Source organism: Kitasatospora sp. NPDC004745 (assembly GCF_042873275.1).
GTDB lineage: Bacteria > Actinomycetota > Actinomycetes > Streptomycetales > Streptomycetaceae > Kitasatospora.
Genome location: NZ_JBIALK010000019.1, coordinates 57,672 through 115,139, shown reverse-complemented (window position 1 = coordinate 115,139; position 57,468 = coordinate 57,672). Strand labels below are relative to the sequence as shown.

47 protein-coding genes and 1 pseudogene (2 of these 48 running past the window's edge) are annotated in these 57,468 nt (G+C 72.6%); 35 read left to right on the top strand and 13 right to left on the bottom strand.

The features are described from left to right. Positions 1-1,008 (bottom strand): annotated as a pseudogene (locus ACFYUY_RS27210) (dihydrofolate reductase family protein); it reaches 122 nt to the left of the window's first position. 158 nt (positions 1,009-1,166) lie between these two features. Here ACFYUY_RS27210 and ACFYUY_RS27205 point away from each other — a divergent pair. The 23 genes from ACFYUY_RS27205 (at position 1,167) to ACFYUY_RS27095 (ending at position 32,691) form a co-directional block, all read left to right on the top strand. Beyond that, on the top strand, positions 1,167-1,982 hold the full coding sequence (locus ACFYUY_RS27205) for a methyltransferase domain-containing protein (RefSeq protein WP_387904455.1): 816 nt from the start codon (positions 1,167-1,169) through the stop codon (positions 1,980-1,982). Between the two features lie 254 nt (positions 1,983-2,236). Beyond that, complete coding sequence (locus tag ACFYUY_RS27200) at positions 2,237-3,577, top strand: DUF4190 domain-containing protein (RefSeq protein ID WP_387904452.1); 1,341 nt, start codon at positions 2,237-2,239, stop codon at positions 3,575-3,577. A gap of 135 nt (positions 3,578-3,712) precedes the next feature. Further along, positions 3,713-3,922 carry an SPOR domain-containing protein gene (locus ACFYUY_RS27195; protein WP_360210834.1) on the top strand — a complete coding sequence of 70 codons (210 nt, stop codon included), beginning with the start codon at positions 3,713-3,715 and terminating at the stop codon, positions 3,920-3,922. Between the two features lie 10 nt (positions 3,923-3,932). Further along, positions 3,933-4,349, top strand: a complete 417-nt coding sequence (locus tag ACFYUY_RS27190; RefSeq protein WP_387904450.1) for an NUDIX domain-containing protein — start codon at positions 3,933-3,935, stop codon at positions 4,347-4,349. 201 nt (positions 4,350-4,550) lie between these two features. After that, positions 4,551-7,298: a SpoIIE family protein phosphatase gene (locus ACFYUY_RS27185; RefSeq protein WP_360210830.1), complete on the top strand. Its 2,748-nt coding sequence runs from the start codon at positions 4,551-4,553 to the stop codon at positions 7,296-7,298. Between the two features lie 388 nt (positions 7,299-7,686). Continuing rightward, the gene (locus ACFYUY_RS27180) at positions 7,687-10,179 is read left to right on the top strand and encodes a SpoIIE family protein phosphatase (protein WP_360210970.1); all 2,493 of its coding nucleotides are present in this window, start codon (positions 7,687-7,689) and stop codon (positions 10,177-10,179) included. A gap of 84 nt (positions 10,180-10,263) precedes the next feature. Continuing rightward, entirely contained in the window at positions 10,264-12,093 is a 1,830-nt protein-coding gene (locus ACFYUY_RS27175) for an ABC transporter family substrate-binding protein (RefSeq protein WP_387904448.1), read from the top strand. A 230-nt stretch (positions 12,094-12,323) separates the two neighbouring features. Then, positions 12,324-14,228, top strand: a complete 1,905-nt coding sequence (gene typA / locus ACFYUY_RS27170) for a translational GTPase TypA (RefSeq protein WP_360210826.1) — start codon at positions 12,324-12,326, stop codon at positions 14,226-14,228. Between the two features lie 429 nt (positions 14,229-14,657). Continuing rightward, positions 14,658-16,283 carry an ABC transporter substrate-binding protein gene (locus tag ACFYUY_RS27165; RefSeq protein ID WP_360210824.1) on the top strand — a complete coding sequence of 542 codons (1,626 nt, stop codon included), beginning with the start codon at positions 14,658-14,660 and terminating at the stop codon, positions 16,281-16,283. A gap of 89 nt (positions 16,284-16,372) precedes the next feature. After that, a complete protein-coding gene (locus tag ACFYUY_RS27160; RefSeq protein ID WP_387904447.1) occupies positions 16,373-17,317 on the top strand; it encodes an ABC transporter permease in 945 nt (314 codons plus the stop codon). Continuing rightward, positions 17,310-18,248, top strand: a complete 939-nt coding sequence (locus tag ACFYUY_RS27155) for an ABC transporter permease (protein WP_387904445.1) — start codon at positions 17,310-17,312, stop codon at positions 18,246-18,248. Before ACFYUY_RS27160 ends, ACFYUY_RS27155 begins: the two co-directional genes overlap by 8 nt. Before the next feature lie 19 nt (positions 18,249-18,267). Then, a complete protein-coding gene (locus ACFYUY_RS27150; protein WP_360210818.1) occupies positions 18,268-19,317 on the top strand; it encodes an ABC transporter ATP-binding protein in 1,050 nt (349 codons plus the stop codon). Then, a complete protein-coding gene (locus tag ACFYUY_RS27145) occupies positions 19,310-20,326 on the top strand; it encodes a dipeptide ABC transporter ATP-binding protein (RefSeq protein ID WP_360210816.1) in 1,017 nt (338 codons plus the stop codon). Before ACFYUY_RS27150 ends, ACFYUY_RS27145 begins: the two co-directional genes overlap by 8 nt. 179 nt (positions 20,327-20,505) lie before the next feature. Further along, positions 20,506-22,125 carry an ABC transporter substrate-binding protein gene (locus ACFYUY_RS27140; RefSeq protein ID WP_360210814.1) on the top strand — a complete coding sequence of 540 codons (1,620 nt, stop codon included), beginning with the start codon at positions 20,506-20,508 and terminating at the stop codon, positions 22,123-22,125. Between the two features lie 102 nt (positions 22,126-22,227). Next, positions 22,228-23,154 (top strand): ABC transporter permease, encoded by a 927-nt coding sequence (locus ACFYUY_RS27135; RefSeq protein ID WP_360210812.1) that lies wholly within the window; start codon positions 22,228-22,230, stop codon positions 23,152-23,154. A 76-nt stretch (positions 23,155-23,230) separates the two neighbouring features. Further along, complete coding sequence (locus ACFYUY_RS27130; protein WP_360210968.1) at positions 23,231-24,145, top strand: ABC transporter permease; 915 nt, start codon at positions 23,231-23,233, stop codon at positions 24,143-24,145. Positions 24,146-24,161: 16 nt separating this feature from the next. Then, positions 24,162-25,217, top strand: coding sequence for an ABC transporter ATP-binding protein (locus ACFYUY_RS27125; RefSeq protein WP_360210810.1), 1,056 nt, complete (start codon positions 24,162-24,164; stop codon positions 25,215-25,217). After that, positions 25,204-26,496: an ABC transporter ATP-binding protein gene (locus ACFYUY_RS27120; protein ID WP_387904441.1), complete on the top strand. Its 1,293-nt coding sequence runs from the start codon at positions 25,204-25,206 to the stop codon at positions 26,494-26,496. The genes ACFYUY_RS27125 and ACFYUY_RS27120 overlap by 14 nt, the downstream gene beginning before the upstream one ends. 407 nt (positions 26,497-26,903) lie before the next feature. Beyond that, a complete protein-coding gene (locus tag ACFYUY_RS27115) occupies positions 26,904-28,550 on the top strand; it encodes an ABC transporter substrate-binding protein (protein WP_360210806.1) in 1,647 nt (548 codons plus the stop codon). Between the two features lie 122 nt (positions 28,551-28,672). Beyond that, on the top strand, positions 28,673-29,617 hold the full coding sequence (locus ACFYUY_RS27110) for an ABC transporter permease (protein ID WP_360210804.1): 945 nt from the start codon (positions 28,673-28,675) through the stop codon (positions 29,615-29,617). Continuing rightward, a complete protein-coding gene (locus tag ACFYUY_RS27105; protein ID WP_360210802.1) occupies positions 29,610-30,566 on the top strand; it encodes an ABC transporter permease in 957 nt (318 codons plus the stop codon). The genes ACFYUY_RS27110 and ACFYUY_RS27105 overlap by 8 nt, the downstream gene beginning before the upstream one ends. A 63-nt stretch (positions 30,567-30,629) precedes the next feature. Further along, on the top strand, positions 30,630-31,679 hold the full coding sequence (locus ACFYUY_RS27100) for an ABC transporter ATP-binding protein (RefSeq protein ID WP_387904533.1): 1,050 nt from the start codon (positions 30,630-30,632) through the stop codon (positions 31,677-31,679). Beyond that, the gene (locus ACFYUY_RS27095; RefSeq protein ID WP_360210800.1) at positions 31,672-32,691 is read left to right on the top strand and encodes a dipeptide ABC transporter ATP-binding protein; all 1,020 of its coding nucleotides are present in this window, start codon (positions 31,672-31,674) and stop codon (positions 32,689-32,691) included. The genes ACFYUY_RS27100 and ACFYUY_RS27095 overlap by 8 nt, the downstream gene beginning before the upstream one ends. Positions 32,692-32,784: 93 nt before the next feature. Here the strand turns inward: ACFYUY_RS27095 and ACFYUY_RS27090 are convergent, their stop codons facing one another. From ACFYUY_RS27090 to ACFYUY_RS27070, 5 genes are all read right to left on the bottom strand, one after another. Further along, positions 32,785-34,497: an ABC transporter family substrate-binding protein gene (locus ACFYUY_RS27090; protein WP_387904438.1), complete on the bottom strand. Its 1,713-nt coding sequence runs from the start codon at positions 34,495-34,497 to the stop codon at positions 32,785-32,787. 256 nt (positions 34,498-34,753) lie between these two features. Next, complete coding sequence (locus tag ACFYUY_RS27085) at positions 34,754-37,114, bottom strand: peptidoglycan binding domain-containing protein (RefSeq protein WP_387904436.1); 2,361 nt, start codon at positions 37,112-37,114, stop codon at positions 34,754-34,756. 238 nt (positions 37,115-37,352) lie between these two features. Continuing rightward, the gene (locus ACFYUY_RS27080; protein ID WP_360213779.1) at positions 37,353-37,814 is read right to left on the bottom strand and encodes a DUF6113 family protein; all 462 of its coding nucleotides are present in this window, start codon (positions 37,812-37,814) and stop codon (positions 37,353-37,355) included. Further along, on the bottom strand, positions 37,811-38,731 hold the full coding sequence (mshB, locus tag ACFYUY_RS27075) for an N-acetyl-1-D-myo-inositol-2-amino-2-deoxy-alpha-D-glucopyranoside deacetylase (protein ID WP_387904433.1): 921 nt from the start codon (positions 38,729-38,731) through the stop codon (positions 37,811-37,813). Before mshB ends, ACFYUY_RS27080 begins: the two co-directional genes overlap by 4 nt. Before the next feature lie 48 nt (positions 38,732-38,779). After that, complete coding sequence (locus ACFYUY_RS27070) at positions 38,780-38,974, bottom strand: DUF2304 domain-containing protein (protein ID WP_360213783.1); 195 nt, start codon at positions 38,972-38,974, stop codon at positions 38,780-38,782. A gap of 315 nt (positions 38,975-39,289) precedes the next feature. On the opposite strand from ACFYUY_RS27070, the gene ACFYUY_RS27065 reads away from it, so the two are divergent. From ACFYUY_RS27065 to ACFYUY_RS27045, 5 genes are all read left to right on the top strand, one after another. Continuing rightward, positions 39,290-41,443 (top strand): prolyl oligopeptidase family serine peptidase, encoded by a 2,154-nt coding sequence (locus ACFYUY_RS27065; protein WP_387904429.1) that lies wholly within the window; start codon positions 39,290-39,292, stop codon positions 41,441-41,443. A 324-nt stretch (positions 41,444-41,767) separates the two neighbouring features. Further along, the gene (locus ACFYUY_RS27060) at positions 41,768-42,730 is read left to right on the top strand and encodes an ABC transporter ATP-binding protein (protein ID WP_387904426.1); all 963 of its coding nucleotides are present in this window, start codon (positions 41,768-41,770) and stop codon (positions 42,728-42,730) included. Beyond that, positions 42,727-43,449 carry an ABC transporter permease gene (locus ACFYUY_RS27055; protein WP_387904423.1) on the top strand — a complete coding sequence of 241 codons (723 nt, stop codon included), beginning with the start codon at positions 42,727-42,729 and terminating at the stop codon, positions 43,447-43,449. The genes ACFYUY_RS27060 and ACFYUY_RS27055 overlap by 4 nt, the downstream gene beginning before the upstream one ends. 8 nt (positions 43,450-43,457) lie before the next feature. Continuing rightward, entirely contained in the window at positions 43,458-44,714 is a 1,257-nt protein-coding gene (locus tag ACFYUY_RS27050; protein WP_387904421.1) for a sensor histidine kinase, read from the top strand. A 55-nt stretch (positions 44,715-44,769) separates the two neighbouring features. Further along, entirely contained in the window at positions 44,770-45,399 is a 630-nt protein-coding gene (locus tag ACFYUY_RS27045; protein ID WP_360213793.1) for a response regulator transcription factor, read from the top strand. Positions 45,400-45,421: 22 nt separating this feature from the next. Here ACFYUY_RS27045 and ACFYUY_RS27040 read toward each other — a convergent pair whose 3' ends face one another. Together ACFYUY_RS27040 and ACFYUY_RS27035 are read right to left on the bottom strand one after the other, a co-directional pair. Further along, entirely contained in the window at positions 45,422-46,294 is an 873-nt protein-coding gene (locus tag ACFYUY_RS27040; RefSeq protein WP_360213795.1) for a transglutaminase-like domain-containing protein, read from the bottom strand. A gap of 67 nt (positions 46,295-46,361) precedes the next feature. Continuing rightward, positions 46,362-47,393: a GNAT family N-acetyltransferase gene (locus ACFYUY_RS27035; protein ID WP_360213797.1), complete on the bottom strand. Its 1,032-nt coding sequence runs from the start codon at positions 47,391-47,393 to the stop codon at positions 46,362-46,364. A 134-nt stretch (positions 47,394-47,527) separates the two neighbouring features. Between ACFYUY_RS27035 and fdxA the strand changes: the two genes are divergently transcribed. Further along, positions 47,528-47,854 (top strand): ferredoxin, encoded by a 327-nt coding sequence (gene fdxA / locus ACFYUY_RS27030; RefSeq protein WP_030061559.1) that lies wholly within the window; start codon positions 47,528-47,530, stop codon positions 47,852-47,854. A gap of 20 nt (positions 47,855-47,874) precedes the next feature. Further along, entirely contained in the window at positions 47,875-49,023 is a 1,149-nt protein-coding gene (gene dapC, locus ACFYUY_RS27025; RefSeq protein WP_387904418.1) for a succinyldiaminopimelate transaminase, read from the top strand. A gap of 75 nt (positions 49,024-49,098) precedes the next feature. Here the strand turns inward: dapC and ACFYUY_RS27020 are convergent, their stop codons facing one another. Both ACFYUY_RS27020 and ACFYUY_RS27015 read right to left on the bottom strand, forming a co-directional pair. Continuing rightward, positions 49,099-49,866, bottom strand: coding sequence for a hypothetical protein (locus tag ACFYUY_RS27020; RefSeq protein WP_360213909.1), 768 nt, complete (start codon positions 49,864-49,866; stop codon positions 49,099-49,101). A 279-nt stretch (positions 49,867-50,145) separates the two neighbouring features. Then, on the bottom strand, positions 50,146-51,201 hold the full coding sequence (locus tag ACFYUY_RS27015) for a hypothetical protein (RefSeq protein WP_360213801.1): 1,056 nt from the start codon (positions 51,199-51,201) through the stop codon (positions 50,146-50,148). Between the two features lie 174 nt (positions 51,202-51,375). On the opposite strand from ACFYUY_RS27015, the gene dapE reads away from it, so the two are divergent. Next, entirely contained in the window at positions 51,376-52,452 is a 1,077-nt protein-coding gene (gene dapE / locus ACFYUY_RS27010) for a succinyl-diaminopimelate desuccinylase (RefSeq protein ID WP_360213803.1), read from the top strand. Between the two features lie 123 nt (positions 52,453-52,575). Then, positions 52,576-53,385: a TIGR00730 family Rossman fold protein gene (locus tag ACFYUY_RS27005; protein WP_360213805.1), complete on the top strand. Its 810-nt coding sequence runs from the start codon at positions 52,576-52,578 to the stop codon at positions 53,383-53,385. 93 nt (positions 53,386-53,478) lie between these two features. Here ACFYUY_RS27005 and folP read toward each other — a convergent pair whose 3' ends face one another. Next, positions 53,479-54,291: a dihydropteroate synthase gene (folP, locus tag ACFYUY_RS27000; RefSeq protein ID WP_360213897.1), complete on the bottom strand. Its 813-nt coding sequence runs from the start codon at positions 54,289-54,291 to the stop codon at positions 53,479-53,481. A gap of 179 nt (positions 54,292-54,470) precedes the next feature. Here folP and ACFYUY_RS26995 point away from each other — a divergent pair, with 179 nt between their 5' ends. Both ACFYUY_RS26995 and ACFYUY_RS26990 read left to right on the top strand, forming a co-directional pair. Then, positions 54,471-54,896 carry a DivIVA domain-containing protein gene (locus ACFYUY_RS26995; protein WP_360213807.1) on the top strand — a complete coding sequence of 142 codons (426 nt, stop codon included), beginning with the start codon at positions 54,471-54,473 and terminating at the stop codon, positions 54,894-54,896. Further along, on the top strand, positions 54,893-55,513 hold the full coding sequence (locus ACFYUY_RS26990) for a DNA-3-methyladenine glycosylase I (RefSeq protein WP_387904414.1): 621 nt from the start codon (positions 54,893-54,895) through the stop codon (positions 55,511-55,513). The genes ACFYUY_RS26995 and ACFYUY_RS26990 overlap by 4 nt, the downstream gene beginning before the upstream one ends. Before the next feature lie 159 nt (positions 55,514-55,672). On the opposite strand, the gene ACFYUY_RS26985 is transcribed toward ACFYUY_RS26990, so the two are convergent. Further along, on the bottom strand, positions 55,673-56,473 hold the full coding sequence (locus tag ACFYUY_RS26985) for an enoyl-CoA hydratase-related protein (protein WP_360213811.1): 801 nt from the start codon (positions 56,471-56,473) through the stop codon (positions 55,673-55,675). A gap of 298 nt (positions 56,474-56,771) precedes the next feature. On the opposite strand from ACFYUY_RS26985, the gene ACFYUY_RS26980 reads away from it, so the two are divergent. After that, positions 56,772-56,939: a DUF3117 domain-containing protein gene (locus ACFYUY_RS26980; RefSeq protein WP_014137929.1), complete on the top strand. Its 168-nt coding sequence runs from the start codon at positions 56,772-56,774 to the stop codon at positions 56,937-56,939. 184 nt (positions 56,940-57,123) lie between these two features. Here ACFYUY_RS26980 and ACFYUY_RS26975 read toward each other — a convergent pair whose 3' ends face one another. Beyond that, on the bottom strand, positions 57,124-57,468 hold the 3' portion of the coding sequence (locus ACFYUY_RS26975; protein ID WP_360213813.1) for an O-methyltransferase. Its footprint extends 264 nt past the window's final position; 345 of the gene's 609 nt are visible here — the last part of the coding sequence; its start codon lies beyond the right edge, outside the window; it ends in the stop codon at positions 57,124-57,126.

Here is a 57,468-nt window from a genome sequence, read left to right as displayed (position 1 = left end):
GCTCGCGCCACGCCACCACCACCCGCGGCACGCCCGCCGCGATGAGCAGCCGGGCGCACGGCACCGGCCGCGAGGCCCGTCGGCCGCACGGTTCCAGCGAGCTGTACACGGTCGCGCCGCGCAGCCGCGGGTCGTCGGCCGGGAGCTTGCCGAGGGCCGCCTCCTCGGCGTGGGCGTGCGCGTCGACCTCCCGGCTGTAGCCCTCCGCCAGTACCTCGCCGTCGGCGCCGACGATCACCGCGCCGACCGAGAAGGCGGTCTCGGACGGCGGGCAGCTGCGGGAGAGTTCGACGGCCCGGCGCAGGTGGTCGAGGTCGGTGGTCACGCGGCGGACTCCTTCGGGGCGTACCTGAGCAGGACGACGTCGCCCACCGTACGCGCCTCCAGCAGGCGCATCCGCCGGGCCGGTCCGCCGGGGAAGGCGGCCGGGCGGACGAACCGCGGCGCCCCGGCCTGGCCGACCAGCAGCGGGGCGACGGCCAGCTGCAGTTCGTCGGCAAGCCCCTGCGCGAGGAACTGGGTGTGCACCCCGCTGCCGCCCTCGACCATCAGCCGGCGCACCCCCCGCGCGCCCAGGTCGTCCAGCACCGTGCCGAGGTCCACCGACCCGCCGAGCGCCACCACGTCGGCCAGGCCGTCCAGGCGGGGGCGCAGCACCGCCGCGCCGGCGTCGGTGGTGTAGGCGAGCTTGGCGCCCCCGGTGTGCCAGAAGCGCAGGCCGGCGTCGAGGGCGCCGCTCGCGCTGAGCGTCACCTTCAACGGGTACGCGGGGCGGCCGGCCGCGAGCCGGGCGGCCCGGCGGTCGGGGTCGTTGACCAGCAGGCGCGGGTTGTCGGTGCGCAGCGTGTTGCCGCCGACCAGGACCGCGTCGGCGGCCGCGCGCTCCGCGTCGACCCGGTCGAAGTCGGCCCGGTTGGAGAGCAGCAGGCGTTCGGGGGAGGCGTCGTCGAGGTGTCCGTCGAGCGACACGGCGGCGCTCAGCAGGACGAAGGGGCGCTGGCCGGGCATGGCGGGTGACCGTTCTGTCGGGTGGGCCTCCACGGTACGGCCGGCGTGGGTGCCGGGGCGGTCGAGTGTTCGAGGAATGAGACGAATCTTCTCGGAATGTGGATGACCGGCTAGCGTTCGGAGTGTCGCGGAACCGACCACGTCCCAGGGGGGATCCCATGACCGGACAGCAGCCCGTCGTCTACACCCACGGCCACCAGGAGGCGGTGCTGCGCTCGCACCGCTCCCGGACGGCGGCCGACTCCGCCGCCTACCTGCTGCCCGAACTGCGCCCGGGTCAGGTCCTGTTGGACATCGGTTGCGGCCCCGGCACGATCACCGCCGACCTGGCCGAACTGGTCGGCCCGACCGGGCGGGTGGTGGCCGTCGACACCTCCGCCGAGGTGCTGGCGCAGGCCGCCGGGTACGTGGCCGAACGCGGCCTGGCCAACGTCGTCTTCGAGGTCGCCGACGTGCACCGGCTGCCCTTCCGGGACGGCGGGTTCGACGTCGTGCACGCCCACCAGGTGCTGCAGCACGTGGCCGACCCGGTCACCGCGCTGCGGGAGATGCGCCGGGTGGCGGCGCCGGGCGGCGTGGTCGCGGCCCGGGACGTCGACTACGCCTCGATGACCTGGTTCCCCGAGGCGCCGGCGCTGGACCGCTGGCTGGAGCTGTACGAGCGGATCGCCCGGGCCAACGGCGGCGAGCCGGACGCCGGGCGGCGGCTGCTGTCCTGGGCCCGGGCGGCGGGCTTCGCCGAGGTCACGGCGGGCGCGAGCACCTGGACGTACGCGACGCCCGGGCAGCGGGCCTGGTGGGGCGGGATGTGGGCGGACCGGGTGACGGGCACGGCGATCGGCCGGGCGGCGGTGGAGCGGGGGCTGGCGGACCGGGCCGAGCTGGAGTCGATCGCGGCCGGCTGGCGGGAGTGGACCGCCGAGGACGACGGCTGGTTCTCGATGCTGCACGGCGAGATCCTGGCGCGCGGCTGACGACGCGGCTGACTGCGTGGCCGGCGGCGCGGCGGGCCGGGCGGGTGCTCCCGCGGTCGACGGGTGGCGGCCGTCGGCCGCCCGGTGCGCGGTGGACCGGGGAAAACGTTCGCGCGGACGTTCGGAAAGATCGGATAAAGTCGCGCGTCCGCTCGACCCGGACTCCTTCGGGCCGCTCCGGCCCGCTGCCGGGGGCGGGCCGACGAGTCGCACTGCCGAGCTGATGCCCGTACCGGCGGGCCGGGGGAGTCCACGTGTCCAAGCCTGAGTCCGAGCCGCCCGTGTCGGGGCCGGAGCCCGCCGCGGTGGACCTGCGCAAGCCGGCCGACGCGGCACCCGCCCAGCCCGCCCCGCCCGTGCCCACCGCTGCCCCGGAGCCGTCCCCGTCCGCCGACGCGCCTGCCGACCCGTGGGCCGCGCCCGCCGGGCCCCCCGCACCCGCCGCGCCGTGGCCGGCCCCCCAGCCCGCGCCCGCGCCGCCCACCCGTGGCGGCTGGGCCGCGGTGCCCCCGGCCGCGCAGTCCGGCTTCCAGCCCGGCTTCGCCTATCCCCAGGCCGCCCCCGCCACCAACGGCTTCGCGGCCGCCTCCCTGGTCACCGGCCTGGTCCTGGTGGCGCCGCTGGCCCTGCTGTTCGGCATCATCGGGCTGGTCCAGATCAACCGCCGCGGCGAGCGCGGCTTCGGGATGGCGCTGACCGGCCTGGTGCTCGGCGGGGTCGGGACGGCGCTGATGTCCCTGGCCGTCGTCGGGCTGTCCGTCGACGGCCCGGACGACCGGTCGGGCCGGCCCCCGAAGGCCCCGGCCGGCTCGGTCGCCTGGGCCGCGCTGAAGTCCGGGGACTGCTACAACACCCCCGAGAACGGCAGCCGGAGGGATCCCGCGGGCGGCGACGAGACGCTGTTCTGGGTGCGCCGGGTGCCGTGCTCCGCCCCGCACCACGGCGAGGTGGCCGGGACGGCCATGATCCCGTCCCCCCACGGTCCGTCCTACCCGGGCGAGAGCCGGGTCCGCGAGGTGGCCGCCGAGCTGTGCCGCAAGGTGCTCGACGACTACGCGCTCGACCAGTGGGCCGTCCCGGACGGCATGGACGACGTCTACCTCTACCCGACCCAGGGCAACTGGAAGTCCGGCGAGCGCTACGTGACCTGCGCCTTCGAGGACCGCGAAGGGGACCACCTGGGGACGGTCCGCACCGACCGGAGCAAGCTGACCCCCGCCCAGCTGGCCTACCTGGACGCCGTCCGCGGCTTCAACGACGTCTACGGGAAGCAGCCGAAGAAGTCCGTCGCCGACGCGCCGTCCGAGTACCGGGACTGGGCCCGGCTGATGGCCCTGGCCTCGCACGCCGAGGCTACGGCGCTGGGCAAGGACTCGAACGGGTGGCCGGCCGAGGTCAAGCCGACGGTCGACCGGCTGGCCGCCGCCCAGCGGGCGGCCGCCGGCTCCTGGGACGCCGCGGCCGCCGGCGCCGACCTGGAGGGCGACGTCCGCCGGGCCAGGGCGCTGGTGACCAAGACGGTGCCGCTCAGCGTGGAGATCCGGCGCGGGCTCGGCCTGTCCACCGGCGAGCAGGTGCCCGACCTCCAGGTCTGAGACGCCGCCCGCCCGCGGCGGATTCGGTTACCCGCCGTTAACACCGTCCGTACTCGCCGGTAGCGCGCCGCGCGTAGCCTCGCGGCGGCGGATCCCCGGCCAGACCCCCACGCCGGCCGGGGATACGCTCCCGCCATGGACGCCTTTCGGGTGATGCGCCAGGACGACAACGGCAACCGTTACCTCGTCGCCGGGGGGCTGGAACGGGCCGAGGCGGAACGGCTGGCGGCGGAGTTCGAGGCCCGCGGCCACAAGCAGCTGTACTGGGTCGAGGACGAGGCCGCGGGTGCGCCCGGGGGCGACCGGGGCCCGGGCCGGCCGGGGGCGGGCGCGCCCACGCCGTAAGGTCGGGGCCATGGACCAGGCCAGCGGGACACCCACCGGAACCAGGATCGTCGTCGGCGGCGCGCTCATCCACCGCGGGCGGGTGCTCGCCGCCCGGCGCAGCGCGCCCGCGTCGGTGGCCGGGCGCTGGGAGTTCCCGGGCGGGAAGGCCGAGCCGGGCGAGACCGAGGCGCAGGCGCTGGAGCGGGAGCTGCTGGAGGAGCTGGGCGTCCGGGCCCGGGCGCTGCGGCGGCTGCCGGGCGCCTGGACCGTCCGGCCGGGCCTGGAGCTGCGGTTCTGGGCGGCCGAGCTGCTCGCCGGTGACCCGCGTCCGCTGGAGGACCACGACGAGCTGCGCTGGCTCGGGCCCGCCGAGCTGGAGGGCGTCGACTGGATCGACCACGACCGGGACGTCCTGCCGCACGTCGCCCGGTTGCTGGCCGGCTGACCCGACGGACCGACCGGTGCGCCCGCCCGCGTGTCGGGGTGCGACGCGCTGGGCACGGGGTAGGTCAATCGGACAAGACGACCCGCCGTCCGGGATAGCCTGGGTCCTGCTGGGTATGTCACGTTTCGGGACCATTCGTCACCATCGGTGAGCCGCCCCAGCCGGCGACGCCGATCCCGACCAGAGCCGGAGGCCCCGTCGGTGTCGAGTACCGGGAACGGCGGCGCGGGAGCACGGCGGCCGGGCGCCGCAGGGAGCGCCGCCGCCCGCGCCCGGCTGCGCCGGGGCACCCCGCCCGGCACCCCGCAGCCCCCGGTCGGCCGCCGCCGGCGGGAGACGGGCGAGGGCCCCGACGTCCCGGGCCCCGAGCAGCCGGGCCCCGCCCTGGCCGTGCCCGACCCGGGCGCCCAGCCCGGCCTGCGCAGCCGCCCCGGCCGGCCCTTCCCCGGCGGCCCCTCGGACGCCCCGCGCGGCACCGGCGCACCGACCGAGGGCAGCCTGCTGGACATGCTGAAGGTCGCCATCGCGATCCTGGACACCGCCGGGCGGGTGGTCCTCTGGAGCCCGGCCGCCGAGGAACTCCTCGGCTGGCCGAACGAGCTGCTGGTCGGCCGCCGGATCGAGGAACTGATCCCCGACCAGGAGCAGGTCTCCCGGATCCGTTCCGCGGTCCAGGACACCCTGCGCAACGGCCGCTGGGCGGGCAACGCCGAACTGCGCGACCGGGACGGCGCACCCGTCGCCGTCGAGGCCCGGATCTCCCTCCTGGTGGACGGCGACGGCACCCCGTTCCTGCAGGTCAGCCTGGCCGAGGCGGCCGCCGTCCGGGCCGTCGAGCGGGACCTCGCCGTCCGCGACGCCCTGTTCGAGCAGTCCCCGCTGGGCATCGCCATCCTGGACACCGACCTGCGCTACACCGCCGTCAACCAGACCCTCGCCGAGATGAACGGCGTCGCCACCGACGACCACGTCGGCCGGACCACCGGCGAGACCCTCCCCGAACGGGCCGCCGACGAGATCACCGCCATCCAGCGCCAGGTGCTGGCCACCGGCGAGCCCGTCATCGACGTCACCCTCGCCTCCCCGGTCACCGCCCGCTCGGGCTACCGCTCGATCTCCTACAGCCGGATGACCGACCGTGCCGGCCGGGTGCTCGGCATCTCCGGCACCGTGATGGACGTGACCGAGCGCTACCGGGCCGTCGCCAAGGTCGAGCACGCCCGGCGCCGGCTCTCGCTGCTCAACGAGTTCGGCTCCCGGGTCGGCGACCTGCTCGACGCCTCCCGGATCGCCCAGGAACTCGCCAGCTCCGTCGTCCCCCGCCTCACCGACCACTCCGCGGTGATCCTGCTGCAGGCCGTCGCGCACGGTGACGACCTGCCCCGGCACGGCCACGACCGGCGCACCTCGCTGCTCCAGCTCGGCACCGCCTCCGTCCAGGACGGCCCCGAGGTCGAGGTCATGCTCCGCCGCGGCGCCCGGATCACCTTCGCCGAGGACTCCGCCTGCGGGCGGGTGCTGCGCACCGGCGTCCCCGAGCTGCTCTCCGGAGCCGACCAGCTCGACGACGTCACCTACCCGGGCGATCCGAAGATGCAGGCCGCGCACGACCTGGGCGTGCACTCGATGCTGGTCGTGCCGCTGCGCGCCCGCGGCATCGTGATCGGCCTGCTGCTGGTCAGCCGGGCCGGCTACCGCGAGGGCTTCGACCGGGACGACCTGGCCTTCACCGTCGAGCTGGCCGACCGGGCCGGGAGCTCGCTCGACAACGCCCGCCTCTACGCCCGCGAGCGCACCGCCGCGCTCACCCTCCAGCGCACCCTGCTCCCGCAGCAGGTCCCGCAGCCCACCGGCGTCGAGGTCGCCTACCGGTACGTGCCCGGCAGCAGCGGCACCGAGGTCGGCGGCGACTGGTTCGACGTCATCCCGCTGCCCGGCGACCGCACCGCCCTGGTGGTCGGCGACGTGATGGGCCACGGCCTGCGGGCCGCGGCCACCATGGGCCGGCTGCGCACCGCCGTCCGGGTGCTGGCCGCCCTCGACCTGCCGCCGGACGTCCTGCTGCGGCACGTCCACGAGCTGGCCGACGACCTGGCCCAGGGGCCGGACGAGGCCCTGCTCGCCACCTGCGTCTACGCCGTGTTCGATCCGGGGACGGCCAGGCTCACCGTCGCCAAGGCCGGACACATCCCGCCCGTCCTGGTGGTGCCGGGCGAGGAGGGCGAGGAACCGACCCGGACCGGCGGCCCGCTGCCCGGCGGCACCGGACGGATCCTCGACCTGCCCTCCGGCGCCCCGCTCGGCGTCGGCGGCGTCCCGTTCGAGTCCGTCGAGCTGAAGATCCCCGAGGGCAGCCTGCTCGCCCTCTGCACCGACGGCCTCGTCGAGTCCCGGGACAAGGACCTCGACGTCGGCCTCGGCCGGCTGGTCACCGTGCTCCAGGCCCCGCACGCCTCCATCCAGGCCGCCTGCGAGGCGGTGCTGGACACCATGGAACAGGGCCGCGAGCCCGACGACGTGGCGCTGCTGCTCGCCCGGCTCGGCCACGGACAGGCCGGCACCCCGACCGCGGGCTGGACCCTGCCCGCCGAGCCCACCGCCGTCTCCCGGGCCCGCCGGCTGGTGCGCTCCACCCTCGCGGAGTGGGGCGTCGAGCAGCTCACCGACGTCGCCGAGCTGCTGGTCAGCGAGCTGGTCACGAACGCCGTCCGGTACGCCAGCGCCCCCATCGGGGTGCGCCTGACCCTCGGCGAGACGCTGCTGGTCGAGATCTCCGACCCGCTGCCCGACCCGCCCCGGGAGCGCCACGCGGCCGAGGCCGACGAGGGCGGCCGGGGCCTGGAGCTGGTCCGCCGGCTGGCCCTGCGCTGGGGCGCCCGGGCCGAGGGGATCGGCAAGGTGGTCTGGTTCGAGCAGGCGCTGCCGGGTAATGAGCCCGACGGGTCGTGAGCGGGGCGCGGCGAGCGGACCACCGAGGGTGTGCGCGCCGGGCCGGAGACGAGGAGAACAGTGCGGCACGTGCCGGTAGGCGGCCGGGGGGAGCGCGCGCTCCGGAAGGGGGCGCGGGCGTGGCATTGTGGTTGCGCGGGCGGTAGGACAAAAACCTTCGCCCGATCTGATGTTGTGATGTTGAGGGCGTGTGAACGTACCCCTCGATGATGAATACTCGGTCTTCTCGACATCCGGACGGTCGCGGGTTGGAGGGGTCGGTCCGTTGAACAGCACCCCGGCGCGGAACGCGCCGAGCAGCAGCGGTCATGCCGCCGTGCCCGGGCAGGTCGGCGCACCACAGCTGCCCGTGCGCGCCGCCCAGGCGGGCGGCGACGGCGCGAGCCGCATCCGCACCGGCCGCCCGGCGGCCGACGGCCACCCGTGGGGTGCCGGCGACCCGGGCTCGATCTACGACTACATCCGGGTCGCCACCTTCGCGATCGGCCCCGACGGGCGGATCAGCCAGTGGAGCGAGCGCGCCGCCGAGTTCTTCGGCGTCCCCGCCCCCGACGCCGTCGGCGCCGACCCGATCACCACCTTCGTCCCCCGCGAACTCTGGCAGCGCGGCCGCGCCCGGCTGGAGCGCACCCTGGCCGGCGAGGAGTGGGTCGGCACCACCCCCTACCGGGACGCCGCCGGCGGCGAGGGCCTCGCCGAGCTCTACCTGATGCCCGACAGCGCCCTGCCCACCGCCGGGGCCACCTGCCTCGCCGTCGACCTCGGCCGGCTGCGCCGCATCGAGACCGACCTCGCCGCCTCCGAGGCCGTCTTCGGCCAGACGCCCACCGGCTTCATCCTGTTCGACGACCGGCTGCGCCTGCAGCGGGTCAACGACGCCTTCGCCTCCGGCATGGGCCTGGCCCCCACCGACCTCGAGGGCCTCACCCCGCACGACCTCTTCCCGCCCTCCGAGGCCGACCGGCTCACCGCCGCCCTGCGCAAGGTCCTCGCCACCGGCGAACCCGTCTTCGACCTGCGCTTCCACGGCGCCGTCCCCACCCGCGAGGGCAACCGGCTCTGGGCCGTCTCGCTGTACCGGCTCAACGGCACCGCCGGACAGCCCATCGGCGTCGCCGGGCAGGTCTCCGACGTCACCAGCCGGCACGTCGCCGAGCGCGAGGCCGACGGCGTGCGCCGCAACCTCGCCCTGCTCAACGAGGCCAGCGCGCACATCGGCTCCACCCTCGACCTGGAGACCACCGCCAAGGAACTGCTCGACGTCGTCGTCCCGCCGTTCTGCGACCTCGCCACCGTCGACCTCTACACCGCGCTGCTCTCCGGCGAGACCGTCCCCAGCGCCGGCCGCCTGGGCGACACCGTGCTCACCGACGGCAGCGGCGAACTGCGCCGGGTCGCCGTCTCCAGCGTCGTCGGCGGAGCCTCCTCCGTCCTCGGCTCGGTCACCGGCCTGCCCATCGCCGAAGCCGGCGGGACCCTCTGTTACCCGCGCCGCTCCCCGCACGCCAGGGCGCTGCGCACCGGCCGCAGCGTCATCCCCGAGCCCGGCCCCGACCCACTGCTGCGCTCCACGCTGATCGTCCCGCTGGTCGCCCGCGACCAGGTGCTCGGACTCGTCCAGCTGTCCCGCGCCATCGGCAGCGAGCCCTTCGACGCCCGCGACGTCGCCATCGCCGAGGAACTCGTCGCCCGCGCCGCCGTCTGCATCGACAACGCCCGGCTCTACCGCCGCGAGCACGAGCGCGCCCTGATCCTCCAGCGCAGCCTGCTGCCCCCGGGCAACCCGGCCGCCAGCGGCCTGGAGATCGCCTGCCGCTACCTGCCCAGCAACAACAACACCGAGGTCGGCGGCGACTGGTTCGACGTCATCCCGCTGCCCGGCAACCGCACCGCCCTCGTCATCGGCGACGTCATGGGCCGCGGCCTGCGCGCGGCCGTCGCCATGGGACAGCTGCGCACCGCCGTCCGCACCCTCGCCATGCTCGACCTCGACCCCGCCGAGGTGCTCGGCGCCCTCGACGAGATCGCCCGCGGCCTCGGCGACGACTCCGCGCCCGCCAGCCCGCCCACCCAGTACGGCCGGCTCACCTCCACGGCCGACGAGGAGGCCCGCGAGGTCTACCTGGCCACCTGCGTCTACGCGGTCTACGACGCCGTCACCCGGCGCTGCGTCTTCGCCAACGCCGGCCACCTGCCGCCCGTCCTGCTCAGCCCCGGCGAACCCGCCCGGATGCTCGACGTACCGCCCGGCCTGCCGCTCGGCGTCGGCGGCGAGCCCTTCGAGGAGGTCGAGCTGACCCTCCCCGACGGCGCCGTCCTCGGCCTCTACACCGACGGCCTGGTGGAGAGCCGCAAGCACCAGCTGGACGAGGGCCTGCGCGCCTTCCGCACCGCGCTCTCCGCCGAGGGCCGGAGCCTGGAGAACCTCTGCGACCACGTCCTCGGCGAGCTCAACCCGCACCACGGCGAGGACGACATCGCCCTGCTGATGGCCAAGGTGCACGCCTTCCCCGAGGACGCCGTCGGCAACTGGTTCCTGCCGCCCGAGCCGACCTCCGTCGCCAAGGCCCGAGAACTGGCCTGCAGCTGGCTGCTCGCCCGCGGCCTGGACGAGCTCGTCGACACCACCGAACTGCTGGTCAGCGAACTCGTCACCAACGCGCTCAAGCACGGCCGGGGCGAGATCCGGCTGCGACTGCTGCGTGAGCGCAGCATGGTCTGCGAGGTCTGGGACGACGGCTACGCCCAGCCCCGGCAGCGGCGCGCCCAGGAGACCGACGAGGGCGGGCGCGGCCTGCAGCTGGTCAGCCTGCTGGCCGAGCGCTGGGGCAGCCGGCGCACGCCCAAGGGCAAGATCGTCTGGTTCGAGCTGGGGCTGTAGCCGGATCGGCCGTCCGGGTGCAGTCGCCCGGCGGCCGCCGTGTCGGCCCCGGGCGGGGCGCCCGGTCGGCGTTCCATGGCCGCCATGCGCGTCCGCCAGCTCACCGCCGCAGCCGCCGCGCTGCTGCTCGCCGCCGTCCTCGGCGGCTGCTCCGAGGACCAGGCCCCGGCCCGCACCCCGGCCCCCGCCCCCGCACCCGCCTCGGCCGACCCGACCACCAGCACCGGGGACGTCCGGCCCGCCGACCGCACCGACGTGCGGGACGGCGGCACGCTGCGCTGGGCCGTCGACGGCGTCCCGGCCACCCTCGACGTCTACCAGGACGCCGCGACCGCCGACTCGGCGCTGATCGCCCACGCCCTCTACCCCTCGCTGTTCCGGCCCGACGAGCACGGCCGGCTCGTCCCCGACCCGGACTACCTGGAGGGCGCCGAGTCCACCCCGCCCGGGCGGCTGCCCCAGGTCGTCACCTACCGGCTCAACCGGCACGCCGTCTGGAGCGACGGCACCCCGCTCTCCGCCGCCGACCTCACCGCGCAGCGGGCCGCCCTCTCCGGCCTCGACCCCGCCTACCGGGGCGCCCACCCGGCCGGGTACGACGCCATCGACTCGATCACCGCGGGCGCCGACCCGCACGAGGTCAGGGTCACCTTCCGGCGGCCCTGCGCCGAGTGGCGCGCCCTGTTCGGGCCGCTCTACCCGGCCGCCGAGACCGCCACCGCGGACGCCTTCAACCGGCCGCTGACGGGCGGGCCCCACCCGACCGCCGGTCCGTACGCGGTGTCCCGCTACGACGCCGCCGGCGGGACGGTCACCGTCGTCCGCAACCCGCTGTGGTGGGGCGACCGGCCGAAGAGCGACCGGATCGACTTCCTCGCCACACCGCCCGAGCGGCGCCTCGACGCCCTCGACCAGGACCGGCTGGACATCGCCCCGCTCACCGCCGCGGTCGACCGGGCGGCGCCCGCGCCCGCCACCGCCCCGGCCGGGCTCACCCCCGTACCCGTCCCCGGCGCGGTGCCGCCCGCCCCCGTGCCGCCCGCCGCCGCACCGGAGGCGGCGGCGCGGGCCCTGCGGCGGGCCGAGGCGCTGCCCGGCGTCACCGTCCACCGGGCCGCTGCCGCCTCGCTCACCCAGCTCACCCTCAACGCAGCCCGCGCCCCGCTCACCGACCCGGCCCTGCGCCGCGCCCTCGTCCGCGCCGTCGACCGTCGGCGGATCGCCGAGGCGGCACTCGGCCCGCTCGGTCTGCCCGCCGCCCCGCTCGGCAGCCACCTGCTCGCCGGCGACCAGGACGGCTACCGCGACAACAGCGCGGCCGCCGGCCCCGACGCCGCCGCCCGGCTGCTCGACCGGGCCGGCTGGAAGCGCCCCGGCGCCGGCCGCACCCGGGCCAAGGACGGCCGGGAGCTCGCCCTCACCCTGCTCGTCCCGGCCGGCTCCGCGACCGCCGGGCGCACCGCCGAGGCGCTCACCGCCGACCTCGCCGAGTCCGGCGTGGCGGTGCGGGCGGTCACCGCGCCCGCCGACACCTTCGTCCGGGACCACCTCGCCGCCGGGGACTACGACCTCGCCCTGTTCTCCTGGCCGGCCGGCGCCAGCCCCGCGGGCGAGCAGCGGCCCGCCTACGCCAAGCCCCGGCCCGACGCCGACGGCGCCCTCGACCCCGGCGGCAACTACGGCCGCAGCGGCACCGAGGAGATCGACCGGCTCTTCGACCGCGCCGCCGCCGAACTCGACCCCGCCGCCCGCCTCGACCTCCTCCAGGAGGCGGACGTCCGGATCTGGCAGCTCGGGCACTCGGTGCCCCTCTACCAGCGGCCCGAGCTGGTCGGCGTCCGCGCGGACCTCGCCGGCGCCGGCGCCTGGGGCTTCGCCTGGCCGCGCTTCCAGGACATCGGCCGGAACGCCTAGGACGGGGCCCCGGACGTGATCCAGCTGTGATCTTGATCCCGCCCGACCTGGTCGTTTCTGCTCACCTGGGCGGTTCCCCGTACGATAGGAGGAAGCCGAGGCATGTCCATATGCCCGGCGGGTGGACCGGTAGTAGCAGGCGGAACGGGCGGCGGCGATCAACAGGGATCGCAGGTCGGCGTCTCGCGGCCGGGCGCCGCAACCCACGATTCCGGGAGAATCAGCTAGGCATGCCCACGCGCAACGACATCCGCAACGTCGCCATCGTCGCCCACGTCGACCACGGCAAGACCACCCTGGTCGACGCCATGCTGAAGCAGGCCGGCGCCTTCGCCGCCCACCAGCAGCTGGACGACCGGATGATGGACTCGAACGACCTGGAGCGCGAGAAGGGCATCACCATTCTCGCGAAGAACACCGCCGTCAAGTACCACCCCAAGGACGGTGGCGCGCCGATCACCATCAACATCATCGACACCCCGGGCCACGCCGACTTCGGTGGCGAGGTCGAGCGCGGTCTGTCGATGGTGGACGCGGTCGTCCTGCTGGTCGACGCCTCCGAGGGTCCGCTGCCGCAGACCCGCTTCGTGCTCCGCAAGGCGCTCACCGCGCGCCTGCCCGTCATCCTCTGCATCAACAAGACGGACCGCCCGGACTCCCGGATCGACGAGGTCATCAACGAGACCTACGACCTGTTCCTGGACCTGGACGCGGACGAGGACCAGATCGAGTTCCCGATCGTCTACGCCTGCGCCCGTGACGGCGTCGCCTCGCTGACCAAGCCGGAGAACGGCACCGTCCCGGCCGACAGCACCAGCCTGGAGCCGTTCTTCTCCACCCTGCTGGAGCACGTCCCCGCGCCGACGTACGAGGAGGACGCGCCGCTGCAGGCCCACGTCACCAACCTCGACGCCGACAACTTCCTCGGCCGCATCGCGCTGCTGCGCGTGGAGCAGGGCGAGCTGCGCAAGGGCCAGACCGTGGCCTGGATCAAGCGCGACGGCTCGATCCAGAACGTCCGCATCTCCGAGCTGCTGATGACCGAGGCGCTCACCCGCAAGCCGGCCGAGGTGGCGGGCCCGGGTGACATCTGCGCCGTCGCCGGCATCTCCGAGATCATGATCGGCGAGACCCTCGCCGACACCGAGAACCCGATCGCCCTGCCGCTGATCACGGTGGACGAGCCGGCCATCTCGATGACCATCGGCACCAACACCTCGCCGCTGGTCGGCCGCGGCGGCAGCGGCAAGGGCGCGGACGCCAAGTCCGGCGCCAAGGTGGACCGCAAGGTCACCGCCCGCCAGGTGAAGGACCGCCTGGACCGCGAGCTGATCGGTAACGTGTCGCTGCGCGTGCTGGACACCGAGCGCCCGGACGCCTGGGAGGTGCAGGGCCGCGGTGAGCTGGCGCTGGCCATCCTGATCGAGACCATGCGCCGCGAGGGCTTCGAGCTGACCGTCGGCAAGCCGCAGGTGGTCACCAAGGAGGTCAACGGCAAGACCCACGAGCCGGTCGAGCGACTGACCGTGGACGTGCCGGAGGAGCACATGGGCGCGGTCACGCAGCTCATGGGCGTCCGCAAGGGCCGGATGGACAACATGTCCAACCACGGCTCGGGCTGGGTCCGGATGGAGTTCGTGGTGCCGTCCCGCGGCCTGATCGGCTTCCGCACCGAGTTCCTGACCAGCACCCGAGGCACCGGCATCGCGCACTCGATCCACGAGGGCCACGAGCCGTGGTTCGGCCAGCTGTCCACCCGCAACAACGGCTCGCTGGTCGCCGACCGCGCCGGTGTGGTGACCGCCTTCGCGATGACCAACCTGCAGGAGCGCGGCGTGCTCTTCTGCGAGCCGGGCACCGAGGTGTACGAGGGCATGATCGTCGGTGAGAACTCGCGCTCCGACGACATGGACGTGAACATCACCAAGGAGAAGAAGCTCACCAACATGCGGTCGTCGAACGCCGACGTCGCGGAGTCGATCGTCCCGCCGCGCAAGCTCTCGCTGGAGCAGTCGCTGGAGTTCTGCCGCGAGGACGAGTGCATCGAGGTGACCCCGGAGACGGTTCGCATCCGTAAGGTCGTGCTGGACCAGAAGGACCGCGGGCGCACCGCTTCGCGCGCCAAGAAGGCGTGATCAGGTCGTCCTGAACGGCCTTTGGCCGAAAGTTCGCCCCCCTTTCCGATGGAGAGGGGGGCGAACTTTTTCAACTACCGCAAGTTGTCGACGCGCGTATAAACGGAATATCGCTTACCACAGCCGGGTGTCCGCTGAGCGAACACGACACTCCGTCATGCATGACGACTGTCCGTTTGGTACCTGTCTGGCTATGTCTCTTATGTCCGGTTTTCGAAACTTACCGACCGTTCATGTGACCTAATTGAGATCGGCATTGGTCACTTTCGTGTCCGTGCGTGACGGATAGTGGAGCCAGTCAGGCTCGGGTCAAGGGTTAACGCGCAGGGGTGCGCGCCGAAACCACGAGCGCGGACGGCACAGCGGATCCGGTATCAACCTTCCGCGGTGCTCTCCTCGTTGGATAGTCGATTTCAGGAGGCATCCCCCATGCGCGGTGCAACCACGACCAAGTGGGTTGTCGCGGCTACCGCGATCGCCCTTGCGGCGACCGCTTGCAGCACGAGCTCGAAGAGCAGCGACAAGGCCGCGTCCGGCGGCGGCAGCATCGCCGTCCAGCTCGGTGAGCCGCAGAAGGGTCTGATCCCGCAGAACACCGCCGAGTCCGAGGGCAACCAGGTCCTCTACGCGCTGTTCACCGGTCTGGTCGACTACGACAAGAAGACCAACGCCCCGCGCCTGCAGGTGGCCGAGTCGATCGAGACCACGGACTCCAAGGTCTGGACGATCAAGCTCAAGGACGGCTACACCTTCCACAACGGTGAGAAGGTCACCTCCAAGTCCTTCGTGAAGGCCTGGAACTGGGGCGCCAACCAGGACAACGCCGCCGAGGGCATGCCGTTCTTCGACAAGATCGAGGGCTCCGAGCAGCTGGCCCCGGGCAAGGACAAGAAGCCCACCGCCACCGAGCTGTCGGGCCTGAAGGTCGTCGACGACAAGACCTTCACCGTCACCCTGAAGAACCCGTTCTCCCAGTTCAAGACCATGCTGGGCTACAGCGCGTTCTACCCGCTGCCCGACGCGTTCTTCGCCGACCCGAAGGCCTTCGGCGAGAACCCGATCGGTGACGGCCCGTTCCAGATGGACGGCGCCTGGGAGCACAACAAGCAGATCAAGATCAAGCGATTCGACAACTACGGCGGCACCAAGGCCAAGCTGCAGAACGTCACGTTCAAGATCTACGACAACCTGGACACCGCGTACAACGACCTGCGCGCCGACAACATCCAGGCCACCAACAAGCTCCCGATCTCCGCCATGTCCTCCGTGGCCAGCGAGTTCGGTGACCGCTACATCAACAAGCCGGAGTCGGGCGTCGGTTACATCGGCTTCCCGATCGCCTACAACCCGGCCTACGCCAAGCCCGAGATCCGCAAGGCGATCTCGATGGCGATCGACCGGGACCAGATCACCAAGACGATCTTCGCCGGCACCCGCGTCCCGGCCTCGGACTTCATCAGCCCGCTGATCAACGGCTACCGCAAGGACGCCTGCGGCGACGCCTGCAAGTACGACCCGGCGAAGGCCAAGGACCTCTTCACCCAGGCCGGCGGTCTGCCGAACAACACCCTGGAGCTCGGCTACAACGCCGACGGCGGCCACAAGGAGTGGATCGAGGCCGTCGGCAACCAGCTGAAGAAGAACCTCGGCGTCGAGGTCACCTTCAAGCCGTTCGAGAAGTTCGGCAAGATCCTGGACGCGCTGCAGGCCAAGCAGTACCAGGGCGCCTTCCGCATGGCGTGGCAGATGGACTACCCGTCGATCGAGAACTACCTCCGTCCGATCTTCTCGAAGGTCGCGATCGAGAGCGGCTCGAACTACGGCGGCTACGTCAACGAGGACTTCGAGAACCTGCTGAACCAGGCCGACCAGGCGAAGACCGAGGACGAGGGCATCAAGCTCTACCAGCAGGCCGACGACATCCTCATCAAGGAGATGCCGTACATCCCGGTCTACAGCTACCAGGCCTCGGCGGCGTACACGAAGAAGATCAAGAACTTCGACACCGACGCCCAGTCGCGTTACAACCTGGCCGAAGTCGAGCTGGCCGGCTGATCCGGTAGTCAGACGAATGGGGGCGGGTGGACCGGACCACAGTCCGAGTCCTCCCGCCTCCCTTCCTTGTCCGAAAGTATGGAGGTCTGATGGGCCGCTATGTGATCCGCCGGCTGATACAGGCGATCCCTGTTCTCATCGGTGCGACGTTCCTGATCTACTGGATCGTCTTCAAGCTGCCGGGTGACCCGGTGCAGGCGCTGGCGGGCGAGAGGCGCGCCGACCCGATCGTGGCGGACATGATCCGTCAGAAGTACCACCTGAACGACCCGTTCCTCGTTCAGTACTGGAACTACATCTCGGGTGTGTTCAGGGGCGACCTCGGTGAGAGCCTGCAGGGCCGCCAGGTGAGCGACCTGATCGGTGACGCCTTCCCGTACACCGTCAACCTCGCCCTGGTGGCTTTCGTCATCGAGGCGGTCGTCGGTGTCGCTGCGGGTGTCATGGCGGCCCTTCGCAAGGGCAAGTTCCTCGACCAGCTGATCCTCATCAGCACGCTGCTGGTCATCTCGATCCCGGTCTTCGTCACCGGCTTCATCCTCCAGCTGGTCCTCGGCGTCCAGTTGAAGAACTCGTACGGCATCGAACTATTCTCGGTCTCGTTCAACGAGGACGACGGGCTGCGGGCCTACCTGCTGCCGGCCTTCGTCCTGGCCTCGCTCTCGCTGGCGTACGTCGCCCGCCTGACCCGCACCAGCCTGATGGAGACCATGCGCGCGGACTACGTCCGCACCGCGGTCGCCAAGGGTCTGAAGCGTCGTCGGGTGATCGGCCGTCACGCCCTGCGCAACGCGCTGATCCCGATCATCACGTTCCTCGGCGCCGACCTCGGCGGTCTGATGGGCGGCGCGGTGATCACCGAGAAGATCTTCAACATCCACGGCATCGGCGGTCTGCTCGCCCAGGCCGTGTACCAGAAGCAGGGCACGATCATCGTCGGCGTCGTCACGCTGCTGGTGCTGATCTACCTCCTGACCACCCTGCTCGTGGACATGCTGTACGCCGTGCTCGACCCGAGGATTCGCTATGAGTGACACCATCACCAAGGACGCCTCGGCGCCGGCCGGGGACAACAGCCCGAAGGCCGCGCCGGCGAAGGCGAAGCCGGAGCGCGTCGCCAGCCTCTGGTCGGACGCGGTCCGCGACCTGCGGCGCAACCCGCTGTTCATCATCGGCAGCGTGCTGGTCCTGGCGCTGATCGTCATCTCGATCGTGCCGCAGTGGTTCACCGACGGCAGCCCGTTCGACAACGGCGCGTGCGACCTGTCGCACTCGCTGGAGCGCCCGAGCGCCGAGCACTGGTTCGGGTACGACGTCCAGGGTTGCGACAACTACACCCGCACCATCTGGGGTGCCCGCAACTCGATCATCGTCGGCATCCTGACCACCGCCACGGTCACCCTGGTGGGTGCGCTGCTCGGTCTCTGGGCGGGTTGGAAGGGCGGGATCATCGACTCGATCCTGTCCCGTTTCACCGAGATCTTCTTCTCGATCCCGCTGCTGCTCGGCGGCATGCTGATCATGTCGGTGATGGAGAAGGGCAACGCCTACACCGTCTCGCTGGTGATGGCCGTCCTCGGCTGGCCGCAGATCTTCCGCATCATGCGCGCCTCGGTGCTGTCCAACAAGAACAACGACTACGTGATGGCCGCCCGCGCCCTGGGCGCCGGCGCCGGCCGGATCACCTTCCGGCACATCCTGCCGAACGCCATCGCGCCGGTCATCGTCGTCGCCGCGATCAGCCTGGGCGTCTACATCGGTGCCGAGGCGGCGCTGTCCTACCTGGGCATCGGCGTCCAGTCCCCGGAGATCTCCTGGGGCCTGATGATCAGCGACGCCCAGGTGCGCTTCCTGGCGGCCCCGCACGTGCTGCTCTTCCCCGCTGCGGTCCTGAGCGTCACCGTGCTGGCCTTCATCATGCTCGGCGACGCGGTCCGCGACGCCCTCGACCCGAAGCTCCGCTGAGAGAAGAGGTGACGACCCGATGACCACCGTGATCGAGAAGAACCAGAAGAGCGGCCGGCTCGAAATCGGCACCCCGCTGCTGGAGGTCAAGGACCTCCACGTGGAGTTCCACACCCGGGACGGCGTCGCCAAGGCCGTGAACGGCGTCAACTACTCCGTGGCCGCCGGCGAGACCCTCGCGGTGCTCGGCGAGTCCGGCTCCGGCAAGTCGGTGACCGCCCAGACCATCATGGGCATCCTGGACATGCCGCCCGGCAAGATCAGCCAGGGCCAGATCCTCTACCGCGGCCAGGACATGCTGGCCATGAAGGAGGAGGAGCGCCGGCTCATCCGCGGCCAGAAGATCGCGATGATCTTCCAGGACGCGCTGTCCTCGCTCAACCCCGTCATGACCGTCGGCGCCCAGCTGGGCGAGATGTTCCGGGTGCACCGCGGCGCCTCCAAGAAGGAGGCCCGGGAGAAGGCCGTCGAGCTGATGGAGCGGGTGCGCATCCCCGCCGCCAGGCAGCGCGTCGGCGACTACCCGCACCAGTTCTCCGGCGGCATGCGCCAGCGCATCATGATCGCCATGGCGCTCTCCATGGAGCCCGACCTGATCATCGCGGACGAGCCCACCACCGCCCTGGACGTCACCGTCCAGGCCCAGGTGATGGACCTGCTCGCCGAGCTGCAGGCCGAGTACAACATGGGCCTGATCCTGATCACCCACGACCTCGGCGTGGTCGCCGACGTCGCGGACAAGATCGCCGTGATGTACGCGGGCCGGATCGTCGAGACCGCCCCGGTGCGCGAGCTGTACGCCAACCCGGCGCACCCGTACACCAAGGGCCTGCTCCGCTCGATCCCGCGCCTGGACCAGAAGGGCCAGGAGCTCTACGCGATCAAGGGCCTGCCCCCGAACCTGCTGAAGGTCCCGGCCGGCTGCGCGTTCAACCCCCGCTGTGACGTCGCCACCGACCTGTGCCGCACGGAGATCCCGGCGCTGCACCAGGTGACCGACAAGGACGGCAAGGAGCTCACCGGCCGCCGCAGCGCGTGCCACCTCTGGAAGGAGACCCTCCATGGCTGAGCCCATCCTGGAGGTCAAGGACCTGGTCAAGCACTACCCGCTGACCCAGGGCATCCTCTTCAAGAAGCAGGTCGGCGCGGTCAAGGCGGTCGACGGCATCTCCTTCGACCTGATGCGGGGCGAGACGCTCGGCATCGTCGGCGAGTCCGGCTGTGGCAAGTCCACGCTGGCCAAGGTGCTGATGAACCTGGAGCGGGCCACCTCCGGCCAGGTGCTCTTCAAGGGCGAGGACATCTCCAAGCTCAGCGGTGCCGGCCTCAAGGCCGTCCGCCGCAACATCCAGATGGTGTTCCAGGACCCGTACACCTCGCTGAACCCGCGCATGACGGTCGGCGACATCATCGGGGAGCCCTTCGAGATCCACCCCGAGGTGGCGCCCAAGGGCGACCGCCGTAAGGCCGTCCAGGACCTCCTGGACGTCGTGGGTCTGAACCCGGAGTACATCAACCGGTACCCGCACCAGTTCTCCGGCGGCCAGCGCCAGCGCATCGGCATCGCCCGCGGCCTCGCGCTCAAGCCCGAGATCATCATCTGCGACGAGCCGGTCTCCGCCCTGGACGTCTCCGTCCAGGCGCAGGTGATCAACCTGCTCGAGCAGCTGCAGAGCGACTTCGAGCTCTCCTACATGTTCATCGCGCACGACCTCTCCATCGTCCGGCACATCTCCGACCGCGTCGGCGTGATGTACCTCGGCAAGATGGTCGAGATCGGCAGCGACGAGGAGATCTACGAGAACGCCACCCACCCGTACACCCAGGCGCTGCTGTCCGCCGTGCCGGTGCCGGACCCGACCGCGCGCGAGTCGCGCGACCGGATCATCCTGAGCGGCGACATCCCCTCGCCGGCCAACCCGCCGTCGGGCTGCCGCTTCCGCACCCGCTGCTGGAAGGCGGAGGAGCGCTGCTCCACCGAGGTCCCGCTGCTCGCGGTGCCCTCGGTCCTGGAGGGCCCGGCCGCGCACCAGTCGGCCTGTCACTTCGCCGAGGTCCGGGAGACGGCCGCCGCCTGATCCCCGCTCCTCACGAGGCACCCGGAAGGGCCCGCGGCCACGCGCCGCGGGCCCTTCCGTCGTTCCGTCAACTCGGCGGGCGGGGTCCTGCACCCGTCCGGGGGTACCCGACTCGCGCCGTCGCCGGGGCGCGCTTCTCATGGGGTGTGATGCGACACACACCATGAGGAGGGACCTCCATGCCCGTAGCCGCCCGCGCTCGTTGGGTCCTCGCCGCTGCGACATCCGTGGTCCTGGTGGCCACCGGGTGCAGCAGCGGCGGCGGAGGCAGCAGCTCGTCGGACACCAGCAAGACCTTCAGCTACCAGAGCAGCGAGCCGCAGAACCCGTTGCAGCCCGCCAACGCGAACGAGGTCGGCGGTGGTCGCATCATCCAGAACCTCTTCAAGGGGCTCGTGGACTACGACCCGAGCAACGCGAAGATCCGCATGCAGGTGGCGAAGTCGATCGACACCAGCGACTCGCAGACCTTCACGGTGACCCTGAACGACGGCTGGAAGTTCCACGACGGCACCCCGGTGCACGCCAAGAACTTCGTCGACGCCTGGAACTGGGCGGCGACCGCCAGCAACAACCAGATCAACAGCTCCTGGTTCTCGGACATCGAGGGCTACAAGGACGTCCACCCGGCCAGCGGCCAGCCGACCACCACCAAGATGTCCGGCCTGACCGTCACCGGTGACCTGGGCTTCACCATCAAGCTGGTCAACAAGGTCTCGTACTTCGAGTACAAGCTCGGCTACATCGCCTTCTCGCCGCTGCCGGACGGCTTCTTCAACGACCCGGCCGGGTACGGCCAGAAGCCGGTGGGCAACGGCCCGTACCAGTTCGTCAGCTGGTCGCACAACCAGCAGGTGGTCACCAAGACCTTCCCGGACTACCAGGGCGTGGACAAGCCGAAGAACGGCGGCGTCGTCTTCAAGATGTACAACACGTCCGAGGCCGCCTACGCGGACCTGCAGTCCAACAACCTCGACGTGATGGACCAGGTGCCGCCGTCCGCGCTGGCCACCTACAAGAGCGACCTCGGGGACCGGGCGATCGACTCCCCGCAGGGCGCCATCCAGAACATCGGCTTCCCGCTCTACCAGGCCGACTGGGCCCCGCCGGAGAAGGCCAAGGTGCGCCAGGGCCTGTCGATGGCGATCGACCGCAACACCATCACCAAGACGGTGCTGCAGGGGTCGCGCGCGCCCGCCTCCGCCTGGGTGGCCGACGGCGTCGAGGGCTACAAGGCCGGCACCTGCGGCGACTTCTGCAACTTCGACCCGGCCAAGGCCAAGCAGCTGATCACCGAGGGCGGCGGTGTCCCCGGCAACAAGCTGACCATCACGTACAACGCGGACGGCGGCCACAAGGAGTGGGTCGACGCGGTCTGCAACTCGATCCGGCAGAACACCGGCGTCGAGTGCACCGGGGACCCGAAGCCCGACTTCAAGACGGCCCGGGCGGCGATCACCGGGCACCAGGTCACCGGCGCCTTCCGGACCGGCTGGGTGCAGGACTACCCGCTGAACGCCAACTTCCTGTCCGACGTCTACCGCACCGGCGCCGCGTCCAACGACTTCGGCTACAGCGACCCGCAGTTCGACGCGGACGCCACCAAGGCGGACGAGGCCCCCAACATCTCCGACACGGTGACCGGCTACCAGCAGGCCGAGGGGGTGCTGCCGAGCGGGATGCCCGCCATCCCGCTCTGGTACTACCGCACCAACTCGGGCTACTCCACCAACGTGCAGAACGTCATGTTCGACTCCTTCGGCAACCCGGCCTGGACCCAGGTCGAGGTCAAGGGCTGACCAGGCCCCCCGCGCCGGCCCCGCCCTCCCCGCACGGAGGGCGGGGCCCGGCCCTCCCGGCCGACCGTCCCGGCCGGTCGCGCACCTAGGAAGGAGGCTCGGATGGGCAGTTACGTACTGCGGCGGGTGCTGCAGATGATCCCGGTGTTCTTCGGCGCCACGCTGTTGATCTTCCTGATGGTCTACACGCTGCCGGGCGATCCGGTCTCGGCCCTGTTCGGCCAGAAGGCCGCCGACCCCGCGGTGGTGGCCAGCATCAAACACAAGTACTACCTCGACCAGCCGGTCTGGAAGCAGTACCTGCACTACATGGGCAACCTCTTCCAGGGCGACTTCGGCACCAGCTTCACCGGCCGCCCCGTCACCGACATCATGGCGGACGCCTTCCCGGTGACCATCCGGCTCGCCCTGCTGGCCTTCGGCTTCGAGGTGATCTTCGGCCTGCTCCTCGGCGTCGTCTCCGGCCTGCGGCGCGGCAGCATCCGGGACACCGCGGTGCTGGTCCTCACCCTGCTGGTGATCTCGATCCCGGTCTTCGTGCTGGCCTACATCGCCCAGACGATCTTCGCGACCAACCTGGGCTGGGTCACTCCGACCGTGCAGGACTCCACCGACATCTCCCAGCTGATCCTGCCCGCGATCGTGCTCGGCTCGCTCTCGCTCGCGTTCGTGGCGCGGCTCACCCGCACGTCCATCGGCGAGAACCTGCGGGCCGACTACATGCGCACGGCGGTCGCCAAGGGCCTGCCCCGGCGGACCATCATCACCCGCCACCTGCTGCGCAACTCGCTGATCCCGGTGGTCACCTTCCTCGGCACGGACCTCGGCGCGCTGATGGGCGGCGCCATCGTCACCGAGGGGATCTTCAACGTGCAGGGCATCGGCAACGTCCTGTACCGGGCGATCAACCAGAAGGAAGGCCCGACGGTGGTCGGCATCGTCACCGTCCTGGTGATCGTCTACCTCGTCGCCAGCCTGCTCGTCGACCTGCTCTACGCGGTCCTGGACCCGAGGATCCGCTATGCCTGACATCCACGACGAGGACTCGTACGAGCCGCACCCCAAGCCCGGGGTATCGCACCTCGACTTCGCCGGCGAGCAGGGCATGGCGGTCGAGCAGGAGACCCTGATCGAGGCCGACCCGGCCAAACGGGAGGAGGCCCGCAGCCTCTGGGGCGACGCCTGGCGCGACCTGCGGCGGCGGCCGGTCTTCCTGATCTCGACCGTCCTGATCCTGCTGCTGATCATCATGTCGATCTTCCCGTGGGCGTTCACCGACGCCGACCCGCGCAAGGCCGACCTGGTGCACGACTACCTCAAGCGCCCGGACTGGACCGACTTCTTCGGGGCCGGCTGGTTCGGCTACGACGCCCAGGGCCGCTCGATCTACGCCCGGGTGGTGTACGGCGCCCGCGCCTCGATCACGGTCGGCATCTTCGTGACCGCCGGCGTCACCCTGCTCGGCGGGCTGACCGGCATGGTCGCCGGCTACTTCGGCGGCGCCGTGGACGCAGTGCTCTCCCGGATCATCGACATCTTCTTCGGCATCCCGCTGCTGCTCGGCGCCCTGGTCCTGCTGAACGGCTTCTCCAGCCGCACGGTGTGGGCCGTGGTCTTCGCCCTGGTCGTCCTCGGCTGGACCCAGATCGCCCGCGTGATGCGCGGCGCCGTGCTGACCGTCAAACAGGCCGACTACGTGGTGGCCGGGCGGGCGCTCGGCGCGGGCACCGGGCGGCTGATGCTCCGGCACATCCTGCCGAACGCGGTGGCGCCGGTCATCGTGGTCGCCACCATCGCGCTCGGCGGGTACATCGCGACCGAGGCCACGCTGAGCTTCCTCGGCATCGGCCTGCAGGACCCGACCATCTCCTGGGGCATCGACATCTCCTCCGCCCAGAAGGTGATCCGCACCGCGCCGTACGTGATGTTCTTCCCGGCCGCGGCGCTCTCCGTCACCGTGCTGGCCTTCATCATGATGGGCGACGCGGTGCGCGACGCCCTCGACCCGAAGCTTCGCTGAGCGAGGGGAACGCATCGTGACTACAGCTGTGGACGCCACCAGGCCCGCGCGCGAGGCGCCGTACGAGGGGCCGCTGCTCGACGTGCGGGACCTGCACGTCGAGTTCGTCACCCGGGACGGCGTCGCCAGGGCGGTGAACGGGGTCAACTACAGCGTCCGGGCCGGGGAGACGCTGGCGGTGCTGGGGGAGTCCGGCTCGGGCAAGTCGGTGACCGCGCAGGCGATCATGGGGATCCTGGACATGCCGCCGGCCCGCATCCCGCGCGGTGAGATCCGCTTCCGCGGCCAGGACATGTTGAAGATGGGCAAGGAGGAGCGGCGGAAGATCCGCGGGCAGAAGATCGCGATGATCTTCCAGGACGCGCTCTCCTCGCTCAACCCGGTGCTGACGGTGGGCTTCCAGCTCGGCGAGATGTTCCGCGCCCACCACGGGACGTCCCGCAAGGACGCCAAGGACAAGGCCGTCGAGCTGATGGACCGGGTGCGCATCCCCGCCGCCAAGCAGCGCGTCAACGACTACCCGCACCAGTTCTCCGGCGGCATGCGCCAGCGCATCATGATCGCCATGGCGCTGGCCCTGGAACCGGACCTGATCATCGCGGACGAGCCCACCACGGCGTTGGACGTCACCGTCCAGGCCCAGGTGATGGACCTGCTCGCGGAGCTGCAGGCCGAGTTCCACATGGGGCTGATCCTGATCACCCACGACCTCGGCGTGGTCGCCGACGTCGCGGACAAGATCGCCGTGATGTACGCGGGGAGGATCGTCGAGACCGCCCCGGTGCACGAGCTCTACGCCCGGCCCGCCCACCCGTACACCCGCGGCCTGCTGGACTCCATCCCCCGGCTGGACCAGAAGGGCCAGGAGCTCTACGCGATCAAGGGCCTGCCGCCCAACCTGCTGCGGATCCCCAAGGGCTGCGCGTTCAACCCGCGCTGCCCGCGGGCGCAGGACCGCTGCCGGGCCGAGGTGCCGGAGCTGTTCCCCGTCACCGACGACGACGGCGCCCCGGTGACCGGGCGGGGCAGTGCCTGCTTCTTCTGGAAGGAGACCCTCCATGAGCAGCGCTAACGGAGCCAGCGCACTGGGTGCGGTGCCCGCGGAGGCCGCCTTCGCCCAGGCCGTGCCGCGCGGGGAGCCGATCCTGGAGGTGCGGGAGCTGGTCAAGCACTTCCCGCTGACCAAGGGGATCGTCTTCAAGAAGCAGGTCGGCGCGGTGAAGGCGGTCGACGGGGTCAGCTTCGACCTGATGCAGGGCGAGACGCTGGGCATCGTCGGCGAGTCCGGCTGCGGGAAGTCCACGCTGGCCAAGGTGCTGATGAACCTGGAGCCGGCCACCGGCGGGTCCGTGAAGTACAAGGGCGAGGAGATCTCCCGGCTGTCCGGGGCCGGGCTGAAGGCGGTGCGCCGGAACATCCAGATGGTGTTCCAGGACCCGTACACCTCGCTGAACCCGCGGATGACGGTCGGCGACATCATCGGGGAGCCCTTCGAGATCCACCCCGAGGTGGCACCGAAGGGGGACCGCCGCAAGGCCGTCCAGGACCTGCTGGACGTGGTCGGGCTGAACCCGGAGTACATCAACCGGTACCCGCACCAGTTCTCCGGCGGCCAGCGCCAGCGCATCGGCATCGCCCGGGGGCTGGCGCTCAAGCCGGAGGTGATCATCTGTGACGAGCCGGTCTCGGCGCTGGACGTCTCCGTCCAGGCGCAGGTGATCAACCTGCTGGAGCAGCTGCAGGGCGACTTCAACCTGTCGTACATGTTCATCGCCCACGACCTCTCGATCGTCCGGCACATCTCCGACCGGGTCGGGGTGATGTACCTCGGCAGGATGGTCGAGATCGGCAGCGACGCGGAGATCTACGACCACGCCACCCACCCGTACACCCAGGCCCTGCTGTCGGCCGTCCCGGTGCCCGACCCGACGGCCAGGGAGTCCCGGGACCGGATCGTGCTCACCGGGGACGTCCCCTCGCCGGCCAACCCGCCCTCGGGCTGCCGCTTCCGCACCCGGTGCTGGAAGGCGCAGGACCGCTGTGCGACCGAGACGCCGCTGCTGACCTCGCCGTCGTGGCTGGAGGGGGCGGCGCGGCACGACTCGGCGTGTCACTTCGCTGCGGAGCGCGAGAACGGGCAGGGCGCGGCGGAGCGCGAGAACGGGCAGGGCGCGGCGGAGCGCGAGAACGGGCAGGGCGCGGCGGAGCGCGAGAACGGGCAGAGCGCGGCGGAGCGCGAGAACGGGCAGGGCGCGGCGGAGCGCGGCGAGGGGCCGGGCGGGCAGGGCCCGCAGGACGAGCCGGGCCCGCAGGGCGGGGAGGACGGGCCGGGGAGCGGTCCGCCCGGGTAACGATTCGGTTGACGCCGCCGGCGCGGCGAGGCATCCAGGGCGCGTCCTCGATCGAGGGCGCGCCCTCGCGTTGTGCTGCGGAAATACCGCCGGAAAGATCATTACTCCTCGTAAACGCGCGAATACCGGCATCCGGTGTTCGCTATTCGGCGCTCGGAGCGGATGATTCCGTTTTCGATATGCGGGAATTTGGCGAGCATTGTCCGGCCTGGCCTGAGCATGTAATTGAAAAGAGACGTGACGTGGATTCCGCAAGGGGGGTCGGTTGATCGATAGTTGCTCTGCGCGTATCAGCGGTCACCTCGCCAACTGTGTGGATCGGCCCTGATGTCGACCTCCGCCATGCCCGGCACACCGAGTGGCGGGGCGCCGTTCGTTCGTAAGCCCCTAAATCGAGGAGCAGTTGAATGAGGCTCACCAAGACGATGCGTCTGACCGCGCTCGCGGCGTGTGCGGCACTGGCGATCTCCGCGTGCAGCACCGGCAGCGACAAGAAGTCCTCGGAGCAGGCGAGCGGCGGCACGGGCAAGACCGGCGGCTCGATCAGCATCGAGTCGGGTGAGCCGCAGAACGGCCTGATCCCGCAGAACACCGCGGAGTCCGAGGGTGCGCAGGTGGAGTTCGCGCTCTTCGCTGGCCTCGTCGAGTACGACCCCAAGACCACCGCGCCCAAGCTGCGCGTCGCCGAGTCGATCGAGACCCAGGACGCCACCGTCTGGACCATCAAGCTCAAGGACGGCTACACCTTCCACAACGGCGAGAAGGTCACCGCGCAGTCCTTCGTGGACGCCTGGAACTGGGGCGCCAACCAGGACAACGCCGCGCAGGGCCTGCCGTTCTACGACAAGATCCTCGGCTCCGAGGACCTCGCCCCGGGCAAGGACAAGAAGCCGACCGCGACCGAGCTCAAGGGCCTGAAGGTGGTCGACGACAAGACCTTCACCGTCACCCTCAAGGCGCCGTTCTCGCAGTTCAAGACCATGCTCGGGTACAACGCCTTCTACCCGCTGCCGAAGGCGTTCTTCGCGGACCCGAAGGCGTTCGGCGACAAGCCGATCGGAAACGGTCCGTTCCAGATGGACGGCGCCTGGGAGCACAACAAGCAGATCAAGATCAAGCGGTACGACAACTTCCCGTCCTTCGACCGAAAGGCGAAGCTGGATTCGGTCACGTTCAAGATTTACGACAAGCTGGAAACCGCGTACAACGACCTCCGCGCGGACAACATCCAGATCACCAACAAGCTGCCGATCTCGGCGCTCGCGACGGTCTCCCAGGAGTTCGGCGACCGGTACATCTACCGGCCGGAATCCGGTGTCGGCTACCTCGGATTCCCGATCTCGACCAACCCGGCGTTCAAGAGCGCGGACCTGCGCAAGGCGATCTCGATGGCGATCGACCGCGACGCGATCTGCAAGACGATCTTCTCCGGCACCCGCGTGCCGGCCTCGGACTTCATCAGCCCGATCATCCCCGGCTACCGCCAGGGCGCCCTCGGCGACGCCGCCAAGTACAACCCGGCGAAGGCCAAGGAGCTCTACACCCAGTCCGGCGGCCTGCCCGGCAACAAGCTCGAGATCGGGTACAACGCGGACGGCGGCCACAAGGAGTGGATCGAGGCCGTCGGCAACCAGCTGAAGAACAACCTCGGCATCGAGGTCACCTTCAAGCCGTTCGAGAAGTTCGGCAAGATCCTCGACGCCCTGGGCAAGAAGGAGTACTCGGGCGCCTTCCGGATGGCCTGGCAGATGGACTACCCGTCCATCGAGAACTACCTGCGCCCGATCTTCTCCAAGGTCGCCATCGAGAACGGCTCCAACTACGGCGGCTACGTCAACGAGGACTTCGAGGCGCTGCTCGCCAAGGCCGACGGCGCGAAGACCGACGACGAGGGCATCAAGCTCTACCAGCAGGCCGACGACATCCTGATCAAGGACCTCCCGTACATCCCGGTCTACACCTACATGCTCTCCTCGGCCTACACGAAGGCCGTGAAGAACGTGATCGTGGACGCGCAGAACCGGATCGACCTGGCCAGCGTCGAGCTCGCCTGATCCGACGTCACCCTCCCGCCCCCGGCGGGCGGGAGGAGCCCACGACCGGCACCACCGATGGGCGGTGCGGGAAACCCCCGCACCGCCCGTCAGTGGCGTGCCCCCAACCGTGAGGAGGCCGCATGGGCCGCTATGTGGTCCGCCGGGTCATCCAGGCCCTACCCGTGATCCTCGGCGCGACGTTCCTGATCTACGCACTGGTCTTCCTGCTGCCTGGCGACCCCATCCAAGCGCTGGCCGGTGAGAAGCGCGCGGACCCCACCGTGGTGGCGATCCTGCGCGACCGGTACCACCTGGACGACCCGTTCTTCGTCCAGTACTGGCACTACCTGATCGGGCTGTTCAAGGGCGACTTCGGTGAGGACTACCGCGGCAACGCGGTGGTCGACGTGATGACGCGGGCCTTCCCGTACACGATCAACCTGGCGCTGACCGCGCTGGGCGTGGAGATGGTCATCGGCATCGTGGCCGGCGTGGTCGCCGCGCTGCGGCGCGGGCGCTTCATCGACAACCTGGTGCTGATCTCGACCCTGATGGTCATCTCCATCCCGACCTTCGTGATCGGCTTCGTGCTCCAGCTGCTGCTCGGGGTGAAGCTCAACCGCGACTACGGCATCGACTTCTTCCCGGTCTCCTTCAACGAGGACGCCGGGTTCCGCTCGTACCTGGTGCCGGCCTACGTGCTGGCGTCCACCTCGCTCGCGTACATCGCCAGGCTCACCCGGACCAGCCTGATCGAGGTGATGCGGGCCGACTACGTCCGCACCGCGGTGGCCAAGGGCCTGAGTCCGGTGCGGGTGGTGGTGCGGCACGGGCTCCGGAACGCGCTGATCCCGATCATCACCTTCCTCGGCATGGACCTGGGCGGACTGATGGGCGGGGCGGTGATCACCGAGGGCATCTTCAACATCCCCGGGATCGGCCACCAGCTGTTCCAGTCCGTCTACCTGCGCGAACGGACCATCGTGGTGGGCGTGGTGAGCGCCCTGGTGATGGTCTACCTGTTCACCAACCTGGTGGTCGACCTGCTCTACGCCGTTCTTGACCCGAGGATCCGCTATGAGTGAGCCGACGAAGCACGAGGACGTGAAGGTGTCGATCCCCGCGCAGGCCGGCGGGGACGTCGCGGCCCCGGCCGCCCCGGCCGCGGCCGGCAAGGAGCGGGTGGCCAGCCTCTGGACCGACGCCTGGTACGACCTGCGGCGCAACCCGCTCTTCATCATCGGCGGCCTGCTGGTGCTGTTCATGGTGGCGCTGGCCGTCGCCCCGCAGCTGTTCACCGACCAGGACCCGAACTCGGCCGGCTTCTGCGAGCTCTCCTCCTCGTTGAAGCGCCCCAGCGCCGACCACTGGTTCGGCTTCGACGTCCAGGGCTGCGACATCTACACCCGGACGGTCTGGGGCGCCCGCAACTCGATCATCGTCGGCCTCCTGACCACCTCGCTGGTGGTCCTGGTCGGCGGGACCCTCGGTCTGCTGGCGGGCTGGCTGGCCGGCTTCTGGGACAGCCTGCTCTCCCGGGTCACCGAGATCTTCTTCGCGATCCCGCTGCTGCTCGGCGGCATGCTCATCATGTCGACCTGGCAGAAGGGCAACGCCTGGACGGTCTCGGCGGTGATGGCGGTGCTCGGCTGGCCGCAGATCTACCGGCTGATGCGCTCGGCGGTGATCTCCAACAAGCACAACGACTACGTCGTCGCGGCCCGCGCGCTGGGGGCCGGCACCCGGCGGATCGTCACCCGGCACATCCTGCCGAACGCGGTGGCCCCGGTGATCGTGGTCTCCACCATCAACCTCGGCGTCTACATCGGCGCCGAGGCGGCGCTGTCCTACCTGGGCATCGGCATCCAGTCCCCGGCGATCTCCTGGGGCCTGATGATCAGCGACGCCCAGTCCCGCTTCCTGAACGCCCCGCACGTGCTGCTCTTCCCGGCGGCCGTGCTGAGCATCACCGTGCTGGCGTTCATCATGCTCGGCGACGCGGTCCGCGACGCCCTCGACCCCAAACTGCGCTGAGGAGGGCCGCGAACCATGGCTGACCTGACGAAGCCGTCCGGGAGCAGGGACGGCGGGCCGCGGATGGACGCGGTCCAGGTGATCGGCGGCGGACGGGAGCACCTGGTGCCCGGCACGCCGCTGCTGGAGGTCGACGACCTGCACATCGAGTTCCACACCCGGGACGGCGTCGCCAAGGCCGTCAACGGGGTGAGCTACTCGGTGTCGGCCGGCGAGACCCTGGCGGTGCTGGGGGAGTCCGGCTCGGGCAAGTCGGTGACCGCGCAGGCGATCATGGGCATCCTCGACATGCCGCCGGGGCGGATCACGGCGGGCCGGATCCTCTTCCGCGGTCAGGACCTGCTGACCATGGGCGCCAAGGCCCGGCGGGCGGTGCGCGGCCGGAAGATCGCGATGATCTTCCAGGACGCGCTCTCCTCGCTCAACCCGGTGCTCAGCGTGGGCTACCAGCTCGGCGAGATGTTCCGGGTGCACCAGGGGGCCACCCGCAAGGAGGCGAAGGAGAAGGCCGTCGAGCTGATGGAGCGGGTGCGCATCCCCGCCGCCAGGCAGCGCGTCGGCGACTTCCCGCACCAGTTCTCCGGCGGCATGCGCCAGCGCATCATGATCGCCATGGCGCTCTCCATGGAGCCCGACCTGATCATCGCGGACGAGCCCACCACCGCCCTGGACGTCACCGTCCAGGCCCAGGTGATGGACCTGCTCGCCGAGCTGCAGAACGAGTTCCACATGGGGCTGATCCTGATCACCCACGACCTCGGCGTGGTCGCCGACGTCGCGGACAAGATCGCCGTGATGTACGCGGGCCGGATCGTCGAGACCGCCCCGGTGCGCGAGCTCTACGCCCGGCCCGCCCACCCGTACACCCGCGGCCTGCTCACCTCGATCCCGCGGCTGGACCAGAAGGGGCAGGACCTCTACGCGATCAAGGGCCTGCCGCCGAGCCTGCTGCGGATCCCGCAGGGCTGCGCGTTCAACCCGCGCTGCGACCGGGCGCGGGACCGCTGCCTGACCGAACTCCCGGCGCTGGTCCCGGTGCTGGACGCCGACGGGGCCGACCTGCCGGGCCGCCGCAGCGCCTGCCACTTCTGGAAGGAGACCCTCCATGGCTGAGCCGATCCTGGAGGTCCGGGACCTGGTCAAGCACTACCCGCTGACCCAGGGCATCCTCTTCAAGCGGCAGGTCGGCGCGGTGAAGGCGGTCGACGGGGTCAGCTTCGACCTGGTGAAGGGCGAGACGCTGGGCATCGTCGGCGAGTCCGGCTGCGGGAAGTCCACGCTGGCCAAGGTGCTGATGAACCTGGAGCGGGCCACGGCCGGCCGGGTGCTCTTCAAGGGCGAGGACATCACCCGGCTGTCCGGGGCCGGGCTGAAGGCGGTGCGGCGGAACATCCAGATGGTGTTCCAGGACCCGTACACCTCGCTGAACCCGCGGATGACGGTCGGCGACATCATCGGGGAGCCCTTCGAGATCCACCCCGAGGTGGCGCCCAAGGGGGACCGCCGCAAGGCCGTCCAGGACCTGCTGGACGTGGTCGGGCTGAACCCGGAGTACATCAACCGGTACCCGCACCAGTTCTCCGGCGGCCAGCGCCAGCGCATCGGCATCGCCCGCGGCCTCGCGCTCAAGCCGGAGCTGATCATCTGTGACGAGCCGGTCTCCGCCCTGGACGTCTCCGTCCAGGCACAGGTGATCAACCTGCTGGAGCAGCTGCAGGGCGACTTCGGGCTCTCCTACATGTTCATCGCGCACGACCTCTCGATCGTCCGGCACATCTCCGACCGGGTCGGCGTGATGTACCTCGGCACGATGGTCGAGATCGGTACGGAGGAGGAGATCTACTCCTACCCGACGCACCCCTACACCCAGGCCCTGCTGTCGGCCGTCCCGGTGCCCGACCCGACCGGGCGGGAACAGCGCGAGCGCATCCTGCTCAGCGGCGACCTGCCCTCACCGGCCAACCCGCCGTCGGGCTGCCGCTTCCGCACCCGCTGCTGGAAGGCGGAGGAGCGCTGCTCCACCGAGGTCCCGCTGCTCGCGGTGCCCGCGCTGCTGGAGGGCCCGGCCGCGCACCAGGCGGCCTGCCACTTCGCCGAGGTCCGGGACGTGATCGGGACGGGCTGACGCCGGCCCGCGCGAGCGGCCGGGCTCCGGGGGCGAACGGCACCCGGGGCCCGGCCGGTTCGGCGGTGTGCGCGTCGGCCGCCCCGGCCGGGCTCAGCGCTCGAAGCCGACGTTCTCCCAGGCGATGTCGGACAGCCCCTGCGCGCCGATGTTGGCGAGGTTGGCGCGGGCGCCGTACAGCTGCGGGCGCTGGTAGAGCGGGAGCACGCCGGCCACCTTCCACAGTTCGCCGTCGGCCTGGTTGATCGCCTCGGACGCGGTGGCGGCGTCCGGTGCCGCGGCGGCCCGGTCGAGGGCGGCGTCCACCGCCTGGCTGCCGGCGCCGACGTGGTTGGTGCCGCCGTTCTGGACGAAGTTGGCGCGGTTGCCGCTGGCGGGGAAGGGCGTGCCGAGCAGCGAGTAGGCGGTGATGTCGAAGTCGTCGCGGTTGACGTACCGGTCGAAGAACTCGTTGGCGGCGGCGGTCACCGTGGTGACCTTGACGCCGACGTCCTTGAGCATCCTGGTGGTGGTGGCGGCCTCGTTCTGGGCCTGGGTGACGCCGGCCGGGATGACCATCCGCAGGTTCAGCTCGCGGCCGTCCTTCTTCCGCACGTCGCCGTCGAGCTTCCAGCCGGCCGCGTCCAGCTTGCGGGCGGCCTCGGCGGGGTCGTAGCGGCTGAGGCCGAGGGAGTTGTCCCGGTACGCGTTCTGGTTGGCGACCAGCAGGTGGTTGTTGAGCGGGACGGCGGGCCAGTCCAGACCGTTGAGGTCGGCGCGGATGACGGCGTCCCGGTTGATCGCCTGGAAGACGGCCTGGCGGACGGTCGCGTCGCTGAGCGCCGGGGTACGGGCGTTCAGCGTGAACTGGCGGAAGTCCGGCCCGCCGGCCCGGCGCACCGCGGCGCCCTTGGTGTTCCTGATCGTCTGGTAACCGGCCACGTCGGGGCCGTTGTTGAAGAGGTCGATCTCGCCCTTGGCGAAGGCGGCGGCCATGGCGTTGGGCAGCATCGCGTGGAACACGATCCGGTCCAGCACCGGCTTGTCGCCCCACCAGCCCGGGTCGGCGACCAGGGTGACGGTCTGCGCGGCGCGGTCCAGCTGCTCCACCTTGAACGGGCCGGCGGTGACCGGGATCGCGTCCAGGTAGGCGGAGTTGAACTGGTCCGGGGTGGCGACCCGGCTCGCCGGCAGCAGCGGCGCGTTGGCGGCGCCGTTGAACATCGACTGCCACTCGGAGAACGGGCGGTCGAAGGTCATCACGGCCTGGAAGTCGTCCTTGCCGCGCTCGACCGAGGAGACCAGCTCGAAGCCGGTGCTGCTGGACGACTTGTAGGCCGGGTCCTTCCCGTTCAGGGCGCGCCAGTTGGCCTCGATGTCGCGCCACGTGATCGGGGTGCCGTCGGACCAGTGGGCCTTCGGGTTGAGCGTCCAGACGACCACCTGCCGGCCGTCCCGCTGCTCCGCGTGGGCGTCCTGCAGGTAGGCCGGGTTGACGGTCTGGGTGCCGGCCGCGTCGGAGCGGAAGAAGGTCGGCAGCAGGGGCTTGGTGACGCTGATCGTCGAGGACTCGCTGCCGTCGGCGTGGATCGGCGACCACTGCCGGGAGAACTGCGCGATCGCCAGGTTGAGGGTGCCGCCCTGACGCAGCTGGGCGCGGTCACGCGGGTTGACGTCGATCGAGGTCAGCTTGGGGGTGCCGGCGGCCGGCAGCCCGTCGGCGGAGCCGCCGCCCTGACCGGACGCGCACGAACAGAGCGCCAGCGAGAGGGAGAGGGCGGTGAGACCGGCGAGTACGGCCGTCCGGTGGTGGAGGCGGCGGCTCATCGGCGTGCTCCCGAGGTGGCTGTGGCGGAAGGTGTGGCGTCACATCTTGCTGACCGGGAGGTGGAGTTGTCGAGGGGCGGGGGGGGGGGCCGCCCCGGGGGGGGGGGGCGGGCCCCCCCGCGGGGGGGGGGGGCCGGGGGGCGGGGGGGGGGCGGGGGCGGGTGGGGTGGGAGGAGCGGCGGGGAACGGGGAGAGGGCGCCCCCCCCGCGGGGGGCGGGCCCCCCCCCCCCGCCCCTGGACGGGTGCCGCTCGGCGTCAGGCGGCGGTGAACTTGAAGGTGCGGTCCTTGTCGCCGCTCTTCTCGAGCAGCGGGGTGAGGGCGTCCGCGACGTCCTGCGGGGTGAGCACGGCGGTCTGGCCGTTCTTCTTGACCTTCACCTTGTCGAACACGCCGTCCAGCTGGGCCTTCAGCGCGTCGAGGTCCCACTTGGGCACGATCTTGCCGGAGGCGTCCGGGACGAGCGTCAGCGCCTTGGCGGCGCTCTTCGGCCCGAAGTCCCACTTCTTGACGCCGACCAGGACGTGGATGTTGCCGTTGACCGCGGACTTGCCGAGGCTGTCGGCGGCGGCCTGCAGCGCCTGCGCGGAGGTCTTGGGCTGGGCGGCCGTCACCGCGAGGGCGACCGGCTGGTCGGGCTTGCCGGCCGCGCGGTCGCGGTAGGCCTGCTCGACCACGTCGAGGGCGCTCGCCGAGTCCACGGCCTGGCCGGCCCGGCCGGGCACGACGACCGGGTCGCCGTTGTCGGCGAACTTGACGTAGCCCTCCTGCAGCCCGGAGCCCGAGCCGGCGGCCAGGGTGTCCAGGGCGGCCTTCAGCTTGGCCCGGTCGACCTTGACCTCCGGGGCGACGGCCTTGGTGCCGCCCTGGAGGGACTTGATGACGTCCACCGGGTTGTAGCTGTGCTGGGCGAGGCCGTCCACGGTGCCGGTGGTGTCGAAGGCGAGCCCGGCCACGGTCGGGTCGAGGTCCAGCACCTGGTCGCCGACCTTCAGCTTGAGCGGCTGCTGACCGGCCTTGCCGACGGTCTCGTCGAGCTGGTGGATGGCCTGGTCGCGGCTGCTGCCGCCGATGTCGGTGCCGAGCACGACGGTCCCCTTGGGGATGTCGGACTGGTTGAGCATCAGGCCGGTGCCGTACGCGGCGGCGCCGAGGAACAGCACCCCGCCGACGCCGTAGACGGCCAGCTTGACGAGCTTCTTGCCGGAACCGCCGCGCTTGCCCTTGGCGGGCTCGGCCTTCGCCGGCTGCGGCGCCGGCTTGGCCGCCGCCGGACCGTCCGGCGCGGGCCTGCCCTGGGCCGGGTGCGGCTGGGCGCCGTCGGGGCGCGGGCCGGGAGTCGGCAGCGGGGTGAACTCGGTGGCCTCCGGGTCCTGGCCGGCCTGCTGCGGGCGGCCCGGGGCCGCGCCGGGCGCTCCCGGGAAGAGTCCGCCGGGGGCCGGGGCGGCGAAGGCGTCCTGGCCGGGGTGCTGCGGGGCGAAGGCGTCCTGGCCCGGGCGCTTGGTGGCGAACGGGTCGGCGCCGGCCGGGGCCGAGGCGAACAGGCCGGGCTGCGGGCGGGTCTCGCCGCCGTGCGCGGCGCCGTTCTGCGGCAGGCCGGATATGGCGCCGGGCGGCGGGGTGTTCTCGCGGACCGGCCGGAAGCCGTCGACCGAGGTGTCCTCCGGGTTGGCCTCGCCGGCCGCCGGGCCCTGCGGGTGGGCGCCGGGGCGCGGGCCCTGCTGCGGGCCGCCGGCCGGTCGGCCGCCCCGAGGGGCGCCGTTGGGCCGCGCGCCGTTGGGCTGGGTGCCGTTCGGCCGCGCGCCGTTGGGCTGCGCGCCGTTCTGCGGGCGGGCGCCGCGCTGGCCGCGGGCACCGGCCTCGGGTGCCGCCGGGGCGAACGGGTCGGCGACGGGGGCGGCGGCCTCGTAGACGCCGGGCTCCTCCGCGGGGGCCTGCGGACCGGCCGGGTTCGACGCCTGCGCGGGCACCGGACGGCCGTTCGGGCGGGCCGCGCCCTGGGCGGCCGCGGGGCGGGAGCCGCCCGGCCGGGCGGCGGCGGCCGGGGCGGCCTTGGCGCGCGGCTCGGCGCCGGCGGGCGCGGCCGGGGCCTCCGCGGTGCCCGGGGCGCCGGCGGCGACGGCGGCCGGGGCCGGCTCGCCGGCCTTCTTCTGCCGCGGCCGGAACCAGGCACCGGTGGACTCGGACTCGGAGGTCGCCGGCGGGATCGGCGGGATCTGCCACTCCGGCGGCAGGTTCGGCGGGGTGGCCGTGCGGGTGTCACCCTCCATCACCCCGAGGACGGGGGAGGCGGGCGCGGAACGGTGCCGCGGGCCGCCCGGCTCGGCGGCCGCCGGGGCGTCCTCGCCGGAGCCGCCGTCCTCGTTCTTGACGGTGCTGCGGACCACGACCGGCGGGATCGGGCGCGAGCCCGGGATGTTGATCCGGACCCGGGTGGTCAGCGTGGTCTCGGTCTTGGGGCCGTCGTCCTCGGCGCCCGACGCGGCGCCCTGGGCGGCCGCGGCCCGGTCGCCGCCGGGGAGCCCCGGTGTGCCGTAGGGCGGGGTGCCCGACGGGTAGGCGTCCGGCCCCGTACGCCGCGGCGTCGGGTGGGCGTTGTCAGATTCGCGGCTGCTCAATGCTGCTCTGCTCCGGGTTCGCGGGCGGGCCGTGCGGCGCGACCGCGGTTCGTGGTCGCCGGGCCTGGGCGGGCGGCGGTCGGGTACGGCGTTCTGCGGGACCACCATACTGGGAAGAACTGAGCGGCGAACGGCTTCGGACAGATCCTGATACGTCCGGTTCCTCCGTTATGAGAGTACGGCCGTGTGGTCCTGACTGCGCGTCGTGCGCAGCCCCGTTCGCGCCCCGTGGGCGGGGTCAGCGCGGTGGCGCCGGCACGCCCGGGAACCAGCTCGTGCGGGTGGGCAGGGTGGCGCAGATCACGCCGAGGACGGAGCCGGCGAACAGCCAGGCCAGCGAGGTGGCGTTGGACCACAGCACGTTGTCGCCCTCCGGCCGGGGCACGATCAGCAGCAGCATCGCCAGGAACCAGCCGGCCGCGGGCATCGCGGCGCCGAGCCGGGTGCCGGTGACCCGCAGGCCCGCGTAGAAGGTGGCGCCGGTCGCGGCGAGTGCCAACAGGACTCCCACGGGCGGCCACAAGGCCTGCACAAAGGATCCGCAGACCGACACCGCGATGCCCAGCAGGAAGAACAGCAGGTAGGCCGCGATGCGGGCGGCGCGCGGGGGCTGAGGCTCGGCCAGCCGCTCGTCGCGGGTGCCGAGGACGATCGCCGGGATCGAGCGGCGCGGCGCCCGGGCGGTGGCGGGCTCGGTCATCGGGTGCTCTCCTCGGCGGTGGTGTGCAGCGGCTCGGGGTCGGGCGCCAGGCCCGCGAACAGGTCGTCCTCGGGTCGGCCGGGGCCGGCCTGGCCGCGCACCAGCTGGTAGTACTCGGTGGCGACCAGCGGCTGGCCGAGGTCGTTGGAGAGCGCGAAGAAGGGGCCGGCCACGGTGATCTGGGTGGCGTGGGCGGCCATCGCGGCCGCCTTGCGCCCGGCGTGCGCGGTGCCGTCCAGGACGGTGGTGACCAGCTCGTCGGCCACCACCCCCGGGACGTCGGCCGGGGCGGCCACGCCGGGGAACGGCGCCCGGGCGGCCGTCTCGGCGAGCCCGGCCTCGATCACCGAGCGGGGCATCCGGTTCCAGTACACCTTGGCGATCCGCCAGGCCGGGCCGAGCTCCGGGCGGTGGGCCGGGTCGGCCGCCAGCTCGTACCCGCGCATCGCGACCCGGTGCGCCTGGACGTGGTCCGGGTGCCCGTAGCCGCCGTCCTCGTCGTAGGTGACCAGCACCTGCGGCCGGACCTCGCGGATCACCGCGACGAGGTGGCCGGCCGCCTCGTCCACGTCGGCCTGCCAGAAGCAGCCGGGCACGTCGTTGTCGGGCACGCCCATCATCCCGGAGTCGCGGTAGCGCCCCGGGCCGCCGAGGAAGCGGAAGTCGGTGACGCCGAGGGCGCGCATCGCCTCGGTGAGCTCGCCGATCCGGTACGTGCCGAGGGTGTCGTCCCGATCGGCCGTCAGGTGGGCCAGCTCGGGGGGGATCACCTCGCCGCCCTCGCCGAGGGTGCAGGTCACCAGGGTGACGTGGGCGCCCTCGGCGGCGTACCGGGCCATGGTGGCGCCGTTGCCGATCGACTCGTCGTCGGGGTGGGCGTGCACCAGGAGCAGGCGGCGGCCGGTAGTCGCGGTCATGGGAGGAAGCCTAACGACCGGCCGGTCGCGGGTCGGGCCGGGCGGGGGTCAGAGCTTCAGGCCGTTGATCATCCCGGCGAGGTTGCTGGTGAACTGGCTGATCGACGGCGCGATCGAGCTGGACGCCAGGTAGAAGCCGAGCAGCGCGCAGACGATCGCGTGCGCGAGCTTCAGCCCGGAGCGGCGGATCAGCACCACCACGATGACCAGCATCAGCATGGCTGCGGAGACGGACAAAGCCATGTCGGCTCACACCCCTTCTCGGGTGCGCCGCCCCCGGGGAGGGCGGCGGTGGGACCGTGCGGGACTTGCGGTCGGGTGACCGGGGCCCGGGACGGGGCCCGACGATCACTCGCCTGAGCCAGTCTTACCCGATGGGTAAGGGGAGCATTACATTCAGTGAGTCCCCGCGCGCCGGGGCACGGTGGCACCGGTGGGGCGCACGGGCCGGTCGGAGGGGGTGCGGGGCCCTCCGGGGCGTCCTCGGCGAGGATGCTCCGAACGAGTGATCACCGGGCTTCCGGCGGGCGGGAGTCCGCCGTCGTAGGGTCTGGTGCCATGACCACCCACACCCCTGCGGACACCTTCCCCCGGCAGTACGCGCGCACCCTGCGCTACACCGTCGGCGCGCCCCGCTCCTTCTCCGTCGCACCCGACGGCTCGCGGGTCGTCTTCCTGCGCTCCCGCGCCGGCGGCGACCGGGCCAACCTGCTCTGGAGCCTCGACACCGGCACCGGCGAGGAGCGGATCGCCGCCGACCCGGCCGCGCTGCTCGGCGGCGGCGAGGAGGACCTCTCGCCCGCCGAGAAGGCCCGCCGCGAGCGCAGCCGCGAGGGATCGGCCGGCATCGTCGGGTACGCGCTGGACGCGGCCGGCCGGCTGGCCGCCTTCGCGCTCTCCGGCCGGCTGTTCACCGCCGACCTGACCACCGGCGACACCGCCGAACTGCCCGCCGCCGGCCCGCTGCTGGACCCGCGGGTCTCCCCGGACGGCGTCCACGTCGCCTACGCCAACACCGCCGGCGAACTGCGGATCACCCGCACCGACGGCACCGGCGACCGGGTGCTCGCCGAGCCGGACGGCCCGAACGTCACCTGGGGCCAGGCCGAGTTCATCGCCCAGGAGGAGATGGACCGCGACCGCGGCTTCTGGTGGTCCCCGGACGGCGACCGGCTGCTGGTCGAGCGCGCCGACGACTCCCGGGTGCGCCGCTGGTGGATCGCCGACCCGGCCAACCCCGAGCGCGAGCCCGCCGAGGTCGCCTACCCGGCCGCCGGCACCGCCGACGCCGAGGTCGGCCTCTGGCTGGTCGACCTGGACGGCGACCGCACCGAGGTGCGCTGGGACCGCGCGGCCTTCCCGTACCTGGCCCGGGTGCACTGGTCCGCGGGCGGCGCGCCGCTGCTGCTCGTCCAGGCCCGTGACCAGCGCAGCCAGCTGCTGCTCGGCCTGGACCCGGCCACCGGTGCCACCGAGGTGCTGCTGGAGGAGCGCGACGAAGCCTGGCTGGAGCTGTTCCCGGGCGTCCCGGCCTGGACGCCGGACGGCAAGCTGGTCCGGATCACCGACGTCGGTGAGGCCCGTGCGCTGGTGATCGGCGAGGAGACCGTCACCGGGGCCGACCTGCACCTGCGGTCGGTCGTCGCGGTCACCGACGACGAGGTGTTCTTCACCGCCTCCGGCGGCGCCGCGGAGACCGACCCGGAGCCCGGCTGGATCGCCGTCGGCCGGATCAGCCACGACGGCAAGCGGCTCGGCTGGGAGTCCTCCAACGGCCGGCCGTTCACCTCCGTCACCAGCGCCGTGCACGCCGGCGGGATCACCGTGCGCGCCACCGCCGAGCCCGACCTGCCCGGCAGCCTGGTCACCGTCGCCCGGGACCTGCCCGAGGGCGTGGTCGTCGACGAGGTCGCCGTCATCGCCTCGTACGCCGAGACCCCGGTCATCACCGCCCGCCCGGTCTTCCGCTTCGCGGGCGAGCGCCGCATCCCGGCCGCCGTCTTCCTGCCCACCGGCTACGACCGTGAGCGGGACGGCCTGCTGCCCGTCCTGATGGACCCGTACGGCGGCCCGCACGGCCAGCGCGTCGTCCAGGCGCACAACCCGCACCTCAACTCGCAGTGGTTCGCCGACCAGGGCTTCGCCGTGGTCGTCGCCGACGGGCGCGGCACCCCCGGGCGCGGCCCGGCCTGGGAGAAGTCGATCGCCTTCGACTTCGCCGGAGCCACCCTGGACGACCAGGTGGACGCGCTCCATTCGCTCGCCGGGGAGTTCCCGCTGGACCTCGGACGGGTCGCGATCCGCGGCTGGTCCTACGGCGGCTACCTCTCCGCGCTCGCCGTGCTGCGCCGCCCGGACGTCTTCCACGCGGCCGTCGCCGGCGCGCCCGTGACCGACTGGGAGCTGTACGACACCCACTACACCGAGCGCTACCTCGGCCACCCCGCCGAGCGGCCCGAGGTGTACGCCGCCAACTCGCTCACCGGGTACGCCGCCGCGCTGGAGCGGCCGCTGATGATCATCCACGGTCTGGCGGACGACAACGTGGTGGCCGCGCACACCCTGCGGCTCTCCTCCGCACTGCTCGCGGCCGGCCGCCCGCACACCGTGCTGCCGCTGTCCGGCGTCACCCACATGACGCCGCAGGAGGAGGTCGCGGAGAACCTGCTGCTGCTCCAGGTCGACTTCGTGAAGCGCTCGCTGGGGCTGTGAGCGGATGAGGGGGAGCGGGGTCGGAACAGGGCGCCGGGGCCCTTCGCGTACGGTGCCGCGGGGCCCTGCCGCTCCCCCCTGGCCGCGTGTGCCCGGACGGGCGACCAGTCCGGCCTCGACGTGACCACACGCTAGCCCCCGGTACCGACAGGGGGCCGCCGAACGGCGCAACGGTGGCCGGCACCCCGCCCGGGGTGCCGGCCACCGGCATGACATCCGTCATGTCGAAGCCGGGACGGCGCACACTGCCGACCACCCCCGCCCGCGCGGGACTCTGAAGCGGTGCGAACGACAGTGACACCACCAGGGGAGAGGAGCCGGGCGATGGGCACCGAGGTGGCAGCCTTCCGCGGCGTCGGGAAGAGCTACGGCCGGGTACGCGCCGTGGACGACCTCGACCTCGTGCTGAGGGCGGGCGAGACCGTCGCCCTGCTCGGCCCGAACGGCGCCGGCAAGTCCAGCAGCCTGGACCTGCTGCTCGGCCTGCGCGAGCCCGACCAGGGCAGCGTCACGCTGTTCGGCGGCACGCCGCGGGAGGCCGTCACGGCCGGCCGGGTCGGCGCGATGCTGCAGAGCGGCGGGCTGATGGCCGACGTCAAGGTCCGAGAGCTGGTCCGGCTCGCCTGTGACGTCCACCCGCGCGGCCGGTCGGTCACCGAGGTGCTGACCGACGCCGGGATCGCGGACATCGCGGAACGGCGGGTCGACAAGCTGTCCGGCGGCCAGGAGCAGCGGGTCCGCTTCGCCCTCGCGATCGCCGGGGACAACGACCTGATCGTCCTGGACGAACCCACCACCGGCATGGACGTGACCGTCCGGCAGGCGTTCTGGGCGAGCATGCGGGCGCAGGCCGACGCCGGGCGCACGGTGCTGTTCGCCACCCACTACCTGGAGGAGGCGGACTCGATCGCCGACCGCGTCCTCGTGCTGCACCGCGGCCGGCTGATCGCCGACGGCAGCTCCGCCGAGATCAAGGCGCGCGCCGGGGCCCGCCGGATCGCCTTCGAGCTCCACGACGCGGACCTGACGGAGGCCGCCGCCCGCTTCGACGAGGGCGTGCTGCGCACCCTGCCGGGCGTCCGGTCGCTGGACGTCACCGCCCGGGTCCCGGGGGTGCGGACGGTCCGGATCCGGACCGCGGACGCCGACGCCAGCGTCGCCGGGCTCTACCGGGCGGGCCTGTACCCGCGCGGGCTGGAGGTCACCGGCCTCGGCCTGGAACAGGCCTTCCTGACCATCACCGGCGAGCAGGACCAGCACGAGGCCGCGAAGGAGAACGCGCGATGACCACCCTGATCCGGCTGGAGATCCTGCGGACCCTCCGCAACCGGCGCTACCTGCTCTTCACGATCGCCTACCCGGCGCTGATGTACTCCTTCTTCATCCACGCCTACGGCTCCACCGCGCAGGCCGGCGGCCTGCCGGTGAAGACCTACTTCATGGTCTCGATGGCCACCTTCGGCGCCGTCGGGGCGGTGCTGACCGGCAGCGCGCAGCGGATCTCGCTGGAGCGCAAGAGCGGCTGGGTGCGCCAGCTGCGGCTGACCGCGCTGCCCGGCCGGGCGTACACCCTCGGCAAGATCGCGGCGAGCTCGGTGACCACGCTGCCGGCGATCCTGGTGGTCTTCGCGGTCGGCGCGAGCCAGGGCGTGTCGCTGGGCGCGGCGCAGTGGGTCGGCCTGGCGGCCGCGCTGTGGCTGGGCAGCTTCGTGTTCGCGGCGCTCGGGGTGGCGCTCGGGTACGCCGCGGCGCCGGACTCGGTGCAGACCATCGTGATGATCACCTACATGGTGATGGCGCTGTTCGGCGGGACGTGGTTCCCGGTGAGCGGCTCGCTGGAGAGGTTCGCCCGGTTCAACCCGGTCTACCTGTACAACAAGCTGGCCACCTTCACCCAGCCCGGGCACTCCCTGGACACCGCCGCGGTCGCCGGGCTGCTCGCCTTCCTCGCGGTGTTCGTCGCGGCCGCGGCGGCCCTGTACCGCCGCGACACCCGACAGGCATGATGACCGCCATGAACGACACGCGCCAGGCCCACCCGTCCGACGAGACCCAGGACGCGGGCCCGGCGCGCGCGTCGTTCATGAACGTCCCCGGCTCTCCGGTCGAGACCCGCCGGCAGCTGCTGGTCAAGGTCGCCTGGATGCTGCTGTGGATGATCTACCTCGCCTACCCGGTGGGCGACCTGCTGCACGGCGGCCACGGCCCGGCTGGCAAGGTGCTCGGCTGGGGCTGCCTGGCGTTCTTCGTGGCGGGCTACGTCCTGCTGGTGATCTTCCGCTCGACGGCCGGGATGCGGCCGCGGGCCTGCCGGGCGATCGTCGCGGTCATGGTGGCGCTCGCGACCGCCTCCTCCTTCGTGCTCGGCGGAGCGTTCCTCACCCTCTTCATCTACGCCTCGGTGTGCGTCGCGATCGTCACCCCGCCGCGCTACGCGCTGCCCGCGCTCGGCGGCATGGCCGGCCTCACCGCCGTGGTCGGACTGCTGATCCACGCGGGCGTCGACAACGTCTCGACCTTCACCCTCAGCGCCTTCCTCTCCGGCGCCGCGATGACCGGCCTGCAGCGGCTGGTCGCCACCATGAAGGAGCTGCGCGAGGCGCGGGCCGCGGTCGCGCACCTGGCCGCCTCCGAGGAACGGCTGCGCCTGGCCCGCGACCTGCACGACCTCCTCGGGCACTCGCTGTCGCTGATCACGCTGAAGAGCGAGCTGGCCGGGCGCTTCCTGGACGCCGGCAAGGACGAGGCGGCGCGGACGCAGGTCGCCGACATCGAGCAGGTCGCCCGGCAGTCGCTGATCGACGTCCGGGAGGCGGTCACCGGCTTCCGCCGCCCCACCATGCCGGTCGAACTCGCCGCCGCGCGCACGGCGCTGGCCGCCGCGCAGGTCCGGCTGGAGGCCGCGCCGGAGCTCGTCGACGCCTGGCCCGGGCTGGCCGACGAGGAGGCCGGCGCGCTGGCCTGGGCGCTGCGAGAGGCCGTCACCAACATCGTCCGGCACGGCGAGGGCGCCACCGTCTGCACCGTCACCGCCGACGAGAGCTGGGAGGGCGGCGGCGAGCGCTACGCCGTCCTGGAGATCGCCGACGACGGGCGCGGACCGGGCAAGTCCCAGGCCGGGAACGGGCTCTCCGGGCTGGAGGAGCGGCTGGCCCTGGTCGGCGGCCGTCTGCGGACCGGCCCGGGGCCGCGCGGCAGGGGGTTCCGGCTGCGGGCCTCGGTGCCGCTGCGCACCGTCGCCGTCGTCCCCGAGGCCTCCGAGAGGGCGTAGCGCGGGCCCGGAACCGCCCCTACGGGCGGGGCCGCGCAAGCCCTAAGGTCGGGGCATGAGTGACATTCAGAACGGGGCCCCGATCCGGGTGCTGCTGGCCGAGGACCAGGGGATGGTCCGGGAGGCGCTGGCGGCCCTGCTCGGCCTCGAGGGGGACATCGACGTCGTCGCGCAGGTCGGCCGCGGGGACGAGGTGGTGGCGGCGGCGCTGGCGAACGACGTGCAGGTCGCCGTGCTGGACATCGAGATGCCGGGGCTGACGGGCATCGAGGCGGCCGCCGAGCTGCGCCGGGCGGCGCCGGGGACGCGGGTGGTGATCGCGACGACCTTCGGCCGGCCCGGGTACCTGCGGCGGGCGATGGAGTCGGGCGCGGACGCCTTCCTGGTGAAGGACGCGCCGGCCTCGGAGCTGGCGGAGGCGATCCGCCGGGTGCTGCGCGGGGAGCGGGTGATCGATCCGGTGCTGGCCGCGGCCGCGCTCGCCGAGGGGGCGAACCCGTTGACCGCACGGGAGCGCGACGTGCTGGGCGCGGCCGCGGACGGTGCGGTGAACGCGGACATCGCGCAGCGGCTGCACCTGTCGGAGGGGACGGTCCGCAACTACCTCTCGATGGCGATCCAGAAGACCGCGGCCCGCAACCGCACCGAGGCGGTCCGGATCGCCCGCGAGAAGGGCTGGCTGTAGGGCCCGGCCCCGGCCGGCCGCGTCAGTTGAGCCGGTGGCGGGCCGCCCGGGCCTCCTGGCGGACCTTGACGGCGGTGTCCGGGTCGAAGGCGTCCAGGATCTGCGCGTAGGCGTCCATCTCGGCCGAGCCGCCGAGGAAGTCGCCGGTCCGCACCAGCAGTTCGGCGCGTTCGAGGCGCAGTTGGGCGGGGTGGCGGGGCAGCAGCAGGGCGAGTTCGGTGGCCCAGAGCTGGGTGCGGGCGTGTTCGGGGCGGTCGGCGGCCCAGGCGCGGATGTTGCCGAGCACCCGCAGCACGATGTCGAGCGGCTGGGCCGGGGTGAGCAGGGCGGGGCTGAAGTCCTGCCCGGCGGCGGCGACCAGCCGTTCGGCGTCGTCGGGATCGAGCAGCCGCCCGCCGTGGAAGGGGTCGGCGAGCACGTACTCCTCGCCGCCGCCGGGGGAGCCGACGGCGACGATGAAGTGGCCGGGCAGGGCGATGCCGTGGACGGCGAGCCCGGCCCGCCGCCCGACCGCCGTCCACACCAGCGACAGCATGATCGGCAGTCCGCGCCGCCGCCGCAGCACGTCGGGCAGCAGGGAGGACTCCAGCCGCCGGTAGTCGGACTGCCGTCCGTGGAACCGCTCCCGCCCGCCGAGGACGGCGGCGAGCAGGGCGGCGGTCTCCTCGGGCCCGGTGGGGGCGCGCTGGGCGACGGCGAGCCGGACGGCGCTCGCGTGCCGGTCGAGCGCGGCCTCGCAGGCGGCGAGCAGGGCGTCCACGCTCGGCGGTTCGCCGGGGTCGTCCGGGTCGAGGACCGGGCCGTGTTCGGCCGCGGCCAACAGGCAGAGCAGCACCGGGTCGGGGTGCTCGGAGCGGGCGACGGTCCGGAAGCGGTCTCTGCTCTGCTCGGTCACGGTGACGGCGACGGCTTTCGTACGGCGGGCGGGCAAGCGGACGGACGGGCGGGTCGAACGGCGCGGGCTACTCGGACGGGTGGTGCCGGCCCTCGGGGAGCAGGGTGTAGTGGTAAGTGTGACTGGTCGTGAAGCCGAGTCCGTCATAGAGCGCGATCGCCCCGGTGTTGTCGGCCTCGACCTGCAGGTACCCGCCGGCGGCCCCCTCCTCCGCGGCCCGGGAGGCGAGCACCGCCATCACGGCCGTGGCCAGCCCGGCCCGCCGGGCGCGGGGCGCGACCTCGACCGCGCCGAAGCCCGCCCAGGGTCCGTCGACGACGCAGCGCCCGATCGCCAGCGGCGGCTGCCCGGGGGCGCCGGGCACGGTGGCGAACCAGACCGACGGGCCGCCGTGCAGCACCCGCGACGCGGCCTCCTCCAGGGCCTGGTCCCCGGTCACCCGCCGGTACAGCGAGAGCCACGCCGCGTCGGCGGTCCGGGAGAGCCGCACCCGGTCGTGCCCGGACCCGGCCCGGGCGAGGCCGGCCAGCGGGACGGTGCGGACCAGGGTGGGCGCGTGCCCGGCGCCCAGCCGGTCGAGTTCGGCGCGCAGGTCCTGCGGTGCGCCGGGTTCGACCACCTCGACGTGGGCGGGCAGCCCGCGCGCCGCGTACCAGTCGCGGACGGCCGCGAGCGCGTCCGCGGTGGGCAGCCCCGGGTCGCCGAGGGCCTGGACGGAGTTGGCCCTGCGGGTGAACCCGGCCGAGGCGCGCAGCGTCCACTCGCCGAGCGGCTCCTGTTCGACGGCGGGCCAGCCGCGCGCGGCGGTCCGCTGGAGTTCGATGGGGCCGGCGGCGGGCAGCGGGGCGCGGCGGGCCGGGAAGAGGGGCACGACCTTGCCCGCGACCAGCAGTTTCTCGGCGAAGGCGACCGGCTCGCCGGTGCGCGGAACGACCGTCAGTCCATGATCGTCCCACGATGTGAGCACGCCGATCGAATCCCGGAACACCGGGCGGCCGTCGACGAACTCCGAGAGGCGCCGGACGGACACGCGTCGTCCCACGTCAGAGCGGTCTATCCGGACCTCCGGACGGTCCTGGACCGGGCCGCCTGCCGTCATCTGGGCACCTCCTGTGCATTTGCCGTCTCCGACCCGCGATACTAGGGGCGGGCATCGACGACGCCGCGCTCACCGCGCACGCGAGCAGAACAGAACGGGCCGCCACGGCGGCTCTTCCGAGGAGGAACGACAGCGTGACCTACGTCATCGCGCAGCCTTGTGTCGACGTGAAGGACAAGGCGTGCATCGAAGAGTGCCCGGTTGACTGCATCTACGAGGGCGAGCGATCGCTCTACATCCACCCGGATGAGTGTGTCGACTGTGGCGCTTGCGAGCCGGTCTGCCCGGTCGAGGCGATCTTCTACGAGGACGACACTCCCGAGGAGTGGAAGGACTACTACAAGGCGAACGTCGAGTTCTTCGACGACCTGGGTTCGCCCGGTGGCGCCTCGAAGCTGGGCCTGATCGAGCGAGACCACCCGTTCATCGCCGCTCTGCCGCCGCAGAACGCCGACCACTGACGATCGGTGGCAACTGAGCTGTGAGCACCAACAGCACGCGCGCGCCGTTCCCGGGCCACCCGGGGGCGGCGCGCCGCGTTTCAGACCTCCTCCCGGTCTTCCCCTGGGACAAGCTGGAGCCGTACAAGGCGACCGCCCTGGCCCACCCGGACGGCCTCTGCGACTTCTCCGTGGGCACCCCGGTGGACCCGGTCCCCGAGGTGGTCCAGAAGGCACTGGCCGCCGCCACGGACACGCCCGGCTACCCGACGGTCTGGGGCCCGGTGGAGCTGCGCGAGGCGATCGCCGGCTGGCTGCACCGCCGCTGCGGCGCCGAGATCGGCCCGCAGGCCGTCCTGCCGACCGTCGGCTCCAAGGAGCTGGTGGCCTGGCTGCCGACCCAGCTCGGCCTCGGCCCCGGCGACCAGGTCGCCTACCCGCGGCTGGCCTACCCGACCTACGAGGTCGGCGCGCGGCTGTGCGGCGCGGAGCCCGTCGAGTACGACTCGGTGGACGAGCTGGACGGCTCCCGGGTACGCCTGATCTGGGTGAACTCGCCGTCCAACCCGACCGGCCGGGTGCTGTCCGCGGACGAGCTGCGCCGCACGGTGGAGTGGGCCCGGGAGCACCGGGCGCTGCTGGTCAGCGACGAGTGCTACCTGGAGCTGGGCTGGTCCGCCGACCCGGTCTCGGTGCTGCGCCCGGACGTCTGCGGCGCGGACCACGAGGGCCTGCTGGCCGTCCACTCGCTCTCCAAGCGCTCCAACCTGGCCGGCTACCGCGCCTCCTTCGTGGCGGGCGACCCGGTGGTGGTCAGGGAGCTGCTGGAGGTGCGCAAGCACGGCGGCATGATCGTGCCCGCCCCCGTCCAGGCGGCGACCGTCGCGGCGCTGGCGGACGACGCGCACGTGGCCGAGCAGCGCGAGCGGTACGCGGCCCGGCGCTCGGCGCTGCGGACGGCACTGGAGGCCTACGGCTTCCGGATCGAGCACTCGGAGGCGAGCCTCTACCTGTGGGCGACGCAGGACCGCCCGTGCTGGGAGACGGTGGCCGAACTGGCCGCGCTGGGCATCCTGGTGGCGCCCGGTGACTTCTACGGGCCGGCCGGTGAGCGCTTCGTCCGGGTCGCGTTCACCGCGACCGACGAGCGGGTCACCGCCGCGGTGGCGCGCCTGGACGCGGCGCGCTGATCCGACGCGGGAGGGGGCCGGTGTCGATCCGACACCGGCCCCCTCTGCGCTTCCCCCGCGGTGCGGGGGGACGGACTACAGCGGCAGGCCGCTGATGCTGCCGCCGTTGACGCCGCCGAGCAGGCCGCCGACCGGGCCGAGGGCGTTGGTGAGGCCGGAGAGCGGGTTGTTCGGGCCGAGGTCGGCGCCGCCCAGGCGGTTCGCCGAGCCGTGCTCGGCCAGCCCCAGGACGTCCGTGGCGGGCAGGGCGGGCAGCGCGCGCTCGACGGAGCCGAGCGGCAGCGCGTCGGTGACGGCGTTGGTGCTCGGGACGGCCTGGGTGAGCTGGCCGGCGCCGGGCAGGCCCTGGGCGACGGAGCCGGACTGGGCGAGCCCGCCGACCGGGCTGGCGGCGGCGCTGCGGGTGCCCGCACCCTTGCCGGTGACGGCCTCGCCGAGCTTGCCGGCCAGTGCGGAGGCGACCTTCGGGGTGACGGCGGACAGCTGGCCGGTGGTGGCCGCGGTCTGGTCGACCGGGGCGGTCAGCGAGCTGGCCTTCTCGTTCGCCTCGGGGAGCTGGTGGGCGACGATGTTGCCGGCCGCGTCGGCGGAGGCCGGTACGCCCGCGGCGACGGTGGCGGCGCCGGTGGTGCCCGCGGCCTGGCCCAGCTGGTGGGTGGTGTGCTGGAGCGTGGAACCGGTGTCGGTGTTGGTCAGCTGGCCCAGCGGGGCGGCGAGGTCGCTCTTGGGCAGCAGGGCGTCGCCGCCCAGGGCGGACGCGGAGCCGGCCGCGACCAGCGGGGTCGCGCCGGCCGCCACGAGCAGCGCGGCCTGGGCGATCCGGCGCGTGAGGGGGTGAGACATGGGGCTCCTCGAAGGGTCTGGGTCCGTCCCGTCCGCCGGGCGGACGACGGTGTTACCGCTCGAGGAGCCGGAAGGTTTCGGCCCGGGTGAGGAAAGTTTCTGGCTGACCATCGGATCGTAGGACTGCGCGGGTCGGGCCTGGCGGAGCCCCCGCGGGGCCGTGGACCCGGCGCGGGGTAAGGGGAGTGACGGTTCTCCACCGGGGCCCGCCGGGGGCGGAGCCGGTCCACCGGGGTTGACCAACTTCACCCGTCCGGCGGCAACCCGTACGTCAGTGCGTCAACCCTTGTCCGGCGCGGCGAGGGTGACCTGAACGAGCTTGGTCGACGTCCCGGAGGTCTGCGGCTGCCAGCCGTCCGCCGACTTGCTCTTGCGCCAGATCTTCCCGTCGTAGGCGACCGTCGCCACGCCCAGCTGCTGGGCCTGGGCCACCGCCCAGTGGGCGACCTCCCAGCCGCTCGCCCGCTCGGCGCTCACCCCGCCGTCCGTCACGGCGTCCGCCGAGGAGGTCAGCGCGGCGGTGGCCGGGTCCGGCGTCAGCGAGACGGCGTTCTCGGCGCCCTTGATGGTCGAGGTGTAGCCGGTGGCCGGGGTGACGGTGCGGCCGAACTCCCGGCGCACCCGGTCGGACAGCACCTGGGCCCGGTCCGGCGCCGCGGCCGGGGTGGCGGAGGCGCCCGCCGTGGGGGAGGCGGAGTCCTCCGGGTCGGGCTTGGTGTAGTCGTGCACGATGCAGGAGAACGACGCGGGCTCCCGGCCGGCCAGCGCCGAGGTGAGCAGGGTCGCCTTGGTCTCGTGCTTGGCGTACGCCTGCGGGTAGCCGCTCTTCTGCACCGCCTGCGCGGCGTCGGTCAGCGGCAGCCGGGTGTAGCCGGGGACCTTCACCAGGCCGTCCAGGAACTTGTTGGTCGCGTACACCGGGTCCGCGATCTGCGCCGGGGTGCCCCAGCCCATCGACGGCCGCTGCTGGAACAGGCCGATCGAGTCCCGGTCGCCGCCCGCGAGGTTGCGCAGCTTGGACTCCTGCATGGCGGTCGCCAGCGAGATCGCGGTGGCCCGGTCCGGCAGCCCGCGCGAGCGCGACACCGCGGCGATCGTCGCGGCGTTGGCGGCCTGCGGCAGCTCCAGGGTGCCGCTGCCGGCCGCGGTCTTCACCGTGCAGCCCTCGGACTCGCCCGGCTTGAAGCCGAACCACCAGATGCCGACCACGGCCAGGCCCGCGACCAGCGCCAGGCCGAGCAGTCCGACGATCACCAACAGCAGCGCGCGCAGCGGCCCGCGGCGGGCGGGCGCCGCCTCGTCGCCCGGCTCCTCGCTGCTCCTCTTCCTGGCCACCGTCGCCCCTCTCGCGCCTGCACCTTGATCCGACACCGTACCCACTCGGACGGGTGTGCGGCGCCCCCGGTTGCCGTTCCGCCCCGGTTGCGCGTCACGGAACCACCACGGAACGACCACGGACGGCCACGGACGGGCACGGGGCCGCCGCGCGGTACGGCCTAGGCTGGCGGCATGAGCAGCTCGAACCCGATCCCCCTGGACCTCACCCTCGACGGCGGTGCGCTGACCGCCCGGCTCGTCGACTTCCCGTCGGTGAGCGGCGACGAGCAGGCGCTCGCCGACGCCGTGGAGGCCGCCCTGCGCGGCCACCCGCACCTCACCGTGGACCGGTACGGCAACAACGTGGTGGCCCGCACCACCCTCGGCCGGTCGGAGCGCGTCCTGCTCGCCGGCCACCTGGACACCGTGCCGATCGCCGACAACGTGCCCTCGTACGTCGAGGGCGACCTGCTCTACGGCTGCGGCACCTCGGACATGAAGTCCGGCGTGGCCGTCCAGCTGCGCCTCGCCGCGACCCTGACCGACCCCAACCGCGACCTGACCTACGTGTTCTACGACTGCGAGGAGGTGGAGGCCCACCGCAACGGCCTGGGCCACCTCGCCAAGGAGCACCCGGACTGGCTGGCGGCCGACTTCGCGGTGCTGATGGAGCCCAGCGGCGCGGTCGTCGAGGGCGGCTGCCAGGGCACGCTGCGGGCGCAGGTCCGGCTCACCGGGGTGCGCGCCCACGCGGCCCGCAGCTGGCTCGGCGACAACGCCATCCACCACGCCGCCGAGGTGCTCACCCGGCTCGCGCAGTACCGGCCCCGCCGGGTGGAGATCGACGGCCTGGAGTACCGCGAGGGCCTGAACGCGGTGCGGATCGACGGCGGCGTGGCCGGCAACGTCATCCCGGACGAGTGCGTGGTGACGGTCAACTTCCGCTACGCGCCGGACCGCAGCGAGGCGGACGCGGAGAAGCACGTGCGCGAGGTCTTCGACGGCTTCGAGCTGACCGTGACCGACTTCGCCCCGGGCGCCCTGCCCGGGCTGTCCCAGCCCGCCGCGCGGGCCTTCCTGGCGGCCACCGGCGGCCAGGCCCGGGCCAAGTTCGGCTGGACGGACGTCGCCCGGTTCAGTGCGCTCGGCGTCCCGGCGGTGAACTACGGCCCCGGCGACCCGAACCTCGCGCACAAGCGGGAGGAGCACTGCTCGCTGAGCGCCATCGCCGAGGTCGAGGACCGGCTGCGGGCCTGGCTGACCAGCTGAACGGACGGACCGACGAGCGGCTGGTCGGACCGGCCGCTCATCGGTCGGACGCCATCTTCCGGTCGTCCAACCGACCTTCCCCCGTTGCCTGAAAACGGGGATCTCCGGGCGTAGGGTTTCGTCATGACAGGCACAGGAGACGAGAAGAGCTACGGACACGGCCCCGAGCAGGTCGGCGCGCCGCGGAAGAAGAAGGCCTGGCCCGAGAAGCAGAAGGGTCCGGTGCTGGTGCGCCGGGACCAGGTCGGCACGAGCACCACGGACCAGCGCCTGCTGGACACCACCGGTCCGACCGACTGGCTGCACACCGATCCGTGGCGGGTGCTGCGGATCACCTCCGAGTTCGTCGAGGGCTTCGGCGCCCTCGCCGAACTCCCGCCCGCGATCAGCGTCTTCGGCTCGGCCCGGACCCCGGCCGACTCGCCCGAGTACGAGGCCGGCGTGGCCATCGGCCGGGCCCTCGCCGAGGCCGGCTACGCGGTGATCACCGGCGGCGGCCCGGGCGCCATGGAGGCCGCCAACCGCGGTGCCTCCGAGGCCGGCGGGCTGAGCGTCGGCCTCGGCATCGAGCTGCCCTTCGAGCAGGGCCTCAACGAGTTCGTCGACCTCGGGCTGAACTTCCGTTACTTCTTCGTCCGCAAGACGATGTTCGTGAAGTACGCCCAGGGCTTCGTGGTGCTGCCCGGCGGGCTCGGCACGCTGGACGAGCTGTTCGAGGCGCTCACCCTGGTGCAGACCAAGAAGGTCACCCGCTTCCCGGTGATCCTCTTCGGCAGCGCGTACTGGGGCGGCCTCTACGAGTGGCTGAAGAACACCCTGGTCGCCCAGGGCAAGGCGGCCCCGCACGACCTGGAGCTCTTCCACATCACCGACGAGATCGACGAGGTCATGAAGATCCTCGCCGACGCCCGCCGGCCGGTGAACGAGATCTAGCAGCTGCACATCCAGCCCCCGCCCGGCGGGCGGTGCCCGTCGGGCCCCGGGCGGCACCCCGCCCGCGCGGGCCGCGCCCCCCGGGGCGAGGGCTCACGCCAGGCCCCGGCGGGCGACCGCCGGGGGGCGGGTGCCCCGGATCGAGGCGACCATGTCCAGCACCTGGCGGGTCTCGGCGACCTGGTGCACCCGGTAGATCCGGGCGCCCAGCCAGGCCGAGACCGCCGTGGTCGCCAGGGTGCCGAGCAGCCGCTCGTTCACCGGCCGGTCCAGCGTCTCGCCCACGAAGTCCTTGTTGGACAGCGAGACCAGCACCGGGAAGCCGGTGGCGGTCATCTCCGGCAGCCGCCGGGTCGCCTCCAGCGAGTGCCGGGTGTTCTTGCCGAAGTCGTGCCCGGGGTCGATGACCACGGCGTCCCGCCGCACGCCCAGCTCCACCGCGCGCTCGGCCAGCCCGACCGTCACCCGCAGGATGTCCGCCATCACGTCCTCGTACCCGACCCGGTGCGGGCGGGTGCGCGGCTCCGCGCCGCCCGCGTGGGTGCAGACCAGCCCGACGTCGTGGCGCGCGGCCACCTCGGCGAGCTTCGGGTCGACCCCGCCCCAGGCGTCGTTCAGCAGGTCGGCGCCGACCTCGCAGACCGCGTCGCCGACCTCGTGCCGCCAGGTGTCCACGCTGATCACGGCCCCGGGGTGGCGCTTGCGCAACTCGGCCACGAACGGGACGGTGCGCCGCAGCTCCTCCTCCACCGTGACCTCGTCACCGGGCCCGGCCTTCACCCCGCCGATGTCCAGGATCGCCGCGCCCTCGGCCATCGCACGGTCGGCGGCGGCGAACGCGGCCTCGTCCGCGAAGGTGGCGCCCTTGTCGAAGAACGAGTCCGGCGTCCGGTTGACGATCGCCATGATCACCAGCTCGTCGTCGCCGAATTCCCGCGGTCCCAGGCGCAGTGCCACCGATGTCTCCTCCACAGCTCCTGCGGGTGCGATGATGGCCCCCGGCCTCACTAGGGACCATGCTGTCATGATCAGTTTGGTAATCGGCACCCTGACGAGGAGCGGCCGGAAGTTCGGGAGGACAGCTCGTGTTCTGGGTGATCGTGGTCGCCATGGCCGTGGTGGTGGGTGGCGCCGCGCTGGTGGCGCTCGGCGGGGGCGGCTCGATGCCGGAGGCGGTGCCCGACCGCCTCGCGGCCCGCCTGCCGCAGGACCGTCCGCTGAGCAAGGCGGACGTCGACGACCTGCGGCTGCCGATGGCCGTCCGCGGCTACCGGATGGACGAGGTGGACGACGTCCTGGACCGCCTCGGCGCCGAACTCGCCTACCGCGACTCGCGGATCGCCGAACTGGAGGCCGCCGCCCACCTGCGCGGCGCGGTCGAGGCGACCAACGGCCCGGACGCCGGCGCCGAGCCGCTGCCCGGCCTGGAGGAGTTCGCGAAGGTCGTCGAACCGGTCGTCGTGCTCACCAAGGACGAGCCCGAGGACGCGAAGCCGGTGAAGGACCAGTGACCACCCCCGCGCAGGGGGCGGTGCTCGGTGCGGACGGCCTGCTCCGCTGCGGCTGGGGCGACTCCACCGACGACTACCGGGTCTACCACGACACCGAGTGGGGCCGCCCGGTGCACGGGGACGACGCCCTGTTCGAACGCGTCTGCCTGGAGGCCTTCCAGTCCGGGCTCTCCTGGCTGACCATCCTGCGCCGCCGGGAGGGCTTCCGCGCGGCGTTCGCGGGCTTCTCCATCGCCGAGGTCGCCGGGTTCGGGGAGGCCGACGTGGAGCGGCTGCTCGCCGACGCCGGCATCATCCGCAACCGCGCCAAGATCGAGGCGGCCATCGCCAACGCCCGGGTCGCCCGCGACCTGGACGGCGGCCTGGACGCGCTGATCTGGCGGTTCGCCGCCGCCCCGGACCGGCCGGCCCCCCGCACCCTGGGGGAGGTGCCGGCCGTCACGCCCGAGTCGACGGCGCTCGCGAAGGAGCTGAAGCGGACGGGCTTCCGCTTCGTCGGCCCGACCACCGCCTACGCCCTGATGCAGGCCTGCGGCCTGGTCGACGACCACCTGGCGGACTGCCACGTCCGCACCGGGGCCGCCGCCGGAGCGGCGGCGGGACCCGGCGGGTCCTAGGGGGGTGTCTTGTGGATCACTGCCGCGGCCGCGGCGTCAGGGCACGCACCTCGCCGCGTTGTCGTCGGTCGCCGATGCTCCGCATGGACTCCCTCCTCCGCCTTGCGATGCACGCACCCTGACGCCGCAACCTAACCGACAAGATCCACAAGACACCCCCTAGCGGCCCAGGTAGGTCGGCTTCTCCTTGGCGATGAAGGCGCGGACCGCGATCCGGTGGTCCTCGCTCTCGCCCGCCAGGGTCTGCAGCTCGTCCTCCTTGTCCAGCAGCTCGTCCAGCGAGTGCGCGGCGCCGTACGCCAGCGACTCCTTGACGGCGCCGTAGGCCACCGTCGGGCCCTCGGCCAGCTCCCGGGCGAACACCCGGGCGGTGGCGGCGAGTTCCTCGGCGGGGACGACCTTGGTGGCCAGTCCCAGCTCCATCGCCTCGGTGGCCTTGACCGTCCGCGGCAGCATCAGCAGCTCGGTGGCCTTGGCGTGCCCGACCAGCCGGGGCAGCGTCCAGGAGGCGCCCGAGTCGGCGGTCAGGCCGATCCCGGTGAAGGCGGTGTTGAAGCCGGCCCGGTCGGACAGGATCCGGAAGTCGCAGGCGAAGGCCAGCGAGGCGCCCGCGCCCGCCGCCACCCCGCCCACCGCGGCGACGGTCGGCTTGCGCATCCCGGCCAGCGCCCGCACCAGCGGGTTGTAGTGCTCGGCGACGGTGCGCAGCGCGCCCTCGCCGGTCTCGTCGGCGCGCTTCAGCATCGTCAGGTGCTCGTTCAGGTCCTGCCCGACGCAGAACGCGCGCTCGCCGGCGCCGGTCAGCAGCACCGCCCGCACCGCCGGGTCGGCGGCCGCGGCGGTCACGGTGTCCCGCAGCGCGACCTTGGTCGCGACGTCCAGGGCGTTCATGGCCTCCGGGCGGTTGATGGTGATGACGGCCAGGCCGCCCTCGAGCTCGTACAGCACGGAATCGGACATGGGCGAGGGGCTCCCTTGTGATCGTCTCGGTGTCGGTCGTGTGCCAGGATGCCGGAGCACCCGTCCGGCTGGGGAGTGTGAGGTATCGCACCTTCCGGTGGCGTGCGCACGGCCGCCACGCCGGGGCTTATGACGGCAATTGCGGTGCTTGGGGGCGGTCCGGCCGAGGTTGCACCGAGAGTGATGTTGGTCATCAGGCCGTGGCATGCGGGATAATGGCTTCCGATCAATGCGTTCGATACCGGCGGTGGACGGACTGCCGGTGCGTAGCTGAGCGGTTGCAGGAAGGGGAACGAGCATGGCGGCCATGAAGCCGCGGACGGGTGACGGCCCGCTCGAAGTCACCAAAGAGGGACGGGGCATCATCATGCGCGTTCCGCTCGAAGGCGGCGGACGCCTGGTGGTGGAGCTCACGCCTGACGAGGCCGACGCCCTCGGCGAGGCCCTGAAGAAGGCCTGCGGCTGACCGCAGCAGGTGCTCGCCATCTCCTGGAGATGTGCCGCCGGGCCCGGGTACGACGTCATGTCGCCCGGGCCCGCGCGTTTCCCCGTCGCGACCGGCGGCGGGGCGCGGTCCGGTCCCCGGCGTCCGACGGGGTCGGCGCGTTCGACGGCCCTGGCGTCCGACGGCCCCGGCGCCTTCGACGGCCCTAGCGTTTGACGGCGCAGAGCAGCCCGTCCGAGACCGGTAGCAGCGCCGGCAGCAGCGCGTCGCTCTCCCGGACGTCCCGGACCAGTTCGCGCACCGCGTGCGTCTGCGGGTCCTGCAGCTCCGGCTCGGCCAGCCGGCCCTCCTGGAAGACCCCCTCGAAGCAGACCATCCCGCCCGGCCGCAGCAGCCGCAGCGCCTCCGCCAGGTACTCCCGGGACTCGGCCGGGTCGCCGTCGCAGAACACCAGGTCGTACTGGCCGTCGGCGAGCCTCGGCAGGACGTCCAGCGCCCGCCCCGGTATGAACCGCGAGCGGTTGGCGGCGAACCCGGCCGCCTGGTAGGC

Bases quoted from the DNA above. Each gene is read 5' to 3' on its own strand.
- ACFYUY_RS27140 (WP_360210814.1), top strand. From the start codon at position 20,506: ATGCCCGTAGCCGCCCGCGCTCGTTGGGTCCTCGCCGCTGCGACATCC.
- ACFYUY_RS27080 (WP_360213779.1), bottom strand. From the start codon at position 37,814: ATGACCGAGCCCGCCACCGCCCGGGCGCCGCGCCGCTCGATCCCGGCG.
- ACFYUY_RS27175 (WP_387904448.1), top strand. From the start codon at position 10,264: ATGCGCGTCCGCCAGCTCACCGCCGCAGCCGCCGCGCTGCTGCTCGCC.
- ACFYUY_RS27090 (WP_387904438.1), bottom strand. From the start codon at position 34,497: ATGAGCCGCCGCCTCCACCACCGGACGGCCGTACTCGCCGGTCTCACC.
- ACFYUY_RS27190 (WP_387904450.1), top strand. From the start codon at position 3,933: ATGGACCAGGCCAGCGGGACACCCACCGGAACCAGGATCGTCGTCGGC.
- ACFYUY_RS27060 (WP_387904426.1), top strand. From the start codon at position 41,768: ATGGGCACCGAGGTGGCAGCCTTCCGCGGCGTCGGGAAGAGCTACGGC.
- ACFYUY_RS27110 (WP_360210804.1), top strand. From the start codon at position 28,673: ATGGGCCGCTATGTGGTCCGCCGGGTCATCCAGGCCCTACCCGTGATC.
- ACFYUY_RS27135 (WP_360210812.1), top strand. From the start codon at position 22,228: ATGGGCAGTTACGTACTGCGGCGGGTGCTGCAGATGATCCCGGTGTTC.
- ACFYUY_RS27100 (WP_387904533.1), top strand. From the start codon at position 30,630: ATGGACGCGGTCCAGGTGATCGGCGGCGGACGGGAGCACCTGGTGCCC.
- ACFYUY_RS27035 (WP_360213797.1), bottom strand. From the start codon at position 47,393: ATGACGGCAGGCGGCCCGGTCCAGGACCGTCCGGAGGTCCGGATAGAC.
- ACFYUY_RS27070 (WP_360213783.1), bottom strand. From the start codon at position 38,974: ATGGCTTTGTCCGTCTCCGCAGCCATGCTGATGCTGGTCATCGTGGTG.
- ACFYUY_RS27155 (WP_387904445.1), top strand. From the start codon at position 17,310: ATGAGTGACACCATCACCAAGGACGCCTCGGCGCCGGCCGGGGACAAC.
- ACFYUY_RS27130 (WP_360210968.1), top strand. From the start codon at position 23,231: ATGGCGGTCGAGCAGGAGACCCTGATCGAGGCCGACCCGGCCAAACGG.
- ACFYUY_RS27120 (WP_387904441.1), top strand. From the start codon at position 25,204: ATGAGCAGCGCTAACGGAGCCAGCGCACTGGGTGCGGTGCCCGCGGAG.
- ACFYUY_RS27115 (WP_360210806.1), top strand. From the start codon at position 26,904: ATGAGGCTCACCAAGACGATGCGTCTGACCGCGCTCGCGGCGTGTGCG.
- ACFYUY_RS27020 (WP_360213909.1), bottom strand. From the start codon at position 49,866: ATGTCTCACCCCCTCACGCGCCGGATCGCCCAGGCCGCGCTGCTCGTG.
- ACFYUY_RS27205 (WP_387904455.1), top strand. From the start codon at position 1,167: ATGACCGGACAGCAGCCCGTCGTCTACACCCACGGCCACCAGGAGGCG.
- ACFYUY_RS27105 (WP_360210802.1), top strand. From the start codon at position 29,610: ATGAGTGAGCCGACGAAGCACGAGGACGTGAAGGTGTCGATCCCCGCG.
- mshB (WP_387904433.1), bottom strand. From the start codon at position 38,731: ATGACCGCGACTACCGGCCGCCGCCTGCTCCTGGTGCACGCCCACCCC.
- ACFYUY_RS27055 (WP_387904423.1), top strand. From the start codon at position 42,727: ATGACCACCCTGATCCGGCTGGAGATCCTGCGGACCCTCCGCAACCGG.
- ACFYUY_RS27165 (WP_360210824.1), top strand. From the start codon at position 14,658: ATGCGCGGTGCAACCACGACCAAGTGGGTTGTCGCGGCTACCGCGATC.
- folP (WP_360213897.1), bottom strand. From the start codon at position 54,291: ATGGCGATCGTCAACCGGACGCCGGACTCGTTCTTCGACAAGGGCGCC.
- ACFYUY_RS26980 (WP_014137929.1), top strand. From the start codon at position 56,772: ATGGCGGCCATGAAGCCGCGGACGGGTGACGGCCCGCTCGAAGTCACC.
- ACFYUY_RS27005 (WP_360213805.1), top strand. From the start codon at position 52,576: ATGACAGGCACAGGAGACGAGAAGAGCTACGGACACGGCCCCGAGCAG.
- ACFYUY_RS27160 (WP_387904447.1), top strand. From the start codon at position 16,373: ATGGGCCGCTATGTGATCCGCCGGCTGATACAGGCGATCCCTGTTCTC.
- ACFYUY_RS27150 (WP_360210818.1), top strand. From the start codon at position 18,268: ATGACCACCGTGATCGAGAAGAACCAGAAGAGCGGCCGGCTCGAAATC.
- ACFYUY_RS27050 (WP_387904421.1), top strand. From the start codon at position 43,458: ATGAACGACACGCGCCAGGCCCACCCGTCCGACGAGACCCAGGACGCG.
- ACFYUY_RS27195 (WP_360210834.1), top strand. From the start codon at position 3,713: ATGGACGCCTTTCGGGTGATGCGCCAGGACGACAACGGCAACCGTTAC.
- typA (WP_360210826.1), top strand. From the start codon at position 12,324: ATGCCCACGCGCAACGACATCCGCAACGTCGCCATCGTCGCCCACGTC.
- dapE (WP_360213803.1), top strand. From the start codon at position 51,376: ATGAGCAGCTCGAACCCGATCCCCCTGGACCTCACCCTCGACGGCGGT.
- ACFYUY_RS26985 (WP_360213811.1), bottom strand. From the start codon at position 56,473: ATGTCCGATTCCGTGCTGTACGAGCTCGAGGGCGGCCTGGCCGTCATC.
- ACFYUY_RS27095 (WP_360210800.1), top strand. From the start codon at position 31,672: ATGGCTGAGCCGATCCTGGAGGTCCGGGACCTGGTCAAGCACTACCCG.
- ACFYUY_RS27045 (WP_360213793.1), top strand. From the start codon at position 44,770: ATGAGTGACATTCAGAACGGGGCCCCGATCCGGGTGCTGCTGGCCGAG.
- ACFYUY_RS27145 (WP_360210816.1), top strand. From the start codon at position 19,310: ATGGCTGAGCCCATCCTGGAGGTCAAGGACCTGGTCAAGCACTACCCG.
- ACFYUY_RS27065 (WP_387904429.1), top strand. From the start codon at position 39,290: ATGACCACCCACACCCCTGCGGACACCTTCCCCCGGCAGTACGCGCGC.